Origin of the sequence: Erwinia sp. OLFS4, assembly GCF_002752165.1 — a bacterium.
Lineage (GTDB): Bacteria > Pseudomonadota > Gammaproteobacteria > Enterobacterales > Enterobacteriaceae > Izhakiella.
Genome location: NZ_MOMB01000046.1, coordinates 57,672 through 114,544 on the forward strand (window position 1 = coordinate 57,672; position 56,873 = coordinate 114,544).

General features: G+C 53.8%; 56 protein-coding genes, 2 tRNA genes, 1 other RNA gene, 1 pseudogene and 1 riboswitch (1 of these 61 only partly in view). Of the genes and pseudogenes, 22 read left to right on the forward strand and 38 right to left on the reverse strand.

Annotated features, from left to right (window positions below):
- From BL249_RS07845 to BL249_RS07855, 3 genes are all read left to right on the forward strand, one after another.
- Positions 1–740, forward strand: partial view of a glycoside hydrolase family 15 protein gene (locus BL249_RS07845; protein WP_099706988.1) — the 3' portion only. 1,075 nt of this gene lie to the left of the window's left edge; only the last 740 of its 1,815 coding nucleotides appear in the window; the start codon falls outside the window, past its left edge; its stop codon occupies positions 738–740.
- Between the two features lie 198 nt (positions 741–938).
- Positions 939–2,054 (forward strand): L,D-transpeptidase family protein, encoded by a 1,116-nt coding sequence (locus BL249_RS07850; RefSeq protein WP_099707120.1) that lies wholly within the window; start codon positions 939–941, stop codon positions 2,052–2,054.
- A gap of 333 nt (positions 2,055–2,387) precedes the next feature.
- Positions 2,388–3,953, forward strand: coding sequence for an inorganic phosphate transporter (locus BL249_RS07855; RefSeq protein WP_446717720.1), 1,566 nt, complete (start codon positions 2,388–2,390; stop codon positions 3,951–3,953).
- Positions 3,954–3,972: 19 nt separating this feature from the next.
- Here the strand turns inward: BL249_RS07855 and BL249_RS07860 are convergent, their stop codons facing one another.
- The 4 genes from BL249_RS07860 to BL249_RS07875 form a co-directional block, all read right to left on the reverse strand.
- On the reverse strand, positions 3,973–5,157 hold the full coding sequence (locus tag BL249_RS07860; protein WP_099706990.1) for an MFS transporter: 1,185 nt from the start codon (positions 5,155–5,157) through the stop codon (positions 3,973–3,975).
- A gap of 111 nt (positions 5,158–5,268) precedes the next feature.
- Positions 5,269–6,234: a tRNA dihydrouridine(16) synthase DusC gene (gene dusC / locus BL249_RS07865; RefSeq protein WP_099706991.1), complete on the reverse strand. Its 966-nt coding sequence runs from the start codon at positions 6,232–6,234 to the stop codon at positions 5,269–5,271.
- Between the two features lie 15 nt (positions 6,235–6,249).
- The gene (gene rhlE, locus BL249_RS07870; protein ID WP_099707121.1) at positions 6,250–7,638 is read right to left on the reverse strand and encodes an ATP-dependent RNA helicase RhlE; all 1,389 of its coding nucleotides are present in this window, start codon (positions 7,636–7,638) and stop codon (positions 6,250–6,252) included.
- A gap of 225 nt (positions 7,639–7,863) precedes the next feature.
- On the reverse strand, positions 7,864–8,253 hold the full coding sequence (locus tag BL249_RS07875; RefSeq protein ID WP_099706992.1) for a YbhQ family protein: 390 nt from the start codon (positions 8,251–8,253) through the stop codon (positions 7,864–7,866).
- Positions 8,254–8,438: 185 nt separating this feature from the next.
- On the opposite strand from BL249_RS07875, the gene BL249_RS07880 reads away from it, so the two are divergent.
- The 3 genes and pseudogenes from BL249_RS07880 (at position 8,439) to BL249_RS07890 (ending at position 11,384) form a co-directional block, all read left to right on the forward strand.
- A complete protein-coding gene (locus BL249_RS07880) occupies positions 8,439–9,200 on the forward strand; it encodes an endonuclease/exonuclease/phosphatase family protein (protein ID WP_099706993.1) in 762 nt (253 codons plus the stop codon).
- Positions 9,197–10,431, forward strand: a pseudogene (gene clsB, locus BL249_RS07885) (cardiolipin synthase ClsB). Before BL249_RS07880 ends, clsB begins: the two are co-directional and overlap by 4 nt.
- The gene (locus tag BL249_RS07890; RefSeq protein WP_099706994.1) at positions 10,431–11,384 is read left to right on the forward strand and encodes a lysylphosphatidylglycerol synthase domain-containing protein; all 954 of its coding nucleotides are present in this window, start codon (positions 10,431–10,433) and stop codon (positions 11,382–11,384) included. Before clsB ends, BL249_RS07890 begins: the two are co-directional and overlap by 1 nt.
- Before the next feature lie 82 nt (positions 11,385–11,466).
- Here BL249_RS07890 and BL249_RS07895 read toward each other — a convergent pair whose 3' ends face one another.
- From BL249_RS07895 to moaA, 6 genes are all read right to left on the reverse strand, one after another.
- Positions 11,467–12,177 (reverse strand): Bax inhibitor-1/YccA family protein, encoded by a 711-nt coding sequence (locus BL249_RS07895; protein WP_099706995.1) that lies wholly within the window; start codon positions 12,175–12,177, stop codon positions 11,467–11,469.
- A 675-nt stretch (positions 12,178–12,852) separates the two neighbouring features.
- A complete protein-coding gene (gene moaE, locus BL249_RS07905; RefSeq protein WP_099706997.1) occupies positions 12,853–13,302 on the reverse strand; it encodes a molybdopterin synthase catalytic subunit MoaE in 450 nt (149 codons plus the stop codon).
- Between the two features lies 1 nt (position 13,303).
- Positions 13,304–13,549, reverse strand: coding sequence for a molybdopterin synthase sulfur carrier subunit (gene moaD / locus BL249_RS07910; protein WP_099706998.1), 246 nt, complete (start codon positions 13,547–13,549; stop codon positions 13,304–13,306).
- Positions 13,542–14,027 (reverse strand): cyclic pyranopterin monophosphate synthase MoaC, encoded by a 486-nt coding sequence (gene moaC / locus BL249_RS07915; RefSeq protein WP_099706999.1) that lies wholly within the window; start codon positions 14,025–14,027, stop codon positions 13,542–13,544. The genes moaD and moaC overlap by 8 nt, the downstream gene beginning before the upstream one ends.
- Positions 14,028–14,029: 2 nt before the next feature.
- Positions 14,030–14,545 (reverse strand): molybdenum cofactor biosynthesis protein B, encoded by a 516-nt coding sequence (moaB, locus tag BL249_RS07920; protein ID WP_099707000.1) that lies wholly within the window; start codon positions 14,543–14,545, stop codon positions 14,030–14,032.
- A 16-nt stretch (positions 14,546–14,561) separates the two neighbouring features.
- Positions 14,562–15,548, reverse strand: a complete 987-nt coding sequence (moaA, locus tag BL249_RS07925) for a GTP 3',8-cyclase MoaA (RefSeq protein WP_099707122.1) — start codon at positions 15,546–15,548, stop codon at positions 14,562–14,564.
- Positions 15,540–15,674, reverse strand: a riboswitch (molybdenum cofactor riboswitch). Its footprint overlaps the gene before it by 9 nt.
- 207 nt (positions 15,675–15,881) lie before the next feature.
- On the opposite strand from moaA, the gene BL249_RS07930 reads away from it, so the two are divergent.
- Complete coding sequence (locus BL249_RS07930) at positions 15,882–16,790, forward strand: gluconeogenesis factor YvcK family protein (RefSeq protein WP_099707001.1); 909 nt, start codon at positions 15,882–15,884, stop codon at positions 16,788–16,790.
- A gap of 8 nt (positions 16,791–16,798) precedes the next feature.
- Here the strand turns inward: BL249_RS07930 and uvrB are convergent, their stop codons facing one another.
- Entirely contained in the window at positions 16,799–18,823 is a 2,025-nt protein-coding gene (gene uvrB / locus BL249_RS07935; protein ID WP_099707002.1) for an excinuclease ABC subunit UvrB, read from the reverse strand.
- Positions 18,824–19,734: 911 nt separating this feature from the next.
- Here uvrB and BL249_RS07945 point away from each other — a divergent pair.
- Entirely contained in the window at positions 19,735–20,445 is a 711-nt protein-coding gene (locus BL249_RS07945; RefSeq protein WP_099707124.1) for an ABC transporter ATP-binding protein, read from the forward strand.
- Here BL249_RS07945 and bioD read toward each other — a convergent pair.
- Genes bioD through bioB form a run of 4 tightly spaced genes read right to left on the reverse strand, consistent with a single transcriptional unit; the run spans position 20,435 to position 24,035 of the window.
- Positions 20,435–21,121, reverse strand: coding sequence for a dethiobiotin synthase (gene bioD / locus BL249_RS07950; protein WP_099707003.1), 687 nt, complete (start codon positions 21,119–21,121; stop codon positions 20,435–20,437). The genes BL249_RS07945 and bioD overlap by 11 nt on opposite strands.
- Positions 21,111–21,866, reverse strand: a complete 756-nt coding sequence (bioC, locus tag BL249_RS07955) for a malonyl-ACP O-methyltransferase BioC (protein ID WP_099707004.1) — start codon at positions 21,864–21,866, stop codon at positions 21,111–21,113. The genes bioD and bioC overlap by 11 nt, the downstream gene beginning before the upstream one ends.
- On the reverse strand, positions 21,853–23,004 hold the full coding sequence (bioF, locus tag BL249_RS07960) for an 8-amino-7-oxononanoate synthase (RefSeq protein ID WP_099707005.1): 1,152 nt from the start codon (positions 23,002–23,004) through the stop codon (positions 21,853–21,855). Before bioF ends, bioC begins: the two co-directional genes overlap by 14 nt.
- A complete protein-coding gene (gene bioB, locus BL249_RS07965; RefSeq protein ID WP_099707006.1) occupies positions 23,004–24,035 on the reverse strand; it encodes a biotin synthase BioB in 1,032 nt (343 codons plus the stop codon). Before bioB ends, bioF begins: the two co-directional genes overlap by 1 nt.
- Positions 24,036–24,121: 86 nt before the next feature.
- Here bioB and bioA point away from each other — a divergent pair, with 86 nt between their 5' ends.
- From bioA to BL249_RS07980, 3 genes are all read left to right on the forward strand, one after another.
- Positions 24,122–25,417 carry an adenosylmethionine--8-amino-7-oxononanoate transaminase gene (bioA, locus tag BL249_RS07970; protein ID WP_099707007.1) on the forward strand — a complete coding sequence of 432 codons (1,296 nt, stop codon included), beginning with the start codon at positions 24,122–24,124 and terminating at the stop codon, positions 25,415–25,417.
- Positions 25,418–25,478: 61 nt separating this feature from the next.
- Complete coding sequence (locus tag BL249_RS07975) at positions 25,479–26,522, forward strand: NADP-dependent oxidoreductase (protein ID WP_099707008.1); 1,044 nt, start codon at positions 25,479–25,481, stop codon at positions 26,520–26,522.
- Between the two features lie 53 nt (positions 26,523–26,575).
- A complete protein-coding gene (locus BL249_RS07980; RefSeq protein WP_099707009.1) occupies positions 26,576–27,052 on the forward strand; it encodes a kinase inhibitor in 477 nt (158 codons plus the stop codon).
- A gap of 92 nt (positions 27,053–27,144) precedes the next feature.
- On the opposite strand, the gene pgl is transcribed toward BL249_RS07980, so the two are convergent.
- A complete protein-coding gene (gene pgl / locus BL249_RS07985; protein WP_099707010.1) occupies positions 27,145–28,143 on the reverse strand; it encodes a 6-phosphogluconolactonase in 999 nt (332 codons plus the stop codon).
- A gap of 154 nt (positions 28,144–28,297) precedes the next feature.
- On the opposite strand from pgl, the gene BL249_RS07990 reads away from it, so the two are divergent.
- A complete protein-coding gene (locus BL249_RS07990) occupies positions 28,298–29,116 on the forward strand; it encodes a pyridoxal phosphatase (RefSeq protein ID WP_099707125.1) in 819 nt (272 codons plus the stop codon).
- A gap of 64 nt (positions 29,117–29,180) precedes the next feature.
- Here BL249_RS07990 and modC read toward each other — a convergent pair whose 3' ends face one another.
- From modC to BL249_RS08010, 4 genes are all read right to left on the reverse strand, one after another.
- On the reverse strand, positions 29,181–30,239 hold the full coding sequence (modC, locus tag BL249_RS07995) for a molybdenum ABC transporter ATP-binding protein ModC (protein WP_099707011.1): 1,059 nt from the start codon (positions 30,237–30,239) through the stop codon (positions 29,181–29,183).
- Positions 30,239–30,934, reverse strand: coding sequence for a molybdate ABC transporter permease subunit (gene modB, locus BL249_RS08000; RefSeq protein ID WP_099707012.1), 696 nt, complete (start codon positions 30,932–30,934; stop codon positions 30,239–30,241). The genes modC and modB overlap by 1 nt, the downstream gene beginning before the upstream one ends.
- A complete protein-coding gene (gene modA, locus BL249_RS08005; RefSeq protein WP_099707013.1) occupies positions 30,934–31,707 on the reverse strand; it encodes a molybdate ABC transporter substrate-binding protein in 774 nt (257 codons plus the stop codon). The genes modB and modA overlap by 1 nt, the downstream gene beginning before the upstream one ends.
- Positions 31,708–31,856: 149 nt before the next feature.
- Positions 31,857–32,012 (reverse strand): AcrZ family multidrug efflux pump-associated protein, encoded by a 156-nt coding sequence (locus BL249_RS08010; RefSeq protein WP_099707014.1) that lies wholly within the window; start codon positions 32,010–32,012, stop codon positions 31,857–31,859.
- 135 nt (positions 32,013–32,147) lie between these two features.
- Between BL249_RS08010 and modE the strand changes: the two genes are divergently transcribed.
- From modE to BL249_RS08045, 7 genes are all read left to right on the forward strand, one after another.
- Positions 32,148–32,930, forward strand: a complete 783-nt coding sequence (gene modE, locus BL249_RS08015) for a molybdenum-dependent transcriptional regulator (protein WP_099707015.1) — start codon at positions 32,148–32,150, stop codon at positions 32,928–32,930.
- A 76-nt stretch (positions 32,931–33,006) separates the two neighbouring features.
- The gene (gene modF, locus BL249_RS08020) at positions 33,007–34,482 is read left to right on the forward strand and encodes a molybdate ABC transporter ATP-binding protein ModF (protein WP_099707016.1); all 1,476 of its coding nucleotides are present in this window, start codon (positions 33,007–33,009) and stop codon (positions 34,480–34,482) included.
- 228 nt (positions 34,483–34,710) lie between these two features.
- Positions 34,711–35,760, forward strand: coding sequence for a galactose-1-phosphate uridylyltransferase (gene galT / locus BL249_RS08025; protein ID WP_099707017.1), 1,050 nt, complete (start codon positions 34,711–34,713; stop codon positions 35,758–35,760).
- Positions 35,757–36,908, forward strand: coding sequence for a galactokinase (galK, locus tag BL249_RS08030; protein WP_241898861.1), 1,152 nt, complete (start codon positions 35,757–35,759; stop codon positions 36,906–36,908). The genes galT and galK overlap by 4 nt, the downstream gene beginning before the upstream one ends.
- Complete coding sequence (galM, locus tag BL249_RS08035; protein ID WP_099707019.1) at positions 36,902–37,933, forward strand: galactose-1-epimerase; 1,032 nt, start codon at positions 36,902–36,904, stop codon at positions 37,931–37,933. Before galK ends, galM begins: the two co-directional genes overlap by 7 nt.
- 159 nt (positions 37,934–38,092) lie before the next feature.
- A complete protein-coding gene (gpmA, locus tag BL249_RS08040; RefSeq protein ID WP_099707020.1) occupies positions 38,093–38,845 on the forward strand; it encodes a 2,3-diphosphoglycerate-dependent phosphoglycerate mutase in 753 nt (250 codons plus the stop codon).
- Between the two features lie 170 nt (positions 38,846–39,015).
- Entirely contained in the window at positions 39,016–40,026 is a 1,011-nt protein-coding gene (locus BL249_RS08045; protein WP_199073456.1) for an alpha/beta fold hydrolase, read from the forward strand.
- Between the two features lie 56 nt (positions 40,027–40,082).
- Here BL249_RS08045 and aroG read toward each other — a convergent pair whose 3' ends face one another.
- The gene (aroG, locus tag BL249_RS08050) at positions 40,083–41,135 is read right to left on the reverse strand and encodes a 3-deoxy-7-phosphoheptulonate synthase AroG (RefSeq protein WP_099707022.1); all 1,053 of its coding nucleotides are present in this window, start codon (positions 41,133–41,135) and stop codon (positions 40,083–40,085) included.
- A 300-nt stretch (positions 41,136–41,435) separates the two neighbouring features.
- On the opposite strand from aroG, the gene BL249_RS08055 reads away from it, so the two are divergent.
- The gene (locus BL249_RS08055) at positions 41,436–41,774 is read left to right on the forward strand and encodes a protein YbgS (RefSeq protein ID WP_099707023.1); all 339 of its coding nucleotides are present in this window, start codon (positions 41,436–41,438) and stop codon (positions 41,772–41,774) included.
- 240 nt (positions 41,775–42,014) lie between these two features.
- Positions 42,015–42,956: a CDF family zinc transporter ZitB gene (gene zitB, locus BL249_RS08060; protein ID WP_099707024.1), complete on the forward strand. Its 942-nt coding sequence runs from the start codon at positions 42,015–42,017 to the stop codon at positions 42,954–42,956.
- On the opposite strand, the gene pnuC is transcribed toward zitB, so the two are convergent.
- The 3 genes from pnuC to BL249_RS08075 all read right to left on the reverse strand — a co-directional run bounded on the left by pnuC (position 42,953) and on the right by BL249_RS08075 (position 45,465).
- The gene (gene pnuC / locus BL249_RS08065) at positions 42,953–43,669 is read right to left on the reverse strand and encodes a nicotinamide riboside transporter PnuC (RefSeq protein WP_099707025.1); all 717 of its coding nucleotides are present in this window, start codon (positions 43,667–43,669) and stop codon (positions 42,953–42,955) included. The genes zitB and pnuC overlap by 4 nt on opposite strands.
- A gap of 29 nt (positions 43,670–43,698) precedes the next feature.
- On the reverse strand, positions 43,699–44,742 hold the full coding sequence (nadA, locus tag BL249_RS08070) for a quinolinate synthase NadA (protein ID WP_099707126.1): 1,044 nt from the start codon (positions 44,740–44,742) through the stop codon (positions 43,699–43,701).
- Positions 44,743–44,976: 234 nt separating this feature from the next.
- The gene (locus tag BL249_RS08075) at positions 44,977–45,465 is read right to left on the reverse strand and encodes a methylated-DNA--[protein]-cysteine S-methyltransferase (protein ID WP_099707127.1); all 489 of its coding nucleotides are present in this window, start codon (positions 45,463–45,465) and stop codon (positions 44,977–44,979) included.
- Positions 45,466–45,632: 167 nt separating this feature from the next.
- On the opposite strand from BL249_RS08075, the gene BL249_RS08080 reads away from it, so the two are divergent.
- The gene (locus tag BL249_RS08080) at positions 45,633–47,108 is read left to right on the forward strand and encodes a DNA-3-methyladenine glycosylase 2 family protein (RefSeq protein ID WP_099707026.1); all 1,476 of its coding nucleotides are present in this window, start codon (positions 45,633–45,635) and stop codon (positions 47,106–47,108) included.
- A 3-nt stretch (positions 47,109–47,111) separates the two neighbouring features.
- Here BL249_RS08080 and BL249_RS08085 read toward each other — a convergent pair.
- From BL249_RS08085 to cydA, 14 genes are all read right to left on the reverse strand, one after another.
- Positions 47,112–47,186: non-coding RNA, RtT sRNA (locus BL249_RS08085), on the reverse strand.
- Positions 47,187–47,228: 42 nt separating this feature from the next.
- Positions 47,229–47,304, reverse strand: a tRNA-Lys gene (locus tag BL249_RS08090).
- 47 nt (positions 47,305–47,351) lie between these two features.
- Positions 47,352–47,427, reverse strand: a tRNA-Lys gene (locus tag BL249_RS08095).
- A gap of 166 nt (positions 47,428–47,593) precedes the next feature.
- On the reverse strand, positions 47,594–48,403 hold the full coding sequence (gene cpoB / locus BL249_RS08100) for a cell division protein CpoB (RefSeq protein WP_099707027.1): 810 nt from the start codon (positions 48,401–48,403) through the stop codon (positions 47,594–47,596).
- A 9-nt stretch (positions 48,404–48,412) separates the two neighbouring features.
- On the reverse strand, positions 48,413–48,928 hold the full coding sequence (gene pal, locus BL249_RS08105) for a peptidoglycan-associated lipoprotein Pal (RefSeq protein ID WP_099707028.1): 516 nt from the start codon (positions 48,926–48,928) through the stop codon (positions 48,413–48,415).
- Between the two features lie 48 nt (positions 48,929–48,976).
- Positions 48,977–50,269 carry a Tol-Pal system beta propeller repeat protein TolB gene (gene tolB / locus BL249_RS08110; protein ID WP_099707029.1) on the reverse strand — a complete coding sequence of 431 codons (1,293 nt, stop codon included), beginning with the start codon at positions 50,267–50,269 and terminating at the stop codon, positions 48,977–48,979.
- A gap of 124 nt (positions 50,270–50,393) precedes the next feature.
- The gene (tolA, locus tag BL249_RS08115) at positions 50,394–51,557 is read right to left on the reverse strand and encodes a cell envelope integrity protein TolA (RefSeq protein WP_099707030.1); all 1,164 of its coding nucleotides are present in this window, start codon (positions 51,555–51,557) and stop codon (positions 50,394–50,396) included.
- A gap of 29 nt (positions 51,558–51,586) precedes the next feature.
- Positions 51,587–52,015, reverse strand: a complete 429-nt coding sequence (tolR, locus tag BL249_RS08120; protein ID WP_099707031.1) for a colicin uptake protein TolR — start codon at positions 52,013–52,015, stop codon at positions 51,587–51,589.
- 14 nt (positions 52,016–52,029) lie between these two features.
- A complete protein-coding gene (gene tolQ / locus BL249_RS08125; protein WP_099707032.1) occupies positions 52,030–52,716 on the reverse strand; it encodes a Tol-Pal system protein TolQ in 687 nt (228 codons plus the stop codon).
- A complete protein-coding gene (gene ybgC / locus BL249_RS08130; RefSeq protein WP_099707033.1) occupies positions 52,713–53,117 on the reverse strand; it encodes a tol-pal system-associated acyl-CoA thioesterase in 405 nt (134 codons plus the stop codon). Before ybgC ends, tolQ begins: the two co-directional genes overlap by 4 nt.
- 218 nt (positions 53,118–53,335) lie before the next feature.
- Entirely contained in the window at positions 53,336–53,629 is a 294-nt protein-coding gene (ybgE, locus tag BL249_RS08135; protein WP_099707034.1) for a cyd operon protein YbgE, read from the reverse strand.
- Positions 53,626–53,730 (reverse strand): cytochrome bd-I oxidase subunit CydX, encoded by a 105-nt coding sequence (gene cydX, locus BL249_RS08140; RefSeq protein ID WP_099707035.1) that lies wholly within the window; start codon positions 53,728–53,730, stop codon positions 53,626–53,628. Before cydX ends, ybgE begins: the two co-directional genes overlap by 4 nt.
- A 16-nt stretch (positions 53,731–53,746) precedes the next feature.
- The gene (gene cydB / locus BL249_RS08145; protein ID WP_099707036.1) at positions 53,747–54,886 is read right to left on the reverse strand and encodes a cytochrome d ubiquinol oxidase subunit II; all 1,140 of its coding nucleotides are present in this window, start codon (positions 54,884–54,886) and stop codon (positions 53,747–53,749) included.
- A 16-nt stretch (positions 54,887–54,902) separates the two neighbouring features.
- Positions 54,903–56,471, reverse strand: a complete 1,569-nt coding sequence (gene cydA, locus BL249_RS08150; protein ID WP_099707037.1) for a cytochrome ubiquinol oxidase subunit I — start codon at positions 56,469–56,471, stop codon at positions 54,903–54,905.
- Positions 56,472–56,873: the final 402 nt, after the last annotated feature.

Consider the following 56,873-nt stretch of genomic DNA (forward strand, 5'->3'; position numbering starts at 1 on the left):
TCTATCTTGCGAATAAATACAGTGAAGCCATTTCTTACCGTGGCTGGAGTCATGTTTGCAGGATGATCGACTATCTGTGCGAAAACTGGCAGCAACCCGATGCCGGTATCTGGGAAATGCGCGGCGAACCGGAGCACTTCCTGCATTCACGATTAATGTGCTGGGTTGCGCTCGATCGGGCAATCCGTCTGGGGGAAAAACGTTCGTTGTCGATGCCCTACCAACGCTGGAACGATGCCCGTAACGCTATCCGCAGTGATATCTGGCAAAATTTCTGGCATGCCGAACGCGGCCATTTTACCTCCACCCGCCATGGTCAGTACCTTGATGCATCAATGCTGCTGATGCCGCTGGTTCGTTTTGTCAGTGCCACCGACCCGGACTGGCTGGCAACGCTGGATGCCATTAAAACGCATCTGGTCAGCGATGGTCTGGTGCGGCGCTACAATATCAAAGAGACGCCGGCAGACAAGCTGAATGGCGAAGAAGGGTCATTTGTCGCCTGCTCTTTCTGGTATGTTGAATGTCTGGCACGCGCCGGCCGCCTTAACGAAGCGCACTTTGAGTTTGAAAAACTATTGAAATACGCCAGTCCGCTGGGACTCTACGCAGAAGAGTTTAATTCACGGGGCTTTGCGCTGGGTAACTTTCCCCAGGCGCTCAGTCATCTGGCCCTGATCAGCGCCGCCTTTTTTCTTAATCGCAAACTTAACGGCACAGACCCGCTCTGGCAACCATGATCATCACCTGCACCGTTTTTTCACGCGGCGTCAGCCCGAAAACGGGGCCGCCGGGTGAAAATAATAGGTAAAGTTAAACGAAAGCAGAAAAATGCGGGTTTATTCGCAGCTCATAATGAACATATAATGTGCAGCCTCAGGAACAGTCCCGGCGTCCGACTGCCCATTAACCGCCTTAAACAGATTAACCAGAGAATTATGAAAAAAAGCATTCGCGCAATTGTCACCATGGCCCTGGTAGTGGCGGCCTGCAGTCAGACAGCTCAGGCTGTGGTATATCCTCTGCCACCGGCGAACAGTCGCCTTATTGGCGAGAATCTTGAAATCACCGTTCCACAGGATAATACCTTACCGCTGGAAGCCTTTGCTGCGCAGTATCAGATGGGCCTCAGCAATATGCTTGAGACCAATCCGCATACCGACGTCTACCTGCCGAAACCAGGGTCGAAACTGATCATTCCACAGCAGCTGATTCTGCCGGACGCACCACGCGAAGGCATTATTATTAACAGTGCTGAGATGCGTCTTTATTATTACCCGAAAGGCACCCACACCGTGGTCGTGCTGCCAATCGGTATCGGCGAACTGGGTAAAGATACGCCGATGAACTGGACCACAAAAGTGGAAAGTAAGCGGGCAAACCCGACCTGGACGCCAACGGCGAAAATGCATGCGGAATATATTGCTGCCGGTACGCCGCTTCCCAGGGTGGTGCCAGCCGGTCCGGATAATCCGATGGGGCTCTATGCGCTCTACATCGGTCGTCTGTATGCCGTTCACGGCACCAATGCCAATTTTGGTATTGGCCTGCGTGTCAGCCATGGCTGCGTACGTCTGCGCGCCGACGATATCAAATGGCTGTTTGATAACGTGCCGGTCGGCACCCGGCTGCAGTTTATCAACCAGCCGGTCAAAGCCACCGTTGAACCCGATGGCACACGCTGGATAGAAGTGCATAACCCACTTTCCGCCAACGAAGAAGAATTCAATTCGCGCGCGCCGGTACCCATTGCGATCCCGGCTGCGGTCAATAAAATCATTTCTGACAACAGCGTTACCAGCCAGGCGATTGACCAGGCGCTGCAGCGCCGTAGCGGCATGCCAACAAATCTTAATGGTGCCGATACTGCCGCCCAACCGGTGCCGGTGCCAGAAAACAGCAGCGCGCAGCCTAAAGAAGAACCGTTGACACCGCAGGGTATCAACCAACCACAGGCCACTGACGCCCCGGCAAACGACAGTGCCACACCACAGCCGGCCAGTGCTCAGCCGGAAACCAGCGACAGTAACGCCGTCACCCCGCAGGCAGGTTAAGTTACTCCGTAGCAGAAAGGCCGCTACGGCGGCCTTTCTGCTGTCTGCGGCCCGCCCTGTTCCTTCTTTTCTTCCACCACGCCCCCGTCATCATCCCCACAACGTTTGGCTTTCCGGCAGCAACCTTAGCCACAAAAAGACACCGCTGAATCGCGCTATCTGGCGGTAAACGACGCTACTGTCATGCCGTTGTCATCGCAGCGGCGTATCACCGTCATTCAACCGCTATAAACCTGATAACAGGCTTACTGTTTAACCTGACATCATCGGTAAAGAGGTTTTATGAGTGACACTCCCTATGAGAACCGTTCCCCCGCCGTCTCCTCCGTCGCCATGTTACAGCGTAAAAACAGCCGATTTTCAGTGCTGATATTCTGGCTGTTACTGCTGCTGGGCATTGCCTTTGCCGGCGTCAACCTGTTCAGAGATGTTGCCGGCTCTGGTACCCAGGTAACCAGCTATACGCCTTTTTTACTTCTGGGACTGGCATTACTCATCGCGCTAGGCTTTGAGTTTGTTAATGGTTTTCACGATACGGCCAATGCCGTGGCCACTGTGATTTACACCCATTCCCTGCCGCCAACGGTGGCCGTACTCTGGTCAGGCTTTTTTAATTTTCTTGGGGTTATGCTGTCGAGCGGTGCCGTCGCCTTCGGCATTATTTCATTGCTTCCGGTAGAACTGATTTTACAGGCCGGTACCCCGACGGGTTTTGCTATGGTTTACGCGCTGTTATTCTCAGCCATTATCTGGAACCTGGGCACCTGGTGGTTCGGCCTGCCCTCCTCTTCTTCACATACGCTGATTGGATCGATTATTGGCGTCGGGCTGGCCAATGCCCTGCTCAATGGCCGCAGCGGTGCCAGTGGTGTTGACTGGGATCAGGCGCTGAAGGTGGGGTATGCCTTGCTGTTGTCACCGCTGGTGGGATTTTTCTGCGCCGCACTGCTGATGATTGCCATGAAGATGATGGTTAAAAATCGTCAGCTGTATCGCGCACCTGAAGGCCATAAACCGCCCCCGGCCTGGATCCGTGCAGTACTGATCCTGACTTGCACCGGGGTTTCATTTGCCCACGGCTCGAACGATGGTCAGAAAGGAATGGGGCTAATCATGCTGATTCTGGTGGGTACCATGCCAATTGCCTATGCGCTGAACCGGTCGACACCACCCTCCGACAGCCCGCATGTGGCGGCACTTGCCACCGCCACCAGCCAGCAACTGTTACAGCAGTATGCACCAACGCAACCCGCCGCTGGCAGCAGCAACCGTCAGGTGCTTACCGCCTTTGTCGGTAGCGAAGTGCTTAATCCACAGGTCATTCCTGCCCTGGCACAGCTTACAGCAACCATTGGCCAGCAAATTCAACATTATGGTTCGGTTAATCGTATTCCAGCCGGGTCGGTGCAAAATACCCGTAATGATATGTATCTGGCATCTGAAACAATCAAAACGCTTAAAACCAGCCCCCAGGTCAGGCTGGATGACGCAACACAGCATAACCTCACCGCGCTGAAAAGTGAGCTCGACAAAGCCACCCGCTATATTCCATTCTGGGTCAAAGTGGTGGTCGCTATTGCCCTGGGACTGGGTACCATGGTGGGCTGGCGGCGCATTGTGATCACCGTCGGCGAAAAAATAGGGAAAACTCATCTGAGTTATGCGCAGGGTGCCAGCGCCGAGCTGGTGACGATGGCCACAATTGGTGCCGCCGATACCTTTGGACTGCCGGTTTCCACCACCCATGTCCTCTCTTCCGGGGTGGCCGGGGCCATGGCGGCCAATCATTCTGGTTTACAGGCCGCCACGTTGCGTAATCTGGCCATTGCCTGGTTACTGACACTGCCGGTATCAATTCTGCTGTCTGCCTGTCTCTACGGCTTATTTACCCATTTGTGAACCGACAAGGGAAATCGCATTAATGCCCGGCCACCGCCCGCCACAGGCGGGCGGTGAGCAGTGCGGCCAGCATCACTACCAGCGCGGCAGCCAGGTATATGGCATCTATCCCCCAGTGTCCAATCATCAGTCCGGCCAGCGGCCCGGTTATGCCGAGACCAAAATCAAGAAACGCCGAGTATAACCCCAGTGCCGCCCCCTGACTCTGCGGTGATACCTGACGAATAGCCTCAACACCCAGTGCGGGAAACACCAGCGAAAAACCAGCCCCGGTCAAAAACGCGCCCATATCCACCAGCCAGACGCTGCCGGCCTGCCAGATCATCAGCAAACCCAGTGCTTCAACAACAAACGAAACCAGCGCAACCCGTGCGCCACCAAAGCGCGGAATCGCGGCGCTAAACACCAGCCGCATCATAATAAAGCCAAGACTGAACAACGTCAGAGAAAACGCGGCACCCTGCCACTGGTGACTGGAAAAATAAAGCGTAATAAAAGTGGCAATAGTACCAAAGCCAACCGTTCCCAGGCCCAGGCAAAAACCAAAGAGCCAGATACGGGAAAAAACCCGGCTAAAGGGGATACGTTCACCGACGGTGACATTAACATCCTGCCGTTGTGAAGCCAGCCAGAACCCCACCATCGCCATTAGCATAATCAGTATTGCAAAGCCGGCAATATTGAATGCCTGATTCAGCAGCACGCCGAGCGGCGCACCAATTGCCATCGCCAGATAGGTTGCCACACCATTCCATGAAATAACGCGGGCGCTCTGCGTGGTCCCCACGCGGTTAATTCCCCACAGCATTGATGAAGTGGCGGTCAGGCTTTCGCCAAAACCGAGCAGTACCCGGCCCAGCGCCAGTAACAGCAGGCTGACCAGCGGCCGCGCGGCAAACAGCATTGCCAGCAGCGTAAGTAAGCCGCTGGCCCCGCACAATAACAGGCCAACGCACACCACTTTTTTCGGACCGAGTAAATCGGAATAACGCCCGGCCTGCGGACGACTTATCAGCGTAGAAAAATATTGTAAGCTGATAATCAGGCCGGCAATAAAAGAGCTGTATCCCAGGGTGTGATGAACGTATCCAGGCAGCACAGCCAGCGGCAGGCCAATCGACAAATAACAGAAGAAGGTAAAGATAACCACAGAAAAAATGCGCTTGTTAAGCTGTGCGCTGCTCAGCGCCGGGGTGACGGTCATAGTGAAACCAACAGGAAGGCTGTTATTTTTTCCCCATCTTACACCCCCGCCGCACAGAGATCTCGTGCACAATCACTAAAACTATTCTCAATTAGCTGTGCAGACGCTAACTCAGACAACCGGCTGACGACTAATCTGGCGGGCGTACTCTTTTTCAATGGCAACGGCAATGGCAGCGGAGTGAGTCATAACGCGAATCAGCATAAACAGATCGCTGGCTTCAGAATAAACCTTTCGCAGATAGCCCAGCCACTGTTTGATGCGGGCGACGTGGTACATACCGGTGTCGCCCTGCTTCTCCAGCTGAACGTAACGATGCAGCAGTTGTAAAACTTCCGGCCAGGGCATCGGTAGCGCATTTTGCTTAATCACATTGCTGAGGTTAGGCAGGTTGAGCGCGCCGCGACCCACCATAACATCATGGCATCCGCTGATTGCCATACAACGGTGGGCGCTTTGCCAGTCAACGATTTCACCGTTAGCAATGACCGGTATTGTCAGACGCCGACGGATTTCACCGATGGCAGCCCAGTTAATCCGCTCGGCTTTATAGCCGTCTTCTTTCGTCCGGCCATGCACCACCAGCTCGCTGGCACCCGCCTGCTGTACCGCATCAGCGATGTCAAAGCGTCTGTCGTCAGAATCCCATCCCAACCGTACCTTCACGGTAACCGGCAAATGCGACGGTACGGCGGCGCGTATCGCCTGTGTCGCACGATAAATCAGCTCAGGATCTTTCAGCAGGCTTGCCCCACCACCACTGCCATTAACCGTCTTTGATGGACAGCCGCAGTTGAGGTCCACTCCCCAGGAACCGAGTTCCACCGCTCTGGCAGCATTTTCCGCCAGCCACTGCGGATATTGTCCCAGGAGCTGGACACGTACCGGGGTACCTGAAGGCGTACGGCTAGCCCGGTATAATTCAGGACACAGGCGATAAAACAGTTTTACCGGTAGCCGCTGGTCAACCACGCGCAAAAACTCACTGATACAAAGATCATAGTCATTGACGCTGGTTAATAATTCACGTAACAGTGAATCCAGCACCCCTTCCATCGGCGCCAGCAAAACGCGCATCGTCAGCAGCTCGTATCAGGACTGACCGGCAGGTTTACGCCGCGGCGGACGTGAACGTCGTGGCTGGCCATTACCCGGTGCGGCCCTCTCAGTTTGTGGACGTCCCCCCTGACGATCCCCACGTGGCCGGTCGTTTCTGGCAGAATTACCGTCACGGCTGCCCCGGCGTTCACCGCCCTGACTAGCCCGACGTTCACCCCCCTGAGCCGCCCCTCGTCCGCCGCGCCCCTGGCGACCGTTAACAATAGGCTCGGCTTTAATGCTGGGATCGGGTTCAAACCCTGGCTCAGCAAGGCGCGGAATTTCACGTTTCAGCAGCCGTTCGATATCACGCAACAGCTTATGCTCATCAACACAAACCAGCGACAGCGCTTCACCGGTGGCCGCAGCACGACCGGTACGGCCAATACGGTGGACATAATCTTCCGGCACGTTTGGCAACTCATAGTTAACCACGTGCGGCAGTTCTTCAATATCAAGACCACGGGCGGCAATGTCGGTGGCAACCAGCACACGTATAGTATTGGCTTTAAAATCTGCCAGCGCCCGGGTACGGGCGCCCTGGCTCTTATTGCCATGAATGGCTGCCGCAGTGATACCATCCTTATTTAACTGTTCAGCCAGATGGTTAGCGCCATGTTTCGTGCGGGTAAAAACCAGCACCTGGCGCCAGTTATCACGACCAATCAGCAGCGAAAGCAACTCACGTTTGCGTTTTTTATCAACAAAATGCACGTGCTGCGTCACCTGCTCCGAAGCGGTGTTACGACGCGCAACTTCAACCTGTGCCGGGTTGTGCAGCAGTTTTTCAGCCAGCGCTTTGATGTCATCAGAGAAGGTTGCGGAAAACAGCAGGTTCTGGCGTTTAGCCGGCAGTTTTGCCAGCACCCGGCGGATGTCGTGAATAAAGCCCATATCCAGCATGCGGTCGGCTTCATCCAGTACCAGGACTTCAATCTGCGACAGGTCAACCGCGTTCTGGTGTTCCAGATCCAGCAACCGTCCGGGCGTGGCAATCAGAATATCGACCCCGCCCCGCAGCTTCATCATCTGCGGATTGATGCTGACGCCACCAAAAACCACCAGTGAGCGCAGCGATAAATATTTGCTGTACTCGCGCACATTTTCCCCCACCTGGGCCGCCAGTTCACGGGTGGGTGTCAGAATCAAGGCCCGTACCGGCCGACGGCCTTTTGCCATGTCGCCGCTGGCACGCAGTTTCTGCAACAACGGCAGGGTAAATCCGGCGGTCTTACCGGTACCGGTCTGGGCGCTGGCCATTAAATCACGGCCGGAAAGGACCACAGGAATAGCCTGACGCTGGATCGGCGTAGGTTCACGATAACCTTGCTCTTCCACCGCACGCAGAATATCGGCACTCAGGCCGAGAGAATCAAATGACATAAAGTTGACTGACTCCGGATCCGCCCTGTCTGCAAATGGCAGCGTAGTTTTCAGGGGGAACTGTGATCGCCAGGAAACCATATCCTGACGCTTGAATAGATGCACAAACCACAGTGCGCTCGTTGCGCAGTGTAACAGATTGCGCGTAATACGGGGGATTTATTTCTCCACCACCAGGCTCACCCGATGACGTTGATTAAATGCCATCGGGGCAACCTGTGCACTTTAGCGGTGACGCCGCGGCTGCCGCGAAGGGTCTTTGGCCAGCAGCGAAAGCAGCGCAGGTCCGGCCAGCACCACAAAGCCCAGGCAGGCTAACAGCAGGTTGTTGTGCACAATGTGCGAAACCAGATATAACGCCAGCATCGCCGCGCCAAAATAATAGGTAGTGGTGAAATCTTCAAAGAAATCGCCGGAACGACGTAAAGAGGCCACACGTTGCGTCAGTAACATCGCACAGAACATCAGCGCATACAGCCCTAACAACACGCTGCTGACCTGCACCAGCGTCTGATGCCGCCATCCCCATACCAGCGCAGCGATTAGCGCCAGATGTAGCACGATATGCAGGCAGGTTTGTCCAGTAACTATCTGAACCCGGTTAAACCATCTCATTAAACTCGATTCTCCTGGCAGCCCCAACAAAGAGCGCCCAAGTGGTTTACGACTGTGTCGCAATCAACATCCTCAGACTAACGTAATTTTCGGAAAAAGCCGCAAATAGCCAGAGACTACGGCGCGCTTTTGTGACTGAGACTACACTTTACTTTTCATGTGCGGAAAAGGAGTGCGCGTTCAGTATGCCACAAAACGATGCAAAGTTTTCATTTAAAGTCCTGACGATTAACACCCATAAAGGCTTCACCAGTTTCAACCGTCGTTTTATACTGCCCGAATTACGTGATGCCGTACGCGCCACCTCCGCCGATATTGTCTTTCTGCAGGAAGTAATGGGTAGCCATAGCCTTCATGCCCTGCGTATCGCCAACTGGCCAAGCCAGTCCCACTACGAATTTCTCGCCGATACCATGTGGCAGGATTTTGCTTATGGCCGTAATGCCGTTTACCCACAAGGCGACCACGGTAATGCAGTGCTCTCGCGCTTTCCGATTACCCACTGGCAAAATAACGACATCTCGCTAGCCGACAGTGAAAAAAGAGGCATTTTACACTGCACAATCCAGCTTCCTGAGCGTCAACCGCAGCTGCACGTGATTTGTGTCCATCTTGGTCTGCGCGACAGGCACCGCCGGGCGCAACTGAGCATAATGAGCGACTTCATTAACCGCTTGCCGCCACAGGCACCACTGGTGGTTGCCGGTGATTTTAATGACTGGCAGGGGCGGGCAAATAGCATTCTGAAAAAAAACGCGGGGCTTGATGAGGTATTCAGCCGTCGCCAGGGTCGTCCGGCGCGCACCTTTCCGGCACGATTTCCACTGCTGCGTCTCGATCGTATCTATGTACGCAATGCCGGCATCAGCCATCCCTACACGCTACCGGCTCACCCCTGGTCACACCTTTCCGATCATGCGCCGCTGGCTGTGGAGATTACCCTGTGAACATGCCATGGCGACAAGGGAATCAGATCCGGCTGCTGGAAAATGGCGAGCAGTTTTTCCCCCAGGTTTTTGCGGCCATCCGACGCGCACGCGAACGGGTGCTGATTGAAACCTTTATTTTGTTTAATGATAAAGTCGGCAAGGCGTTGCACAAGGTGTTACTGGCCGCCGCACAGCGGGGCGTCAGGGTTACCCTGATGGTGGATGGTTACGGTAGCGCCGGTTTGCCTGACGACTTCGTCAGCACGCTGACGGCCAGTGGCGTGCGTTTTCTTTACTATGATCCGCGGCCGCTTTTTATGGGAGTACGGACTAACCTTTTTCGCCGTCTGCACCGCAAAGTCGTGGTCTGTGATAACGATATTGCTTTTGTCGGCGGTATTAACTTCTCCTATGAACATTTAAGTGAGTTCGGCACCCAAGCCAAACAGGATTACGCCGTCAAAGTGAAAGGTCCGATTGTCGACGATATTGCCGGCTATACCGAAGCGGCCATGAATAATCCCCCACCCGCTGGCCGCCGCTGGGGCCGCCTCAGGATACCCAGCGACAAGCCGGCGATGCTCAGGCGCGTTTTGTCTGGCGTGATAATCATCAGCACCGGGATGATATTGAACAAGGCTATATGGAGATGCTGCGCAGTGCGCGCCGGGATGTCATTATTGCTAACGCCTACTTTTTCCCCGGCTATCACCTGCTACGGGAAATGCGCCAGGCGGCGCAACGCGGCGTCCGCGTACGACTGATTGTTCAGGGCAAGCCCGACATGGCGATTGTGAAGGTCGGGGCCGGGCTACTGTATAATTACCTGGTCAGCGCCGGCGTTGAAGTGTATGAATATCACCGCCGGCCTCTGCATGCCAAAATTGCCGTGCAGGATGAAAACTGGTCAACCGTGGGTTCAAGTAATCTCGACCCGTTAAGCCTGTCACTTAATCTGGAAGCCAATCTGTTTATTTACGATCGCGCATTTAATCAACTGCTACGCGAAAATCTCAACCGCCTGCTGCAAGCAGACTGCCAGCGGGTCGATGAACGTCAGCTGCCGGCACGCAGCGGCTGGCAACTGTGCAAAAACGTGGTGGTTTTCCATTTTCTACGCCATTTCCCTGCCATTGCCGGCTGGTTACCGGCACATACGCCCCGACTGGCTGAAGTTGCCCCCCCGGAACAATCACAGATAGAAACCCAGGATCGGGTTGACACCGATAATCCGGGAGTTAAATCCTGATGGGCCGGCTACGCTGGAAGCTGATAAAAAAAGGTCTCACCGCCCTGTTTTTTATTGCCGTTATCCTGCTGCTGGTGCTCTATGCCCGCAAGGTGAACTGGCCGGAAGTCTGTCAGGTCATCGTCGGTTATAACCGCTTTGCCATTCTCGGTTCGCTGGCGCTGGTGACCATCAGCTATCTGACCTACGGCCTGTATGATCTGATTGGTCAGGCATACTGCGGCCATAAGCTGCAAAAACGCCAGGTCATGCTGGTTTCCTTCATCTGCTACGCCTTTAATCTGACACTCAGTACCTGGGTGGGAGGCATTGCTATGCGTTACCGGCTGTATTCCCGCCTCGGACTGCAAACCAATACCATTACCCGCATTTTCAGCCTTAGCCTTACGACTAACTGGCTGGGCTATATACTGGTTGCCGGCATGGTGTACGCTTCCGGACTGACACCGGTGCCTGCCGGCTGGTTTATCGGCGAAAGAACCTTACAGACAACCGGTTTCGTACTGCTGATTTTTGCCATGATCTATCTGGCGTTGTGCGCCTGCTCTGGCCGACGCGAATGGACAATAAAAGGCCACAGCCTGATGTTGCCCTCACTAAAAATGGCGCTGATCCAGTTCGTCGTTTCCAGCGCAAACTGGATGGTGATGGGGACAATTATCTGGCTGCTGATGGCACAACAGATTGCCTGGCCGGCAGTATTTGGCATACTGCTCATCAGCAGTATTGCCGGGGTTATCATCCATATTCCGGCAGGTGTCGGGGTGCTTGAAACGGTATTTCTGGCGCTGTTGTCCGGGGAAAACATCAGTCACAGCAGCGTGCTGGCGGCGTTGATCGCTTACCGGGTACTCTATTTTATCCTGCCGTTATTGCTGGCGCTGGTGCTTTACCTGTGGCTGGAAGTCCGGGCGAAACGGTTACGGGCACGTAACCTGCAGCAACAGACCTGAACAACAGCACGCCCGCAATACCATAAAAAAAATCCCGGACTGCCACAACGGCAGAACGGGACTTTTTGAGGGTAACCTTGTGCTAGCGGCGATCGCCAAGAATACGCAGCAGCATTAAAAACAGATTGATAAAATCAAGATAGAGCGTCAGTGCGCCCATGATGGAATAGCGGCGCAAATTCTCACTGTCACGGCTGTCAATATTTTCACCGATATTTTTCAGACGCTGGGTGTCATAGGCCGTCAGACCAACAAACAGCAGAACGCCAATATAGGTGATTGCCATAGTCAGTCCGCTGCTTTTCAGCCAGATATTGACCACCGAAGCCAGAACAATACCAATAAGCCCCATGAACAGCATACTACCAAAGCGGCTTAAATCACGCCGGGTAAGGTAGCCCCACAGACTCATGGCGCCAAAAGTACCGGCAGTGACCACAAAGGTGCTGACGATGGACACACCGGTGTAGATGACAAATATGCTGGATATTGTCAGGCCGGTTAGCGCCGAATAGAGCATAAACAAAGTGGTAGCCAGCGCACCGCTCAGACGCTGTACCATGCCTGACAACACGAAAACCAGCGCCAGCTGGGCGATAATCAGGCCAAAAAAGGTAATCTGGCTGGAAAAAACCAGCGCCTGAACCTTACTGTTATGGGCGGCAAACCAGGCAACAGCCGCGGTCAGCAACAGGCCGCTACACATCCAGCCATAGACCTGCGCCATGTAAGTCTGTATTCCGCTGCCGGTCTGACGTAACAGCTCGTTGTCCGATCGAGAAAACCGATCCATGACAGTCCCCTTGTTGTAGTGAACGTAACAATGTTAACGCCGGGATGACCCCGTGATTTTTACTCAGTCTGGCACATTTTCTACCTGACTGACCAGAGGGAGTCGCATCTTTATCAGTAAAAATAAGATTAGTTTAACTATCACATAATTTCGCTGCGGCACTGGCGATAAAGTATTCAATTTTTCTGCCAGAGCAGGTAAAGCCAACCAGCGTCCGACGAATGGCTTTTCTGCGCAGATTAGCCAGCCTGCGGATGCTGTTCTCGCGGAGCCGGCGCTGATAACCTGGCGCAAAATCACCATCGGCAACCGTAACAAATCATGGTATCCCGGCGCTGTGGCACCAGTAAGCAGGGTAATAACCACCGCCACGCGGCAGCCTGATAATGTCCTGATGATGACGCTGAGCATGCTGTTGTTCAGCGCGGTGCCGGGTATCCTGTTCAGTCACCCGGTCTGGTGACCACTGGGGAGCGAACGTAGCGCCCTCATCCCCTGATTACCCGAAGCGTTTTCTGGTCTCCCTTTCCCCGGTAACACCGGACTCATGTTCACCAATTACCACTCTGCCACTGATTACTGTATGGACAGCGACATACCGTATCTTGTTGAAGAAAACATCTCCGGCATCCCCGCTACGATGGCCCGGATGATAGCGTTTGCGCTGCCCGCCGGCTACCAGCGTTGCACCGCCTGACGATCGCTGTCGCGTGCTTCCACCCAGCGTTCACCATTTTCAGTGTTTTCACGCTTCCAGAACGGCGCGCGGGTTTTCAGAACATCCATCAGAAATTCAGCGGCAGAAAATGCCGCGCTGCGGTGCGCGGCGCTGACGCCAACCAGCACAATGTCGTCGCCAGGGTAAAGCTGTCCCACGCGATGAATCAGCACTACCCGCTGCAGCGGCCAGCGCTGCCGCGCTTCCTCCACCAGTTCCACCAGCACGCGTTCGGTCATGCCTGGATAATGTTCCAGCATCAGTGCCGCCACGCGCTCACCAAGATTATGGTTACGCACTTTGCCGGTAAAGGTAACAATGGCGCCGTCTTGCGCCCCCTGATTCAGCCAGCTATATTCCTCAGCCAGCGAAAAGGACGCTTCACCAACGCGAATCCGGTTATCCATCTCAGCCCCCGGTGACCGGCGGAAAAAACGCCACTTCATCACCGGCATTCAGCGGATGGTCCGGCGCAACCAGCGTCTGGTTCACCGCCGCCAGCAGCTTACCCGGAGCCAGCGCCCGCGCCCAGCGTTCGTCACGAGCCGCCAGCGCGTCACGCAGCGCGGCAACGTCCTGATAATGCGTGTCCAGCGTCAGCGATGCCGTACCAAGCCGTTCGCGTACTTCGGCAAAAAACAGAACATTAATCATGACTGCTCACCTCAAAATCACCTGACTTACCGCCACTTTTACCCAGTAACCGTAGCCGTTCAATCACAATATCTTTCTGGACAGCTTTACACATATCATAAATCGTCAGGGCGGCCACCGAGGCCGCAGTCAGCGCTTCCATCTCAACGCCGGTTTTACCGCTAAGACGACAGCAGGACTCAATACGTACCCGCTGGTGTTCCGGCTGCGCTTGCAGGGTTACTTCGACTTTACTCAGCATCAGCGGGTGACAGAGTGGAATAAGTTCCCAGGTGCGTTTTGCCGCCTGAATGCCGGCAATACGCGCGGTAGCAAATACATCACCTTTGTGATGTTTGCCATCAATAATCATCTGCAGCGTCGTCGGATGCATCACCACCAGCGCTTCAGCGCGCGCTTCGCGCAGGCTCTCTGCTTTTGCCGAGACATCGACCATATGCGCTTCACCGTCCTGGTTGATGTGGGTTAATTGCGCCATGTTTATCCTTTCTTCAGATGTGAGACAAAATTGCACGGCGCGGTACGGCCATCAAGCTGTCCGGCAATAATCCGCTGCCATGCCGTGCGACAGGCGCTGGTGGAGCCGGGTAGCGCAAAAATAAGCGTCTGATTGGCCAGGCCTGCCAGCGCACGCGATTGCAGCGTCGCGCTGCCAATTTCTTCCCAGGAAATCATTCTGAACAGTTCGCCAAAGCCTTCCACCTGGCGATCGAACAAGGGCAATAACGCCTCCGGGGTACAGTTTCTGGCATTAAACCCGGTGCCACCGTTGACGATAACCACCTGCACGTCACGGCTGGCAATCCAGTTGGATACCAGCGCACGAATGCGATACAGGTTATCAGCCACCAGCGCATGATCGACCACCTGATGGCCGGCCTCCGTAATCGCCTCACGTAAATAATCACCAGAGGTATCATTACTGGCATCGCGTTTGTCCGAAACCGTCAGTACCGCCACGTTGAGCGCGCTAAATGCTTCACTGCCCTTACCCATTACCTTCTCCTGAAATTCAACCGCCGATAAAAGAGAGATTCTGCGTGATACCGCTGTTGCCCTGATGCAGAAAATGGCCCTGTTTTTTATGTTGCAGGCTGTGCGCAATGCGCTGCTGCAGCGCTTGCTGCTGCTCATCGCTGACCAGCAGGTCACGCAGTGCGATGCCGCCGTTACCAAACAGGCACAAATGCAGATGACCCGATGCCGACACACGCAGCCGGTTACAGCTGGCGCAAAAGTCCTGTTCATACGGCATGATAAGACCAATTTCCCCCTGATAATCAGGGTGAGAAAACACCTGTGCCGGCCCGTCGCTGCGCTGCCGGTGCTGACGAGCCCAGCCGGCATTCAGCAGCTGGTCGCGGATCACCGTGCCGGAAATATGGTGCTTACGAAACAGCGCGCCACCTTCGCCGGTTTCCATCAGCTCAATGAAACGTAGCTGAATTGGCCGCCGGCGAATCCAGTCAAGGAACTGCTGTAAACGCTGATGATTGATATCGCGCATCAGTACGGTATTAACCTTCACCCGGCTAAAACCCGCAGCAAAAGCAGCATCAATCCCCTCAAGCACCTGATGTAATTTATCCTGGCCGGTAATGGCATAGAACTGACGCGGATCAAGACTGTCGATGCTGACGTTAAGGGCATTAAGACCCGCGTGACGCCAGTCTGCGATATCACGCGCCAGCCGGTAGCCGTTGGTGGTCATTGCAATCTGTCGGATTTGCGGATTTTCGCGTATTGCCGCAACAATCGCGGTAAAATCACGACGCATAGAGGGTTCACCGCCGGTAATGCGTATCTTTTCGGTACCCGCCGCCGCAAAAGCGCGGGTTACCCGACGAATTTCATCCAGCGAGAGAAACGATTTGGGCGCACGTCCGTCCGGCTTGTAGCCGTCCGGCAGGCAGTATGTGCACCGAAAATTGCAAACATCGGTGACAGACAGACGCAGGTAATAAAACCGGCGGTCAAACGTATCGGTAAACTGTGGCAAAAGATTACACCTTTCCAGTAACGGGAGATGCAGTCATTTCTTTCTGCACCCTGGCAACCTGAGGTTGCGGCCAGGCTACCTTATCCACAGGACGTAGGTAACAAGGCTTAAGTGTCATCACACTGATGTGTAAAAGTCCGATCATTCTACTGCCAGTTTTGCGGTTTTACCACAACCTGATTTCGCTATATATTATGATATATAACGATTTTTCAGCGTATTTTCGTCACCAGATAAGCTAACATTAACTCCGGTTAACCTCAGCTTAACCGACTATTGTTACTGTCGTTTTAGCCAGCTTGCGGTTTTTTTCTCAACATTCACAGGAAATTTATGCGTAATCGCTCATTAGCCGATCTCGACAGAGTGGTAGCCCTGGGAGGCGGACACGGCCTTGGTCGCGTAATGTCCTCGCTTTCATCGCTGGGCTCAAGGCTCACCGGTATCGTCACCACTACCGATAACGGTGGCTCAACCGGACGCATCCGCCGCTCGGAAGGCGGCATTGCCTGGGGAGATTTGCGCAATTGCCTCAATCAGCTGATTACCGAACCCAGTGTCGCTTCTGCGATGTTTGAGTACCGTTTTGCCGGTAACGGCGAACTGGCTGGCCACAATCTGGGTAACCTGATGTTAAAGGCGCTCGATCATCTGAGCGTACGGCCGCTGGAAGCCATTAATCTGATTCGAAATCTGTTAAAAGTCGACGCCTGGCTGATGCCGATGTCAGAACAGCCAGTTGATTTGGTAGCGCTGGACCAGGAAGGCAATACGGTCTATGGCGAAACTGACATTGACCAGATGAAGCAGCCTCCTGCCGAGCTGATGCTGCTGCCAGCAGTCGCGGCAACGCGTGAAGCGGTAGAGGCAATTAATGACGCTGATCTTATCCTTCTTGGTCCAGGTAGTTTTTACACCAGCCTGATGCCAGTATTACTGGTCCCCGGTATTGCCCAGGCACTGCGCCGTACGCCGGCTACTATGGTGTTTATTGATAATCTGGGTAAAGAACTCAGTCCGGCCGCCGCCAGCCTGACGCTGGCGGACAAACTGGCAATGATGGAACACGCCATTGGCAAAAAAGTCATCGACACCCTGGTGGTTGGCCCGCATGCCAGCACCGCAGACGTCAGCGAACGCAGGATAATACAAACACCGTTGCAAGCCGGTGACGTTCATTATCGCCATGATCGTCACTTGCTGCATATCGCACTGGAACAGGCCATTCAGAGTTCAGACTGAGGGCTCGCCTATGAGGCGGCAATAAACAATGCGCGCAGCTCCTGCAGCCGATCGCGCAACTGTGCCGCCTCTTCAAACTCCAGGTTCTGGGCGTGTTTTTGCATCTGCCCTTCCAGCTGCTGAATGGTTTTTTGCAGCGCTTGCGGCGTCAGGGCCTGATAGCTGGCTTCGGTTTCTGCGGCAATGCGGGTTTTAGCCGCGCCTTTACGGTTACGGTTTTTGCTGGCACCCTGCCCCAGTTCAAGAATATCGGCAATCTTTTTATTCAGCCCTTTCGGCACGATGCCGTGTTCTTCGTTATAACGCTGCTGCTTTTCCCGACGCCGTCCGGTCTCTTCAATGGCCCGGGCCATTGAAGGGGTAATCTTATCGCCATAAAGAATTGCCTTACCGTTAATATTACGCGCCGCGCGGCCAATGGTCTGGATAAGGGAACGCTCAGAACGCAGGAAGCCTTCTTTATCTGCGTCAAGGATAGCCACCAGCGAGACCTCCGGCATATCCAGCCCCTCACGCAGCAGGTTGATCCCTACCAGCACGTCAAACTCGCCAAGGCGCAGATCGCGAATAATTTCCACCCGTTCAACGGTATCAATATCGGAATGCAGATAGCGTACCCGTTCGCCGTGCTCTTCGAGATATTCGGTCAAATCTTCCGCCATCCGTTTAGTCAGCGTGGTCACCAGCACCCGCTCGTTGATGGCCACCCGCTGACGAATCTCCGAAAGCAGGTCGTCCACCTGGGTGGCCACCGGACGCACTTCCACCAGCGGATCAAGCAGGCCAGTGGGGCGCACTACCTGTTCAATCACTTCACCACCGGATTTCTCCAGTTCGTAATGACCCGGGGTTGCTGAAACATAAATGGTCTGCGGCGCCAGCGACTCAAATTCTTCAAATTTAAGCGGGCGGTTATCCAGCGCCGAAGGCAGACGAAAACCGTATTCCACCAGCGTCTCTTTACGCGCCCGGTCACCGCGATACATACCGCCAATTTGCGGGATGGTAACGTGAGATTCATCAATAACCAGCAACCCGTCCGCCGGCAGGTAATCAAACAGGGTCGGCGGTGGCTCGCCCGGCCCGCGGCCGGAAAGGTAACGCGAATAGTTTTCAATGCCTGAGCAATAGCCAAGTTCGTTCATCATTTCCAGATCAAACTGGGTACGCTGCGACAGACGCTGTTCCTCAAGCAATTTATTGTTTTCCAGCAGCGTTTTTCGCCGCGCGGCCAGCTCAATCTTAATCTCTTCCATCGCCTGCAGCAGGCGCTCACGGGGCGTCACATAGTGGGTTTTGGGATAAACGGTAAAACGGGCAATGTTGGTTTCTATCTGACCAGTTAACGGATCAAACAACGATAACCGTTCAACTTCGTCATCAAACAGCTCCACCCGCAGGGCAATGTCGTCAGACTCAGCCGGAAAAATGTCAATGACTTCGCCACGCACGCGAAAAGTACCGCGCTGGAAAGCCTGATCGTTGCGGGTATATTGCAATTCCGCCAGCCGGCGCAGAATAGCACGCTGGTCAATCAGCATCCCGCGGGTCAGGTGCAGCATCATCTTCAGATACAGGTCAGGATCGCCCAGACCGTAAATAGCGGAAACCGATGCCACCACGATCACATCGCGCCGCTCTAGCAGTGCTTTGGTCGCAGAAAGGCGCATCTGTTCAATATGCTCGTTTACTGAGGCATCTTTTTCAATAAAGGTATCTGAACTGGGAACGTAGGCTTCCGGCTGATAGTAATCGTAGTAAGAGACAAAATACTCGACGGCGTTTTCCGGGAAAAACGCTTTCATTTCGCCATACAGCTGCGCTGCCAGGGTTTTGTTGGGTGCCAGTACCATGGTCGGGCGTTGTAAATCAGCAATCACATTAGCAACAGTAAAGGTTTTACCGGAACCGGTTACCCCCAGCAGGGTCTGATGTGCCAGGCCATCATCCAGCCCCTCTTTGAGCTGACGAATGGCTTCAGGCTGGTCACCTGCCGGTTTAAAAGCGGAATTCAGTTTAAAATCTTTACTCATTTGCGCGCCACCTGTTGAATGGAAAGCGTGATAAGGACGTTATTCTACTCCGCAAGCGGTTTTTTACCAGCGCAGATAACTGGATAAATATCCAGATTAGCTGTGCCATCATCTTATCTGATGACCTTTTGCACTTTTAGCGATCTTTGTGACAATGATAAGCCTGACTGAAATCAGGTTATCCCCAACAGTTCGACATCCTGTTGTAATGTCAAGTCTGATAAAAGCAGAAATGTTATCGGATATTATCGACGCCCCTGATGACTTGATTTTATTTAACATATTGATTTTAAATTTATTTTTAATAAAGGTGAGTTTCGCAACATCCCGCGTGAAAGCCGCGTCGGCTCTCGTCTGCCGCATGTTTTCAGTCGCTAATGCACACGGTTATCCACAGGAATGGTGGATAACTGGTGACAACGCCCGAAGCATCTGCTGTGCATAAATGGCCCGTCGCGAGAGCAAGGCCTGCCAAATAAATTTTTTTGTTTTTTTTTCGTGCTGGTAAAAGAGAAAAAATCGGTTTTGAAATGCAGGAAATTTAGCTTAACTACGGGTAAAGATAATTCGGCAACCGCCGTCTGCTGTGGCATTGCCCCGCAATCAGGCATCTGCACCAGCAACGTTTTACCTCGGCACTAAAAATGTGCGGCCATATAGTTCAGCCATTTTATTATCAATCTTTTCTGACCTTTTAACCGGTTTTCCTACTGCACTTTCCCGCTTTTAGCGCGTTTAAGCCAGACAGGTATAACCTGGCCTGGTAATTGCTTTATTTCCCGGGTGACTTTTCATTTACGCCATGGAACCCGCCAGTAATCGTTGCAGCTTACCGGCGACAATCATTACTGCCGTTTGCCAGACGACGCAGAGCGTATGCAATCAGGTTTAATCTTTCCGGAGGAGACATGATGCTCAGTTTACGTTCAATCAACCAGTTTTATGGCAAAACTCATATTCTGCAGGATATCAATCTTGATCTGCCGCCCGGCACCTGCACAGCGATCGTCGGGCGCAGCGGTATGGGAAAAACCACACTGGTGAACTGCATTATGGGACGTCTGCCGATTAACAGCGGTTCCATCACCTGGCAACAGGCTGGTGCACCGCCGGCAAACCTGCTGCTTGAACCCAGTGAAACCCGCGCCGCCATGGGGATTGGTTATTTACCCCAGGGGCGACAAATATTTACCCAGATGACGGTGGAAGAAAACCTGCTGATTGCCTTACTGGCTGGTGAGGATCGTCAGCGTATTATTCCACCGATGATCTACCAGCTCTTTCCGGTGCTGTTCACGCTGCGCCAGCAACGCAGCGGTGAACTTCCTGCCGATTTGCAGCAGCAGTTAGCGCTGGCGCGCGCGCTGGTGCTGCAGCCACAGCTGCTTATTCTTGATGAACCCAGCGAAGGCATGTCGCCCTGGCTGGAAGAAGAAATGGGCAATCTTATCCATCGCCTGAACCATGATTTTGGCCTGACTATCCTGCTATTAGAACAGCGAGTCAGTCTGATCCGCCGCGTCGCCGACTATTTTCTGCTGTTGCACTGCGGGCGTAACGTAGCTCAGGGAGATATGGCACAGCTCGATGAGCGGATGGTCAGTACCTGGCTTACGGTGTAACTGCTGGCAAGGTCAGCCAGTGGCCGATATCGTACTGATGATAGGGATCGGTGATATGGGGCAGTATCCCTAGCAGCGGCGCGGGCAGCCAGCGCTGCAACGCCTGCAAATAATCATGGTGACGTGGCCCTGGCGCGATGACCTCATTGGCAATCCAGCCCACCAGCGGTAGTCCCCTTGCAGTAACAGCCTCAGCCGTCAGCATAGCATGGTTAATACACCCCAGACGGACGCCGACCACCAGAATAACCGGTAATTGTTCTGCAACAACCCAGTCGGCAAAGGTTTCACCGTCGGATAAAGGCGTATACCAGCCGCCAGCGCCTTCCGTCAGCACCCAGTCTGCCTGTTGCTCAATGTGCTTCAGCCCGGCAGACAGTGCGGAAAAGGTAATTGGCTGTTGCTGCTCTGCACTGACAATATGCGGCGCAGTAGCCTCAGCGAAAGCCAGCGGATTGACCTGCTGATAGTCGAGCGCCACCACGCTGTGACGTTGCAAAGCCAGCGCATCCTGGTTACGCCACCCTTGTGCTGTCATTTCGCAGCCGGAAGCCACCGGCTTGTAACCTGCCGGACGGTACCCCGCCAGCCTGGCTGCCTGCAGTAAAGCACAGCTGGCCACGGTTTTGCCTGCTTCTGTATCGGTCCCGGTAACAAAAAAACGTTCAACTGCCATTCATCACTCCAAAAATAATTTCGTAGCTCAGCGTAAAACCGGCGGCCTCACGCGGCCAGTGGCGCTGCAGCAGATCCAGCCGGTTACGGGTCAGCGGCTGACGATCTGACTGACGGTGCAAATGAGTTGCGCCAATACCTTTCAGTGACTGTAATGCCGGGTAAATGCCAGAAAAATGCAGCGTCAGATATTCCCGACGCCAACGCACTGCCAGTCCTGATAGCTGATGCTGAATGTCAGCAAACGGCATCAGTGCGTTCACTGGCGCAGGCACGTCAAGGGCTTGCCAGGCCTGACGCATCTCGGCTAATGAGCCGTCCGCCAGCGTGGAAAAAAGGATCTGGCCACCGGGCCGGGTAACGCGCTGCAGCTCGCTCACCGCCTGGCGCAGACTGTTACACCACTGTATCGCCAGATTACTCCAGCAGAGATCAAAACTGGCCGTCTCAAAGGGTAATGCTTCAATATCACCGCAGGTATAACGCCATGCCGCCTGCTGACGTTGCGCTTGCGCCAGCATCGCCTCTGAGAGGTCCAGCGCGGTAACCTGCCAGCCACACGCGCTGAAATGGCGGCTAAAGCCCCCTGGCCCGCAACCGGCATCCAGCAAGCGGCCTGGGGTAGCGCGGCCGGCCAGCCTCAACAGACGCTCACCACACTGTCTTTGCAAGGTATCGTGCTGCTGGTAGCGGACGGCTGCACGACCAAACGCGCCGGCTATCGCCTGCTTGTCAACCGTATACATCGGCAAGCGCCTCCACCAGCTGTATGATTTGTGACTCCTCATGGCAGGCGCTGAGGGTAATGCGCAGCCGTGCGCTGCCCGCGGGCACCGTGGGTGGACGAATCGCACTGACCCAACAACCCCGTTCGCGTAGAGCGCTGGCCAGCGCCAGCGCTTGCTGGTCTTCGGCCACGACCCAGGGCTGAATTGCACTGTCAGAGGCCATCAGCCGGCCCGGCAAACCGGCAGCCTGACGGCGGAAAAAAGCAATATTGTGGCGCAGCCGCTGACGACGATCGTCAGCCTGCTGCACCAATGACAGCGCAGTCTGCAAGGCAAAAATCTGCGCGGGAGGCATCGCGGTGCTGTAAATCAGATGACGACAAAACTGCAGTAAATACCCGGCCATATCGACACCGCACAACACCGCCGCACCGCTGAGACCGAAGGCTTTGCCAAAGGTAACCACCAGCAAATCGGGCATTACCTGCTGTTGCCAGCAGCTACCGCGGCCCTGTGCGCCAGCCACACCAATACCATGAGCATCATCAATCAGCAGCAAGCCCTGATGCTGTTGGGTCAAACGCTGTAAGTCCGCCAGCGGCGCGCTGTCACCATCCATGCTGAAAATCCCTTCACTGACCACCAGCGTTTCCCCCTCACAGGCATTGTCCAGCAACCGTGCCAGCGCCGCTGGCTGGTTATGGGTAAAACGCCGCAGACTAGCCGGACTCTGTAACGCGGCTTCCAGCAGTGAGGCGTGCATCAGGCGATCGGCCAGAATGCGATCGCCGCGGGCGGCCAGGGCAGCAATCAGCGCCTGATTAGCAGCAAATCCGGAAATAAACAGCAGTGCACAGGGATAACCCAGCCAGTCTGCCAGCTGCTGTTCAAACCCGGCCTGCAGATGATGGTAGCCCGTTACATGGGTCGAAGCTCCCGCGCCGGCACCATAATCTGCGATGCCCTGCCGCCAGCCAGCCAGGAGCGCCGGGTGATGACTTAAGCCGAGATAATCGTTACTGGAGAAGTTAAGATAGTTTTTGCCGTCAACAGTAATCTGACTGGCGTCACGCTGGCTGACAAGATGCCGCTGTCGCCACAGGCCAGCAGCGCGCCGTTGTGCGCAGGCTTGCGTAATACGTTGTTGCCAGCCCATCACAGCGCCGCATTGTAAAATTGTTCCGTATCGGCATGAAGCAACTGGCCGATTAGCGCCTGTTGCTGAGCATTATCCCCCTGCTGAGTGGCGCTATGCTGTGGATTTAGTCCCAGCTTGCGGAATAAGAGCAGATCCTTATCTTCTTCCGGATTAGGGGTGGTCAGTAACTTACAGCCGTAGAAAATGGAATTAGCCCCGGCCATAAAACACATGGCCTGCGTCTGTTCGCTCATCTGTTCACGGCCAGCGGAGAGACGAACATGCGAGCCTGGCATCATAATACGGGCAACGGCAATCGTGCGGATAAAATCAAAAGGATCAACATCGTCGTTGTCCGCCAGCGGCGTCCCTTTTACTTTCACCAGCATATTCACCGGCACGCTTTCCGGTGGTACCGGCAGGTTAGCCAGCTGAACCAGTAATCCGGCGCGATCGCGTACCGTTTCCCCCAGACCGATAATGCCGCCGGAACATACTTTGATGCCGGCATCACGCACTTTTTCCAGGGTATCCAACCGTTCCTGATAGCTGCGGGTTGTAATGATGTTGCCGTAAAACTCCGGTGAGGTATCCAGATTATGGTTATAGAAATCAAGCCCGGCATTCCCCAGACGCTGCGCCTGTTCATCGCTCAGGGTTCCCAGCGTCATGCAGGTTTCCAGCCCCATCTCTTTTACGCCTTTAACCATCGCCTCAAGATAAGGCATATCGCGGTCCTGGGGATTTTTCCACGCAGCCCCCATACAAAACCGGCCGGAACCGGCAGCCCTGGCTTTACGCGCCGATTCCAGCACGGCTTCCACTTCCATTAGCCGTTCGGCTTCCAGTCCGGTTTTATAGCGCGCGCTTTGCGGGCAATACTTGCAATCTTCCGGGCAGGCGCCGGTTTTGATCGACAACAAGGTACTGACCTGAACCTGGCGCGGGTCAAAGTGCTGCCGGTGAACCTGCTGCGCTTCAAACATCAGTTCAAGAAACGGTTTTTCAAATAAAGCCTGAGCCTGCGACACTGTCCAACGGTTTGCCATGGGGCACTCCAAAAATCTGTGATTCATTTATGCAGTAGCGTTATACTTGTAAACTAAATCTTTTTAATTTTGTTTACAAGGCCATAATGACCCCGGATGACCTCCAGTTTGACCGCCAGCATATCTGGCACCCTTACACGTCGATGAGCAAGCCGCTGCCCTGCTACCCGGTTGTCAGCGCACGGGGCGTACAGCTTCAGCTGGCTGATGGCCGCCAGCTGGTGGATGGTATGTCTTCATGGTGGGCAGCCATTCATGGTTATAACCATCCGCGGCTTAATCAGGCTATGACGCAACAAATTGCGAGTATGTCCCACGTCATGTTTGGTGGCATAACCCATCCTGCTGCAGTCGCCTTGTGTCGCCAGCTGGTGGCCATGACCCCTGACGGACTGGAGTGCGTGTTTCTTGCCGATTCAGGATCGGTCGCCGTTGAAGTCGCAATGAAAATGGCCCTGCAATACTGGCAGGCCCGCGGGAAAAAACGCCGGCGTTTTATGACCCTAAAGCGCGGCTATCACGGTGATACTTTCTCCGCAATGTCGGTGTGCGATCCGCAAAATTCGATGCATAGCCTGTGGCAAGGCTATCTGCCGCAGCATCTGTTTGCCCCAGCCCCTGAGTGCCGCTTTGGCGATGACTGGCAGCCCGAAGATTTTCTGCCCTTTGCCCGGCTGCTGGCGCAGCATCATCAGGCGCTGGCTGCGGTAATCCTTGAGCCGGTGGTACAGGGCGCAGGCGGTATGCGCTTTTATCATCCGCAGTACCTCAGGCAGGTAAAAGCGCTCTGTGAAGATTACGGCATTTTATTGATCGCCGATGAAATCGCCAGCGGGTTTGGTCGCACCGGACAGCTTTTTGCCTGTCAGCATGCCAGTATTTCACCGGATATTCTCTGTCTCGGTAAAGCGCTGACTGGCGGCACCATGACGCTGTCGGCTACCCTGACGACCCGACCGGTCGCCGACACTATCAGTAACGGTGCCGCCGGCTGTTTTATGCATGGTCCAACATTTATGGCCAATCCTCTCGCCTGCGCAGTCGCCTGCGAAAGTCTGGCATTGCTGGCAGAAAATCACTGGCCATTGCAGGTTGCGACCATCAGTCAGCAGCTGCGCGCGGCGCTGCTGCCGCTGCGCGACATGCCACTGGTGGCCGATGTGCGGGTACTGGGTGCAATTGGCGTGGTGGAAACGCGCTATCCGGTGGACATGGCCGCAATCCAGCACTTTTTCGTCGAACAGGGCGTCTGGATCCGCCCGTTTGGTAAACTGATCTATCTGATGCCACCTTATATTATCTCTCCAGAAGCGCTGGAAAAGCTGACGCAGGCCATCGGCGCTGCCGTGCAGGCTCCCGCCCTGTTTCAGATTGCTGCCTGAGTGCTGGCCTGCACCGCCACATCCGCTACAGTTAATGGACGTCCCTGACTAAGGAAAGAATATGACACAACAATCCGATATCAATCGCCGCATCGTCCTTGCGGCCCGGCCACAGGGCGCGCCGGATAGCAGTCATTTTCGTCTTGAAACGCAGCCGGTTCCGCAGCCTGCTGAAGGCGAGATATTGTTACGTACCGTCTGGCTGTCACTCGATCCCTACATGCGCGGACGTATGAGCGATGCACCTTCATATGTGCCACCAACCGCCCTTGGCGCCGTGATGAGGGCGGGCACCATCGCCCGGGTGGAACAATCACGTCATGACGGCTTTAAACCCGGAGAATGGGTTGTCAGCCAGAGCGGCTGGCAGGACTATGCGTTATCTGATGGCCATGACCTTCAACGCCTGCCGCTAGCCGCGCGCCAGCATCCATCATGGGGACTCAGCCTGCTGGGTATGACCGGGTTCACAGCTTATATGGGTCTACTGGATATCGGTCAGCCGCAGGCAGGTGAAACGGTTGTGGTCGCTGCCGCCAGCGGCGCCGTAGGATCGGTGGTAGGACAGATTGCCCGGCTAAAAGGCTGTCATGTCGTGGGCATTGCAGGCGGTGCCAAAAAATGCCGCTTTGCTGAACAGACCCTGGGATTCGATCGCTGTCTTGATCATCGTGATGCTATGCTGGCCAGCCAGCTACGCCGCCACTGCCCGGATGGTATTGATGTCTATTTTGAAAACGTCGGAGGCCGCGTATTTGACGCGGTGCTGCCCCTGATGAACCCACGCGGTCGCATTCCGCTTTGTGGTCTGATTGCCGACTATAATGTCAGCACCCCTTCAGCATTAGCCGACCGCCTGCCACAGCTACAAAGCGCGATTTTACGTAAACGGCTGCGGGTACAGGGTTTTATTATTACTCAGGACTACCCGCATCGCTTTGGCGAGTTTATCCAGCAAATGAGCCAGTGGATTGCCGATCGGCGTATCCTGCTACGCGAAGATATATACCAGGGGCTGGAAAACGCACCACACATCTTTACCGGCATGCTGGCAGGCGATAACTTTGGTAAAGTTGTGGTGCGGGTAGCGCCGGACGAACCCTGAACCGGCCAGAGAATATTCACTTTCGAGCTGATTTATCCACAAAGGGAGACGCGATGAAGCTGTACAGCGACAATTTCAACGATGGCGATAAAATGCCGCAAAGCCAGGTGTTTAACGGTATGGGTTATCAGGGAGACAATCTTTCCCCGCATCTGGCCTGGCAGGAAGTCCCGGCCGGAACGAAAAGTTTCGTGATAACCTGTTTTGATCCTGATGCCCCCACCGGTTCCGGCTGGTGGCACTGGGGGGTAGCAAACCTGCCGGCAGATTGCCGCGAGCTGCCACAGGGTGCCGGCTCAGGCACAGCGCCTTTGCCCGCAGGCTGCGTGCAAACCCGTACCGACTTTGGCAGCAGCGGTTATGGCGGCGCGGCACCCCCGAAAGGCGAAAGCCATCGCTATATCTTTACCCTGTATGCCCTGGATGTGGAGCACATTGAGGTGAATGAACAGTCCAGTGGTGCCCTGCTTGGCTTTAACGTACATTTTCACACGCTGGCCAGCGCCTCCCTGACGGTAAAATACAACTGAGGCGTTGCATCATCGCTGCGTAAACCCGCACCGGCTGTAACCCTCTGCTGGTGCGGGTACATGTTATGGGCCGCCTTCCTGCTGCCAGCAGATTATTTCAGCGCGTGAATCACCACCCACATTGGCCCTTTGCCAACGCCGTAGCGTGCCAGCGGTTGCAGCAGACCGCGCACAGGTTCAATGCGGTACACTTCGATATGATCAGACTTCTGCCCGGCAGCAACGACAAATTGCCCGCTGTGGTCAATGTTAAAACCGCGCGGCTGTGTCTCGGTAGGCTGGTGACCTTCGAGGGTCAGAACACTGCCCTCTTCACTGACGCTGAAAATGGCAATCACGCTGGCAGTACGATCGCAGGCATAGAGAAAACGGCCGTCAGGTGTCAGATGGATGTCGGCCGCCCAGCGGGTATCACTAAAGCCCGCCGGCATCATATCGACGCTTTGTACCCGTTCAACCTTGCCGTGCGGGTTATGCAAATTCCAGACATTGACGCTGCTGTCCAGTTCATTAATACAATAGGCGTACTGCCGGTTGGGATGAAAAGCCATGTGCCGTGGGCCGGCGCCGCTGACTGTGTCAACCTGCTTTTGTGCTGCGGGGGTCAGTTCACCATTATCATTGAGCGTAAACAGGCAGATGCGATCCTGTTTGAGTGCCGGCACAAACAGCGTCTGGTTAGCCAGGTCGATATTGGCAGAATGGCAACCGGCTAAATCACCAATAACCTGTGAAGGAGCCTGCGGTAAGCCGCGGCTGTCCATCGGACTGACACTGACACAAGCATCATTATATGAACCACAAAACAGAAAACGCCCGTGCCGATCGGTGGAAATATGGGTCGGACTGCCGGGCAACGGTGCTTCGGCTTCATGGCTCAGTTTACCCTGTTCATCGATAGCATAGGTGACCACGCGAAAATCCGGCCGTACGCCAACATGCAGCCAGTTACCGTTGGGATTGACCACCATCGGCTGCACTTGTCCCGGTGCTTCAACTACCTGCAGAAGCGTCAGCGCGCCTGCATTATCCATCTGCCAGGCATGGATCTGGTGGCTTTCAGGACTGGCCGTATACACAACTTGTTTCATGAAGGCTCCTCTTTCAGTGATATCGGTAAAATATGGCAATCACCCATCATGACAGGATTTCTCAGCCAGCAGCTTACTTTTCTGACTCTGGCCTGTTGGTCAGACCGGTAACCACGTGTACACTCGGCTTTTCAACGCCTTTGGGAAATTTTTTATGCGCTATCGCGTTATTGCACTTGACCTTGACGGCACCTTGCTGACGCCGGAAAAAACCATTTTGCCAGAATCAATTGAGGCACTGGCAAAGGCCCAGGCCGCCGGGGCAAAGGTAGTGATTGTCACCGGACGCCATCACTGCGCTATCCATCCTTTTTACCAGGCTTTAGCGCTGGATACACCCGCTATTTGCTGTAACGGTGCCTATTTGTATGATTATCATGCAAAAAAGGTGCTGACCGCCGATCCGCTGCCTGTTGAACAAGCCAGACAAGTGATTGGTTTACTCGACGAACACCGGATTCACGGGCTGCTGTACGCTGATGACGCCATGATCTATCAGGAACCAACCGGTCACGTGATCCGCACGCAAAACTGGGCGCAGTCGCTGCCGGCACATCAGCGTCCACTGTTTATCCGGGTGCCTTCACTGCTTGAGGCGGCGGAAAAAGCGCAATCTATCTGGAAATTTGCCCTGTCACATCCGGATACCCATGCACTGCAACGCTTTGCCGGAGTGGTCGAACACGAAATGGGGCTGGCCTGTGAATGGTCCTGGCATGATCAGGTGGATATTGCCGGTGCCGGAAACAGCAAAGGCAAACGACTGGCGCAATGGGTCACCTCACTGGGTCTGACAATGGCCGATGTTATTGCCTTTGGCGATAACTACAACGACCTCAGTATGCTGGAATCCGCCGGGCTGGGTATTGCCATGGGCAATGCCGACGAGGCCATCCGTCAGCGGGTAGCGCGCTCAATTGGCAGCAACCAGCAACCGGGCATTGCCGAAACGCTGTATCAGGAGGTTTTGTAACGTGCTGCCCTGCGACAGGATTGCCCCACCGGGCGCCTGAGACGTCAGCCGACGTGCAACAGCGTTAGTGGCTAATCGACACCCCTTTAACCTGGGCAAAAAGCCACATTTGTGGCTTGATCCTTAATTCGTCCCTGGCCCAGGGCGTGATACGCGCCCAGAGGACGCTTTGCCCGATACGCAATTTCACTTCCACCTGATGGTCAACATCCAGCAGCGCCTCTACCTGGGCAGGAATCACGTTACGCACCGAGCTGTTTTGCGGCGGCTGCAGGCTGAGAGAAACATCAGTCGACTGAATACGGATACGCAACGGCGTGCGCAATGGCAGATCGATCCGGCTTACCCAGATATGCTGATCGCCCAGTGACAATGCCGTCATCGCATAATGAGGATGCTGCTCCAGCACCTGAACACGCAGTATGCTACTCTGTTCCGCCCGCGGCAGCCAGGGGCGCATTGCGCTGCTCTGCCAGACGGTTTCCAGCGGGCCAAACGCTTTGACCTCACCGTTATCCAGCACCAGCACGTTATCTGCCAGCTGCAAAATCTCATCCAGACTGTGGCTGACGTATAGCAGTGGAATATCCACCTGACGTACCAGCCGCTGTAACCAGGGTAACAGTTCGCGTTTACGCGGCAAATCCAGTGACGCCAGCGGTTCATCCATCAGCAGTATTTCCGGGGCAGACAGCAGCGCACGGCCAATGGCAACCCGCTGCTTTTCGCCGCCGGATAAAGAATACGGAAAGCGATCCAGCAACGGGGCAATCCCCAGTAAGCTGACCAGGCTATCGAACTGGTCACGCTGACGCTTATCACAGCCATACAGCAAATTGCCGCGCACCCGATAATGAGGAAACAGACGCGCATCCTGAAACACATAGCCCACCCGGCGTTTTTCCGGCGGCAGATAAAGCTTCTGCGTGCTGTCGCTGAGGGTGCGGCCGTTAAGTACAATCCGGCCTTCCTGTGGCGCCGTCAGACCGGCAATGGCGTTAATCAGCGAGGTTTTTCCTGCGCCTGAGACGCCAAACACCGCGGTAATTCCCTGCGCCGGCAGACTGAGATCCAGCGCCAGCGTATGGGCCCCCAGCCGCTGGCGAAACGCTAGTTCCAGCATCAGGCCGTGCCCCCCAGACGTTTACGCCCCCAGCGACTGAGCCATTCAGAAATCAGCAATGCGCTAAGCGCCAGCACAATGGCGATAACGCATAAACGTGCGGCAGCCCCTTCCGCCCCGGGGGTTTCAATCAGGGTATACATTGCCGAGGGTAAAGTGCGCGTTTCACCTGGAATATTGGAAACAAAAGTAATGGTTGCACCAAACTCTCCCAGTGAACGGGCAAAAGCCAGCACGGTCCCGACAATCACGCCGGGCAGCGTCAGCGGCAGAGTGATAGTGAAAAAAACCCGCCAGCGCCCGGCCCCCAGCGTTCGGGCAGCCTGCTCCAGCCGGGTGTCCACGCTTTCCAGCGCCAGACGAATGGCCCGCACCATCAGCGGAAAAGCAATCATCGCCGATGCCAGCGCCGCGCCGCGCCAGCTGAACGCAAAGGTAAAACCAAACCAGTCGTAAAGATACTGCCCTATCAGGCCACGGCGCCCAAAGCCAAGCAGCAGCAGATAACCCACCACCACTGGCGGAAGCACTAACGGCAGATGAATGACGCTGTCGAGCAGGGATTTACCGGGAAAGCGGCAACGTACCAGAATCCACGCCATCAGGATACCGAACGGCAGACTGCAGCTGACCGCCATCATGGACACTTTGATACTCAGGGTCAGCGCCTGCCATTCGGCTTCACTTAATATCATTATCGGGGTGTAAATCCATATTTTTTGAAGATAGCCGCTGCCTGTGGTCCTTTCAGATAACGATAAAAGGCCTGCACGCTGGTGTTGTCATGGTCTTTGACAATCGCCATAGGATATTCAACCGGCTTATGGCTGGATTCAGGAAAGTGACCGACTACCGTCACTTTATCGCTGGCAACCGCATCGGAGCCATAAACAATGCCATAAGGCGCTTCATTGCGCTCCACCAGCGCCAGCGCCGCACGCACGCTATTTCCTGGCGCCAGCATCGGCGATACCGTATCCCAGGCGCCCAGATTTTGCAGCGCTTCTTTAGCATAAAGTCCGGCCGGAACGTGCTGCGGATCGCCGACGGCCAGCCGCTGTCCCTTTAACAGACTTTTCCAGTCGGTCTGTTTAGTGATGGTCACTGCCGGTTTTTTTTCCGCCTTTGCAGCCACCAGCACCAGGTCATTCCCCAGCAAAGTATAACGACTGTTATTTTCTATTGTATTTTTCTCTGCAGCATAATCCATCCACTGCTGATCGGCCGAAATAAACAGGTCGGCAGGCGCGCCCTGCTCAATCTGACGGGCCAGCGTGGAAGATGAAGCGAAAGAAGAGACAATACGCACCGGCTTGCCCTGCTGATACTGCCCGGCAATCTCCTGCAAGGCATTGGTTAAAGAAGCGGCAGCAAAAACGGTGATGTTGTCTGCCGCCGCCGCCTGTCCTGCCAGGGTGATACTTAACGCTGCCACGGCAGCAGCCCAGCGACCTGATGTGACTTTCATTTCATTCTCCTGTTTTTACGTTATGTAATGAATCATATAACGCAGCAACAAATCCTGTCATGACGTTTATCGGTCACAGAAGAAGAAAATTGAGGAAGGTGAGAATCTTAATAAACCTGAGCATACGTCAGGTTTATTGTCAGAGGAAATCAGTGGCGATCGCTGAGCGCACGGTCTTTTGACTGGCCAACTTTTGAAATGATATTAAAAAGTTCGCCGAGGCCATAAATCAGGCCGAGAATAACGGCCATGACCACCGGGACCATCAGAATGGCAACGAGCAGGCTTTTAATTAGTTCCAGCATTTAATCCCCACCGAATTGTATCGAAAGAAATATTGTATCCATTCAGTTAAAAAGTGCACGTGCGATTTGTGCGCTTTTCCCTTACTGACAAACGACACCTGTGCGGCATACACTAACTTTTTCTCCGGAGGCGACATGCAAAGCGAACTCTCCCTGATCATAAAAATGCAACAACGGCTGTTCGCCGATGCGCGACGCATTGAATTACTGCGCCAGATTAAAGCAACGGGTTCCATCAGTCAGGGCGCTAAGCTGGCGGCCATCAGTTATAAAAGTGCCTGGGATGCGGTTAATGAAATGAACCAGCTGGCTGACCAGCCATTAGTTGATCGGGCTACCGGCGGCAAAGGTGGCGGTGGCGCAGCACTGACCGCCTGGGGTGAACGCCTGATTGAGCTGTTTGACCTGCTGGAGCAAATTCAGCAAAAAGCGTTCGATGTGTTACAAGACGACCAGGTACCGCTGGATAGCCTGCTGGGCGCCATTGCCCGTTTTTCATTGCAAACCAGCGCGCGTAATCAGCTATCCGGCACGGTCATCGGACGCGATCAGCAGCATGTCCGCCAACATATTCAGGTATTACTGGCCGACGGAGTCACCCGGCTGACTATCGCCGTTACCGAAACCAGTGCCAGACGGCTACAGCTGGAAAACGGTAAGCAAGTCTTAGTACTGATTAAAGCCCCGTGGATCGCACTGGACGCTGAAACCATCCCGGCAGAAAACCGTCTGGAGGGGCGGATACACAGCATTGAGCACAGCCCGGAATACAGCGAGATCCTGATTGATTTACCAGACGGTCAGCAACTGTGTGCCAGCCTTAATCGTCAGACGCTGCGGCAAAAGAACCTGCAAACCGGTGATAGAGTCACGGCACATTTTAACGCTGACCAGGCGATTATTGCCACGCTGCTATGAAACGCTGACACAGTGTTGACTTTATCCGCTATCCGGCATAGTTATGGCAGTACGAATGCAAAAAATGGAATGAACTATGTCATCGTTGCAAATTTCGCAAGGCACATTTCGTCTTAGCGATACCCGCGTACTCACACTGGATCATCTGGATATCCACGCCGGCGACAGCTGGGCCTTCGTCGGTGCTAACGGCAGCGGAAAATCGTCTCTGGCAAGAGCGCTATCCGGTGAATTGCCGCCACTAACAGGAACAGTTATTAATCACTTTTGCCGGCCTGCCCGCCTCTCTTTTGAACAGTTACAGCAGCTGGTAAGTGAAGAATGGCAACGCAATAACACCGATCTGCTCAGTGCCGGCGAAGAGGATACCGGCCGTAGCGCTGGCGAAATTATTCAGGAAGATGTGCAGGATACGGAACGTTGCGCCCGGCTGGCAACAGAGTTTGGCATCAGCCATCTGCTGACGCGCCGGTTTAAATACCTTTCTACCGGGGAAACGCGTAAGACACTCTTGTGCCGGGCGCTGATGTCACAGCCTGATTTGCTGATCCTTGATGAACCTTTTGACGGGCTGGACACCGCTTCCCGCGCCAGTCTGGCCACGCTGCTGGGAGCACTGAATCAGCAGGGCTATACGCTGGTGATGGTGGTTAACCGCTTTGATGACATTCCCGATTTCACCCGCAGCGTTGGCGTGCTGGCGGAATGCACCCTGACGCACACCGGTGAACGTCAGGCCATTATGTCACAAGCACTGGTGGCCCAGCTGGCACACAGCGAACGGCTGGCTGGCATGACGCTACCTGAAGCCGACCAGCCGGATGCAGTGCCACGGCTGGCCCCAGGAATGTCACCGGTTATTCTGAAACAGGGGGTGGTGTCATGGAACGATAAACCGGTTTTGCATAACATTGACTGGGAAGTTAAACCCGGCGAACACTGGCAAATTATCGGGCCTAATGGCGCCGGCAAATCAACCTTGCTGAGCCTGATAACCGGCGACCATCCTCAGGGATACAGCAATGACCTGACGCTGTTTGGCCGGCGACGTGGCAGTGGTGAAACCATCTGGGAAATTAAACAACATATTGGTTATGTCAGCAGCAGTTTACATCTCGATTATCGCGTCAGTACCAGCGTCCGCAACGTGATTATCTCTGGTTTTTTTGACTCAATTGGCATTTACCAGGCCGTTTCAGACCGGCAAAAAATGCTGGCACAACGCTGGCTGTCTTTACTGGGATTTGACGCCAGCAGTGCCGATGCGCCATTCCAGAACCTGTCCTGGGGCCAGCAACGACTGGTGTTGATTGCACGCGCGTTGGTTAAACATCCTACCCTGCTGATTCTTGACGAGCCGCTACAAGGTCTGGACCCGCTCAATCGCCAGCTGGTACGCCGTTTTGTTGACATTCTGATTGGTGAAGGAGGTACCCAGCTGTTATTTGTATCACATCATGCTGAAGACGCCCCGGACTGCATTACCCATCGCCTCAGCTTCGTACCTGACGGTGAAATTTATCGTTATGACCTTCAGACCCTCCGCCAGTGAATCCGGGCGATGCGATAACCTCGCGCCGCTCACAAATTATGTGTAACCGCTTACAGTTTTACTGCTAAATTATTTCTTGATAGTGATTAGTCTGCTATAGTCAGCCAATCGGTACAATTTACTCCCTTATTGTAACCGCTTTCACTATACGATCGTCGGTTCGCTGTTTCAGGGTCTGGCCGTGTTAACCGATTGAAAACCGCTGAACAGGTTATCAGGACTTAATTTATGCCAAACTTTAATCCGGTTGATCATCCGCATCGCCGTTATAACCCGCTGTCCGATCAGTGGGTACTGGTTTCACCCCATCGTGCTAAGCGCCCGTGGCAGGGTGCAGAGGAAACGCCCGCATCAGCCACTTTGCCACACCACGATGCCGATTGCTTTCTCTGCCCGGGAAATACCCGCGTCACCGGCGATAAAAATCCTGACTACGCCGGCACCTATGTTTTTACTAATGACTTTGCCGCACTGATGGCAGATACACCTGATGCTCCCGACAATGACGATATGCTGATGCGCTGTGAAAGCGCACGCGGCACCAGCCGGGTAATCTGTTTTTCTCCCGATCACAGTAAAACTCTGCCGGAGCTGAGTATTGACGCCCTGCGTCAGGTTATCCGCACCTGGCAGCAGCAGACTGCCGAACTGGGCCTGCACTATCCCTGGGTGCAGGTTTTTGAAAATAAAGGGGCAGCAATGGGTTGCTCTAACCCGCATCCCCACGGCCAGGTATGGGCCAACAGCTTTTTACCCAATGAAGCAAAGCGGGAAGACGATTTACAGCGGCGCTATTTTGCCCGGCAGCAGTCAGCGATGCTGGTGGATTACTGTCAGCGTGAACAGCAGGATGGGGCGCGCAGCGTGGTTGACACGCAACACTGGCTGGCAGTCGTACCCTGGTGGGCCGCCTGGCCCTTTGAAACGCTGCTGCTGCCAAAAGCACCGGTGAAACGCCTGGTCGACCTTAACGATGCTCAGCGGGATGATCTGGCGCTGGCGCTGAAAAAGCTAACCAGCCGCTATGACAATCTTTTTCGATGCGCTTTTCCTTATTCAATGGGCTGGCACGGCGCCCCTTTTAATGGTGAAGAAAACGCCCACTGGCAGCTGCATGCCCACTTTTACCCTCCACTATTACGCTCAGCCAGCGTGCGTAAATTCATGGTGGGTTACGAAATGCTGGCAGAAACGCAGCGTGACCTCACTGCTGAACAGGCGGCGGCACGGCTACGTGCTGTCAGCGATGTGCATTTCCGCGAATCCGGAGCAAAATGATGAGCTTAAAACACACCACAACCACGCTTTTCACCGACCTCTTCGGCTATGCACCGACCCACAGTATTCAGGCTCCGGGCCGGGTTAATCTGATTGGTGAACATACTGACTATAACGACGGCTTTGTTCTGCCCTGTGCCATTGACTACAAAACGGTAATTAGCTGTGCCAGACGTGACGACCGCATCGTACGCGTCGTGGCGGCTGATTATGACAATCAGCAGGACAGTTTTTCCCTTGATCAACCGATTCTCAACCATCCGGATCAGATGTGGTCTAACTATGTGCGCGGCGTGGTCAAACATCTGCAAAAACGACAGCCAGCGTTTAATGGTGTCGATATGGTCATCAGCGGCGATGTACCACAGGGGGCCGGGCTCAGCTCTTCTGCGTCACTGGAAGTGGCAGTCGGTAGCGTGTTTCAGCAACTTTACCATCTGCCGCTGGACGGCGCGGAAATCGCCCGAAACGGTCAGGAAGCTGAAAATCAGTTTGTCGGCTGTAACTGCGGCATCATGGATCAGCTGATTTCAGCACTGGGTAAAAAAGATCATGCGATGTTGCTTGACTGCCGCACCCTCAGTACCCGCGCAGTGCCTATGCCGGAAAACATTGCGGTGGTGATTATCAACTCCAATTTCCGCCGCAATCTGGTTGGCAGTGAGTACAACACCCGCCGTCAGCAGTGTGAAACCGGCGCCCGCTTTTTTACTCAGCACTCATTGCGTGATGTCGATATTGATCAATTTCGTGCGGTGGAAAACCAAATGGATCCCCTGGTAGCCAGACGGGTGCGCCATGTCCTGACGGAAAATATTCGCACGCTGGAAGCCGCTGACGCTCTCGCCAGCGGCAATCTGGCTCGCATGGGGGTATTAATGGCGGCGTCTCATGCTTCCATGCGCGACGATTTTGAAATCACCGTGCCCGCCATTGATACGCTGGTGGACATTGTCAAACAGGCGATCGGCGAAAAAGGGGGAGTACGCATGACCGGCGGCGGCTTCGGCGGCTGTATTGTCGCCCTGATGCCGCTGGAACTGGTCGACACGGTCAAAGAAGCCGTTGCCAGCCAGTATCAGGCACAAACCGGCCTTAAAGAGACGTTTTATGTCTGCAAGGCGTCACCGGGAGCCGGACAATGTTAACGACTACCGACGCACTGGCCCCGGATGGACAGCCGTGGAACCTGGTGCGGCTACATAATGCTCGCGGCATGACGGTGACGCTGATGGACTGGGGGGCAAGCTGGCTCTCCGCCCGAATCCCCATGACAGAAGGTAGCGTACGTGAAGCCCTGCTCGGCTGCGCAAAGCCCGCCGACTATTTACGCCAGGATGCCTACCTGGGTGCAACGGTGGGCCGTTATGCCAATCGTATTGCCGGCGCCATGCTAACAGCCACCGGCAGCCAGCTGGCGGCTAATCAACCGCCGCATCAGCTCCACGGCGGACCTGAAGGCTTCAGCCATCGTCGCTGGCAGACGGTGGCCAGGACAGGGCAGACAGTCACCTACCAGCTTCACTCCGCCGATGGCGATCAGGGCTTTCCCGGTAATCTGCTGGCAACAGTAGAATACCGGCTGGAAGAGGATAATACGCTGGCCATTTGCTGGCAGGCGACGGTTGATAAACCCTGTCCGGTGAACTTCACTAATCATGCCTATTTTAATCTCGATGCGGTGCACGGCGATGCGCGCCAGCATCGGCTACAACTTATGGCTCAGTGTTATTTGCCGGTTGACAGCAGCGGGATCCCACAGCGTGGTTTAACCCCGGTCGCCGGCAGCAGCTTCGATTTTCGCCAGCCCAAAACCCTGGCACAGGATTTCCTTGCCGATGCCGATCAGCAAGCGGTAAAAGGCTATGATCATGCCTTTCTACTGGATGCTGGCGGAGATGCTGACCAGACTGCCGCCTGGCTGACCTCCGCCGACGGAAAATTACAGCTCAGAGTACAAACATCAGCCCCGGCACTTCAGCTTTACAGCGGTAATTATCTGGCAGGGATCCCGGCACGTGTGGGGGTTTATCAGGCATTCAGCGGCATCGCGCTGGAAAGTGGGTTCCTGCCTGATTCCCCTAATCACCCGGAATGGCCGCAACCTGACTGCTGGTTACAGCCCGGTGAACAGTACAAATGTGTCACCCGCTACCGCTTTACCCCGGCTTGACTGGGGTCATAAAAGCATTGAATTAAGCCAGCACGCCTTAAGCTGATGCTTACGCACCGGACCAAATTCCGCTAAGGTAATGCACTATCAAATTGCCCCTCGTCGGTAATATAATATTTATATCGTTACAGAAACCAAAAATCAGGAAGGAGTTAATCTATGGCTGTATCTAAGCTGGTTCTGGTGCGCCACGGCGAAAGTCAGTGGAACAACGAAAACCGCTTTACCGGATGGTATGATGTTGACCTGTCCGATAAAGGCCGCACCGAAGCAAAAGCAGCAGGACAGCTGCTGAAAAAAGAGGGTTATTCCTTCGATTTTGCTTACACATCGGTGCTGAAACGCGCTATCCATACCCTGTGGAGTATTCTCGACGAACTGGATCAGGTCTGGCTGCCGGTTGAAAAAAGCTGGCGTCTTAATGAACGTCACTACGGCGCCTTACAGGGACTGAACAAAGCGGAAACGGCTGAAAAATACGGTGACGAGCAGGTCAAACAATGGCGTCGCGGTTTTGCCGTCACGCCGCCGGAACTGGATCGTGCTGATGAGCGCTTCCCTGGCCATGACCCACGTTACGCCAGCCTGACAGCCGCCCAGCTGCCTACCACCGAAAGCCTTAAGCTGACCATCGACCGCGTGCTGCCTTTCTGGAATGAAAATATTCTGCCGCGAATGAAGAAAGGTGAAAAAGTCATTATTGCCGCGCACGGCAACTCTCTGCGCGCGCTGGTGAAATATCTTGATAACATGAGCGAAGAAGAAATCCTCGAATTCAATATTCCTACCGGTGTACCGCTGGTGTACGAATTTGATGAAAACTTTAAGCCAGTGAAGCGCTATTACCTCGGTGACGCGGCCGAAATTGCTGCCAAAGCGGCAGCAGTCGCCAATCAGGGCAAAGCAAAATAAGTCATGCTGTGATGTCAACGGCCCAGTCTACGGGCCGTTATTTCCCCGCTTCATCCTGTAGGTTAATTTCTCTCTGAGGGTTTTCTCACCCCCGGTCATCCGCTAAGGTTAAGCCTTAACGGGCAGTTTCACTGCCGGCAGTCACAGCCTCATGACATAAGGAATCCCACGTGTCTTCACCTCTCCGCGCTTTACTGATCGCGTTGTTACTTGCACCACTGACAGCCAGTACGGCGTCACAATATGGCGCACACTTACAAGGATTCCACTTTCCCTGGCCTGTGCAACATTACCGGTTGCATTCACAAGGACAGTCGCTGAGCATGGGATATCTGGATGTAGGTCCGAAGGGCAAAGCCAATGGCCATACCGCCGTATTGCTGCATGGGAAGAATTTCTGTGGCGCTACCTGGCAAAGCACCATTAACGCCCTGAGCGCTGCCGGTTACCGGGTGATTGCGCCCGATCAGCTGGGGTTCTGTACTGCCAGTAAACCGGCGTCTTATCAGTACAGCTTTCAGCAACTGGCACTGAATACCCACCTTCTGTTACAAAGCCTGCACCTGGATAAAATTGCCCTGGTGGGCCATTCCACCGGCGGGATGCTGGCTACCCGCTATGCGCTAATGTACCCGCAGCAGGTAGAAAAGCTGGTGCTGGTTAACCCCATTGGTCTTGAGGACTGGAAAGCTAAAGGGGTGCCCTGGCGCAGCGTTGACGACTGGTATCAGCGGGAGCTGAAAACCAACGCGGCCAGTATCAAAAAATATGAGCTGACCACCTATTATGTCGGGAAATGGAAACCGGAATACGACCGCTGGGTGGATATGCTGGCCGGGCTGAATAACGGACCGGGAAAACAGGCCGTTGCCTGGAATTCTGCCCTGTTGTACGACATGATCTTCACCCAGCCGGTGTATTACGAATTTAAAAATCTGCGCGTGGCCACCACGCTGATCATTGGAACAGCCGACACCACGGCAATTGGTAGCGATATCGCCCCGCCGGCGGTAAAAGCGACAATCGGTCACTATGACCGACTGGGCAAAGAGGCCGCCCGGCTGATACCCGGTGCGACGCTGATTGAGTTTGCCGGTATGGGCCATGCCCCGCAAATGGAAGATCCTGCCCGCTTTAACCAGACACTGCTCGATACCCTGAACGCAACAATCAGACGGTAAACAAAGCACCCGCACGCGGGTGCACTGTGCGCGGGCGAACCAGGCGATGCCTGCCGTTAACCACGGCGGGCTTTTACCGCAGCGGCCAGCTGGCGCAGCACTTTTTCAGTATCCTGCCAGCCGATGCAGGCGTCAGTAACACTTTTGCCATAAACCAGCGGTTCGCCGCTTTCCAGGCTTTGATTGCCCTCAACCAGATGGCTTTCAATCATCACCCCGATAATGGCTTTTTCACCGGCAGCAATCTGTGCGGCAACATCGTCAGCCACCGTCAGCTGTCGTTGATATTGTTTACTGCTGTTGGCATGGCTGAAGTCGATCATTACCTGTGCCGGCAAGCCCACTTTTTCCAGACCGGCTTTCACCGCGCTAACATGATGCGCACTGTAGTTAGGCTCTTTGCCGCCGCGTAAAATAATATGGCAATCGGCATTGCCACTGGTTTCAACGATTGCAGAATGGCCATACTTGGTGACGGAAAGGAAACAGTGTGGAGCACTGGCGGCATTAATGGCATCAATGGCAACTTTAATGGTGCCATCAGTGCCGTTTTTAAAGCCTACCGGGCAGGAGAGTCCGGAAGCCAGCTCGCGGTGAACCTGAGATTCAGTGGTACGCGCGCCAATAGCCCCCCAGCTCATTAAATCAGCCAGATATTGTGGGGTAATCATATCAAGGAACTCACCGGCGGCAGGCAGGCCACTGTTGTTAATTTCCAACAGAAGCTTGCGCGCAAGCCGCAGACCGTCATTAATCCGGAAGCTGCCATCCATATTGGGATCGTTAATCAGCCCTTTCCAACCCACGGTAGTACGCGGTTTTTCAAAATAGACCCGCATCACTACTTCCAGTTCACCTTTCAGCGCTTCACGCAGGGCCAGCAGGCGTTCACCATATTCTTTTGCCGCCTGCGGGTCGTGGATGGAACAGGGTCCGATGACAACCAGCAAGCGGTCATCTTTATTTTTAAGAATATGATGAATTGCCTGGCGCGCGCGCGCGACCGTTTGCGCCGCCTTTTCGCTCGCCGGGTATTTTTCCAGCAACGCTACCGGTGGCAATAATTCTTTTATCTCTTTGATTCTTAGGTCGTCGTTCTGATAATTCATTTCTGTTCCAGCATGGTTGGCACCTGGCTGTACGCCCGGTATAGCCGCTTAAATTTAACCGTCCCTACCCGGCGTGTAAATCATTCAGCGTTTTTTTTACCTGAGTTAAATTTGATATTTCGCTGAGTCTGACTACACTTTTATTGGTAAATACTTAAAAAAAAGATTTTACCTAAATTAAATAGCACCATAATAAACATTTCCAGCATTTTATTTCGCAAAAATCGACTCAAATTCAGACAATAACCCGGCAAAGTGTATACCTGACACTAAACGACTTCATTAATTAACGGGAGCATAATGATGAATAAGTTTGCAATAGCAATTCTGACGGCAGCCATGACACTGACCAGCGGGGCAGTGCTGGCTGAAGACGGCGGCAACAACGGTACCGCTAACCAGGCCGCCGATGCCGGTGCCGCTTCCGGTGGTTCTGAACAAACCCTGGCACCAAAACATGTTGATAACAGTAAAATCAATCAGGGCAGTACTTCGCACAAATCGGTGAAACATCACAGTAAGAAAATGAGTGCCAGGCAGATTGATAAAAATTCGCAGTGTAAAGACGGAAAATGCCCGGACGTGAACAAAAAAGTGGGCCCCGGCGCTGACACTAAAACTGACGGCACCACGCAATAATCTGCCCTAAACAGATAATTGCCCATAAGGAGAGCTCCGGCTCTCCTTTTTGTTTTGTTTGCGCCGGCAAACCCAGCATGGGTTCTGCACTACCGCCACCTCATATGCTGGCAGAATATCCCGGCAGCCAGCCAGTGCTTTTTTGTCCGTCGGGTAAAAGCCGGCCAGCAACAACAGGGCAACCGTCTGGCTCAATTACTGTTATGATTAGCAGATAGCAGGTATCCTGACGGGCAAACAATGGCGCATAATCACTCTCATACACCGCACCAATCTCATGGCGCTAACCGCTCGCCGCTGCTGGCAGCCTTTGCCATTACCGCCCTGTTTATGCTGGCCGAGATTATCGGTGGCGTGCTGTCAGGGTCGCTGGCCTTGCTGGCAGATGCCGGTCATATGCTCACCGATACCGCTGCGCTGCTGATGGCGTTACTGGCGCTACAGTTTGCCCGGCGTAAACCCAACAGTCGCCATACCTTTGGCCTGCTGCGCCTGACCACGCTGGCGGCGTTCACCAATGCCATCGCCCTGCTGGTGATTACCGTACTGATAGTCTGGCAGGCAATAGTGCGTTTTTATCATCCGGAACCCATCGCAGGCGGCTTAATGATGGCAATTGCCGTTGGCGGACTGCTGGCAAATTTACTGTCGTTCTGGCTACTGCATCGCGGTGAGGAAGAAAAAAATCTCAATGTTCGTGCCGCCATGCTGCATGTACTCGGTGATTTGCTCGGCTCCGTCGGGGCAATTATCGCTGCCCTTATCATCATTTTTACCGGCTGGACGCCAGCCGACCCAATCCTGTCTATTCTGGTGTCATTGCTGGTATTGCGCAGCGCCTGGAAGCTGCTGCGGGAAAGCCTGCATGAACTGCTTGAAGGCTCGCCGCAGACGCTGGATGCCGATAAGCTGGCCCGCACGCTGACCCGCTCCATTGCTGAAATCCGCAATGTTCACCACGTTCATTTATGGCAGGTTGGCGAAAAACCGGTTATTACACTGCATGTGCAGGTGATTCCCCCTCACGATCATGACGCCTTGTTACAACGCATTCATCTGTTTTTGCATCAGCATTATCAGATAGAACATGCAACGGTGCAGATGGAGTATCAGCGCTGTGACACGACGGATTGCCGGTTGCCACAGAGTGCCACTGAACAGACTCACGCGCATCCTCACTAAGAAAGCGCCTGAGATCCCTGCTGACGGGCGTTTTTCATCCACAACCAGCTGCCATTTAACGCAATCAGCGTGAGAAGAATATATTCCAGCGCCATGGCGTAAACGCCCTGACGGGTAAAAATCATCACGCTTATCACGTTGATAACTACCCACAGCAGCCAGTTTTCAACATATTTACGCGTCATCAAAATCATTGCCGCCACCGAAAGCACCATCATGCAGGCATCCCAGAATGGGGAAGCATCAGGTTGCAGCTGTGGCATGGCCACCGTTAAGCCCAGCGCATTCATTATCATCACCGCCACCCGGGTGAGAAACGCAAATACCGGATTAATAAATACTGTCATCAGCGTAATAGCAATGGCACAACCTGCCAGCCACATCACCGCTTTAGAGAATGGCAGCCAGCGTATTTTCAGCACGGCCTGACTGTCGCTGGTTTGCCGACTCCAGGCGTACCAGCCATAAATATTGGCGACAAAAAAGAACAGTTGCAGCAACAGGCTGGCATATAGCTGAATCTGAAAAAAAATAACGGCAAATAAGCTAACGTTTATCAGGCCAAACAAATAGTTGATAATTTTTTCCAGACTGGCCAGCCAGATACATAACAGTCCGGCCAGAGTACCTATTGCTTCGATCCAGGAGAGATTGTATCCCCCTGCCCCCAGCGGAATATGCACCAGAATATTTTGTGTGCTAAAAAAATCCATCGGTTATGATCCTTATTATGGCAAACGGGTTATCGTTTCAGGCTTGCAGCAAAGGTTAGCATACGCTCAAGCGGGCGCAGTGCAGCCAGCCTTAAGCCGGCTTCGACTTCAATTTCATGCGCTTTCCCCCCTTGCTCCAGCGCGCTGGCAAGGGCAGCCAGACCGTTCATTGCCATCCACGGACAGTGGGCACAACTGCGGCAGGTGGCGCCTTCACCTGCGGTGGGTGCCACCATTAAACTTTTTTCCGGTACCGCCTGCTGCATTTTATAAAAGATGCCGCGGTCGGTCGCTACGATCAGCTGACGATGCGGCAACCGTTTTGCCGCCGCAATAAGCTGGCTGGTCGATCCCACCGCATCGGCCAGTTCAATAATCGCCTGGGGTGACTCCGGATGGACCAGCACCGCCGCCTGCGGAAACAGCGCTTTCATCTTGTGCAGCCCCTGGATTTTAAACTCATCGTGGACAATGCATGCTCCCTGCCAGCAGAGGATATCAGCACCGGTCTGCTGCATCACGTAGCGACCAAGATGGCGATCGGGTGCCCAGATAATTTTTTCCCCGAGGCTATCGAGGTGTTCAATCAGCTCAACGGCAATACTGGAGGTCACGACCCAGTCGGCACGGGCTTTGACCGCCGCCGAGGTGTTTGCATAGACCACCACCGTTCGCTGCGGATGGCTATCGCAAAATTCACTGAAAGCCGCAGGCGGGCACCCCAAATCCAGTGAACACTCTGCCTGTAATGTCGGCATCAGAATCCGCTTTTGCGGACTGAGAATTTTGGCCGTTTCGCCCATAAAACGCACCCCGGCAACCAGCAGTGTGGAAGCCGGATGCTGGCTGCCAAAACGCGCCATCTCCAGCGAATCCGCCACGCAACCGCCGCTCTCTTCTGCCAGTGACTGAATGTCGGGATCGGTGTAATAATGCGCAACCAGCACGGCATCCTGCGCCCGTAACAAACGCTTTATTCTGGCACGCAAATCACTTTTTTCAGCATCACTCAGCTGAGCCGGCTTAACCGGGAAAGGATATACCGTACTGGCAGGATCAAATAGCAGACTCATAGGGCCATCTCGTTTTATGTTTTGAACACATTCGCGCTGCATTGCGCCGCTGACGGCGATAAACCGACAACATTGTTTTACATACTAAACAAGATAACCACATCTGACCAGCAAACTTATGCCTGATAGCGCTATTGGACGTAAAAAGTACAGCACCAACAATTGGCATGGCTAAGCGCTCTTCCATGCTCTGCGGCCACTTTGCGCCGGCAAACTATGCGCTTAACCATCGGCTTAACCTAAAACGGGCGTTTCCAGATTGAGTAAATAAGCTTTGGTTGTCAGACCACCGGCAAAACCGGTCAGCCGACCATTACTGCCAATGACCCGATGACAGGGCACCACAATACTGAGAGGATTTTTACCGTTGGCCGCCCCAACGGCCCTTACCGCTGCGGGACGACCAACCTGGCCTGCAATCTCGGCATAACTCCGTGTTTCACCATAGGGAATGGTCAGCAGAGCCGCCCACACCTTTTTCTGGAAATCAGTGCCGCTAACATCCAGCGGTAATTCGAAAAGCTGACGTTCACCAGCAAAGTATTCATTGAGCTGGCGGGCTGTCTGCAGCAAAAGCGGATGTTCTGGCCTGTCCACCACCGGCTGACGCTGGATACGTAATCGGTCTTCGTTTTCCCATAAAATCGCGGAAAGACCGTTATCACTGGCAAGCAGTTCCAGCTGGCCAACCGGGCTGGCGACAGTTTTACGATAGTAACCCATGTTCACGTCTCCTGAAGTTGCTGAGTCCATTTTATTATTACCCGCCGGCAGCAGAATACTGGCCGTTTTCGGACACCAGTATAAAATGGCCTGTGATGTCCTGAAATAGCCAGTCATGACACTTTTGCTCCTCTACACTGTTATTTTACCGCCGCTCCGGAGCCACCATGATTGAACGTCATATTGCCTATCAGGCGCTGACATCACGTGATACGCGTTTTGATGGCGTGTTCTTTGTTGGCGTCACTTCTACCGGCATTTACTGCCGGCCGGTTTGCCCGGTCAAACCACCACGGGAAGAAAATTGCCTGTTTTTTGCCAGCGCCAGCGCAGCAGAAAAAGCGTCATTTCGTCCCTGTTTGCGCTGCCGGCCAGAACTGGCACCTGGCAATGCGCCGCTGGATCATGCACACCGGGTTGCCGGTCGGGTCATTCAGTGTATTGATGAAAGCCTGAGCAACGGCCATACCAGCCTGGAAAGCGTCGCCCGTCATTTTGCTATCAGCCTGCGCCAGCTGCGTCGTATCGTGCAGTCTGAACTGGGCGTTTCGCCGCTGGAATTAAAACAGACCCGGCGCCTGCTGCTGGCCAAACAACTGCTGACAGAAACTCGTCTTCCGGTCACAGAAATCGCCTTTGCCAGTGGCTTCGCCAGCCTGCGACTCTTTAATGATGTTTTCCGTACGCGTTATCGCATGCCGCCCAGCCATTTACGCCGCCTCGCCGCACAGGACAAGACAAGCCCGCTCAACAACGAAACCTCCACCCTGCTGCTAAGCTATCGCCCGCCTTATGACTGGCAGGCGATGCTGGAATTTCTTCGGGCGCGTATGATTCAGGGGGTGGAATATGTCGACAGCGACAGCTATGCCCGAACGGTACAAATCGGCAGCCATCACGGCTGGCTGCACGTCAGTCACAATCAGGCTAAAAATGCCCTAAATGTCCGGTTTTCGCACAGTCTCAGCCCGGTCCTGCCGGCAATGTTGCAGCGCCTGCGTAATCTGTTTGATCTCAGTGCCCAGCCACAGGCAATCTATGCGCACCTGGTTCAGGATCCTTTGCTGCAGGCCAGTCTGGAAAAAAATCCCGGTTTACGTGTTCCCGGTGCATTTGATGGTTTTGAAATGGTGGTTCGCGCTATTCTTGGCCAGCAGGTCACGGTGAAAGCTGCAACCACGCTGGGATGTCGCTTTGCTGACGCCTTTGGCAATCCCTGCCAGACTCCGCTGCCGCAGCTGAATCGCTTGTCACCTCAGGCAGAAAGGCTCTGTACAGCAAGCGTCGACGATATTGCCCGGCTGGGAATTGTCAGCGCGCGGACAAAATCTATTCTGGCACTGGCTGCGGCCTGTCAACACGGCGGACTGCGTCTGGAAGCCGGTGCACCACCCGACCAGCTGATGGCACAGCTGCGTGCCTTGCCGGGTATTGGCCCGTGGACTGCCAGTTATATCGCGATGCGTGCCCTGCGCTGGCCAGATGCCTTTCCCGCCGAAGATATTGCCATCAGAAATAATCTTGGCAATGTCAGCAGTAAACAGGCCGGAGAGTTATCCCAGCGCTGGCGTCCCTGGCGAAGCTATGCGGTGCTGCATATCTGGAAAAACCTGTCTCAGGTGCCAAAGAAGCGCACAAAATAGCCCGATTCGGCTGCGCCTCACCCTGCGGGCCGTTGCTGTCGCAACGTTGTCTCACTGCGTTCGGCCCGAACCTGCCCGTTCTGTCACGCAAAAAGGCGCCTTTAGGGCGCCTTAATACACTGGTGGGTCGTGCAGGATTCGAACCTGCGACCAATTGATTAAAAGTCAACTGCTCTACCGACTGAGCTAACGACCCGCGTTTTTGGTCATAACATGACGCGGATAACCAGGCGTTTAATAAAATGGTGGGTCGTGCAGGATTCGAACCTGCGACCAATTGATTAAAAGTCAACTGCTCTACCGACTGAGCTAACGACCCACTCTAACGCCCTGCCGGAACGACTGGCTAAATGTCCCGGCAACGGCGGCATATATTACTGATTTGAGGTTTGAGCGCAACCCTTATTTTTCAATAAGTCTGTCAACTGCTTAGCTTTCATGCGGCAAGACCAGAAATGCAACAAAATCTGGTCAAAGCCTGGCAGTTATAATGAAGAAAGGCGCTTTTGTGACTGTCTGGCAGCCTCGGTATTCGGATACTGCTTAACCACCTGCTGGTAAACGGCTTTCGCTTTTGCACTGTCACCTTTTTCCTGCATAATCACCCCAACCTTGTATAGCGCATCGGCACTTTTGGGTGACTTTGGATAATTTTTCACCACAGTGGCGAAATAGTAAGCCGCATCATCCTTTTTGCCTTTGTTGTAACTGAGCTGTCCCAGCCAGTAATTCGCATTCGGAATATAGGTTGAATCAGGGTATTTCTTAACAAAAGCCTGAAAAGCTCTGATGGCTTTATCGTACTGCTTTTGTTCCAGCACCAAGGCCACCGCGGCATTATAATCGGTATTGGCATCACCACTTTGCACCGGTGCCGCACCATCGCTGTGGCTGCTGGCATCGGGCACGTTGCTGGCTGCGCCGTTCACCGCCCCTGCCGTACTCGCGCTATCAGCGCCGGTTGGTTGTGCCGTGCCACCACCTGTACTGTTTAGTTTATCCAGCTGCTGATAAAGATCTTTCTGGCGTTCAGCCAACTGACTGAGCTGATACTGACTCTCCTGAAGCTGGCCCCGCAGCGCATCGATATCGCTTTGCGTTGAGGAAAGCCTTTGCTGCTGCTGTTGCAGGAGCTGAGCCTGAGCATTAGTAATACGCTCAAGGGTTGTGACGCGGTCTTCCACCGAGCCTGAGCCAACGCTACTGATTGACGCGTGGGCATTAGCGGCCGTGATGGCCGCTACGCCAATCAGTAACGACAGACTCAACAGATGAGGTCTGAAGTTACTAATCATGTTGCTCTCTTAATAAACCAGTACGGCACGACGGTTTTTAGCATAGGCAGCTTCGTCGTGGCCCAGTACGGCTGGTTTTTCTTTTCCGTAAGAAACGATAGACATCTGATCGGCAGAAACGCCTTTGCCCTGCAGATACATTTTAACTGCATTCGCACGACGCTCACCCAATGCGATGTTGTATTCCGGCGTACCGCGTTCATCCGCGTGGCCTTCAATGGTCACTTTGTAAGACGGGTTGCTGCGCAGGAATGCCGCATGCTGATCCAGCATCTGCATGTAATCTGAGTTTACATCGTATTTATCCAGTCCGAAGTAAACGATGTTATTACGCTGCAGCTGCTGCATCTGCAGACGCGCCTGCTCAGATGATGACATGTCACCGTTAGTCATGCCCGAACCGTTGGCACCATCAGCACCCATACCGGATTGGTCATTATTGTTGTTTTTGTGTGAGCTACATGCAGCGACAGCGATAACTGGCAGTGCCAGCATAAAGCCTTTCAGCACTTTGTTCAGTTGCATTTGTTTCATTCCTATTATTGTTTGTTCGCTATTCATAATGAATAGCCATCACAGATACGGAGACCAGGCAGGCGATTTTACCTGACCATCAGTCGCCGGAAGACGCGCTTTAAAACGCCCATCGGTCGACACCAGATTCAGCACCGATCCCATACCCTGAGTAGAGCTGTAGATAACCATTGTGCTGTTAGGCGCCTGACTTGGCGTTTCATCCAGGAACGTGTCCGTTAATGTCTGAACGGCCCCCGTTTCCAGATCCTGTCTGGTGACGTGTTGTGCACCACTGACTGTGCTAATCATCACCATTGATTTACCGTCGGTACTTACATCCGCATCCTGATTCTGGGGACTGTTCCAGGTCAGACGCTGCGGCGCACCGCCGTTGATATTAATCTTATAAATCTGCGGCCGGCCGGCCTGATCGGAGGTATAGGCCAGATTCTGGTTATCCGGGAACCAGGAAGGCTCGGTGCTGTTATACGATGCATCGGTAAGCTGGCGTATTTGTCCTGAAGCCAAATCCATAACGTAGAGATTCAGGCTGCCGGTTTTAGACAAGGCGAAAGCTAGCTTACTGCCGTCTGGTGAGAATGCCGGCGCACCATTATGTCCTGGATAAGAAGCCACTTTCTGAATTGCGCCGGTCGCCAGAGTCTGAATCACCAGTGCCGAACGGCCGCTTTCGAAGGTGACGTAAGCCAGTTTTTTGCCATCAGGTGACCAGGCCGGTGACATCAGCGGCTGAGAGGCTTTATGCACCACAAACTGATTGTAACCGTCATAGTCAGAAACCCGCAGTTCGTAGGGATACTGGCCGCCGTTGGTCTGTACCACGTAAGCGATACGCGTTCTGAAAGCACCTTTAATACCCGTCAGTTTCTGAAAAATTTCATCGCTGCCGGTGTGTGCAGCATAACGTAACCACTGACTGGTCACCTTATACTGATTTTGTGCCAGGACGGTGCCCGGTGAACCGGAGGTATCAACCAGCTGGTAAGAGATCAGATAGCTGCCGTCTGCCCCCGGTTGAATTTGCCCCACCACCACCGCGTCGATTCCCAGTGCGGTCCAGGCAGCAGGCTGTACCTCAGCGGCGCTCGTTGGCTGCTGGGGTAAACGTGACTGATCGAGGGGATTAAATTTGCCGCTATTGCGTAGGTCCGCCGCAATGATGCCACTAATATCCTGCGGAGGTGCGCCGGTTCCCTGCCATTTAAACGGCACCACGCCGATGGGTCGGGCTGTATTGACCCCCTGGGTGATTTCGATCCGGACTTCTGCATGCAACGCCGCTGCAAACAGCAGCAAAAAACTTAACGCGATACGAAATACCTGCTTCATCTTTTCTCCCTTATCTGAACCTGACGTCCACGATAAATAGCAGTTTTTAGCAACGATGATGACAAACCCGCTTTAACAGTATGGCATGGACAAGGCGATTCCAACTGCCATCCGTAAGTAATTATTATGGCTTAAAGTAAACCGGTGCGTTCTTAAGCGCCTCATACACCGCCTGGCTGGGTGGTTTCGGAATAATCGCCTGACGCGCCGCCGACAATGCCGCCTGACACAACGCCGGATCGCCCCCCTCAGCCTGAACATCAATCAGCGAGCCACCGTTAGGTGCCAGACGGACCTTTAACGTGCACTCCCGTCCCTTAAAGGAGTCAGCATCATAAAACTTACTCTGAATGGCTGACTGAATCTGGCTGGCATAATTGCTGACATCTGCACCATTAGCACCGGCTTTACTCTGGTTTCCCTGACCTGCCGCCGCGCCACCCTTGCCTTGTTTAGGGGCATTTTTGCCTGAAGTCAGGCCGCCCAGCAGTTCGTCAACTTCACCGGATTCTTTTTTTGCATCCGCCGCGGCTTTCGCTTTGGCCGCTGCCTCTGCCTTCGCTTTGGCCGCTGCCTCTGCCTTCGCTTTGGCCGCCGCCGCTTTTTTCTCAGCGTCAGCTTTGGCTTTCGCGTCGGCTTTTTCTTTCGCTTCAGCAGCCGCTTTCGCTTCCTGAGCCGCTTTCTGTTTCGCCGCCTGTTCTGCCGCCTCTCTGGCCTTTTCATCCGCCTGCTTTTTCGCGGCCGCTGCGGCCTTTTTCGCTTCAGCATCTGCTTTAGCTTTCGCGGCGGCGGCGGCTTTCGCCTGTGCATCAGCCTGAGCTTTCGCCTCTGCTTTGGCTTGCGCCGCTGCCGCTTCAGCGGCTTGTTGCTGCGCTTCAGCCTGTTTGGCTGCCTGTTCAGCCTGCCGCTGCTGCTCGGCCTGTTTTTCCGCTTGCTCCCGGGCTTGTTCCTGCGCCTGCAAACGCTCTTTTTCCACCTGTTTCAGACGCTGCTGTTCTGCCGCCTGCTTTTGCTGTAATTCTTCTGCCTGCTGCTGCGCCTGCTTTTTTCGTTGTTGCTCTGCGCGCTGGCTATCTGCCTGCTGATCCTGCTGGCGATTGTACTGATCGACCACCGCCCCCGGATCCACCATCACCGCATCAATATCGCCACCACCGCCGCCGGCGCTGGCATCAATATTTTCATCAAACGAGCTCCAGATCAGCAGGGCAATCAGCAAAATATGCAGCACCAGCGAAATGATTATCGCCCGTTTTAACTTATCATTCTGTTCGGTTGCCTTCGACACTCTTGCTTTCCCAAAAACGGTTCGCTGAATTAAATCGGGCGCGTCATCAGGCCCACGGATTTGACACCCGCCTGATGCAATAGATTCAACGCCTTGATAATTTCATCGTAAGGCACGTCCTTTGCTCCCCCAATCAGAAAAACTGTTTTTGGATTCGCTTCCATACGATGCTGGGCTTCGGCAATCACTTGCTCAGGCGGTAGCTGTGTCATGCGGTCACGATCGACCACCAGGCTGTACTGTCCGACGCCAGAAACTTCAAGGATCACCGGTGGATTATCATCGCTGGCGACCGTTTTCGAATCCGTTGCATCCGGCAAATCTACTTCCACACTTTGGGTAATGATGGGCGCAGTTGCCATAAAAATAAGCAGCAATACCAGCAGCACATCAAGCAGCGGAACGATGTTGATTTCCGACTTAAGCGCGCGATTGTTACGACCCCGGGTTCTGGCCATAGCTTACCTCCTGCTTATTTATTGTTCTCGCTGGAGAATGCCTGGCGGTGCAGGATCGCGGTGAACTCTTCCATGAAATTGTCATAGCTTTGTTCCAGCTTATTTACCCGCTGGTTCAGCCGGTTGTAAGCCATTACCGCAGGAATAGCGGCAAACAGCCCGATTGCGGTAGCAATCAGTGCCTCAGCAATACCCGGAGCCACCATTTGTAACGTGGCCTGCTTGACAGCGCCAAGCGCAATAAAGGCATGCATGATCCCCCAGACGGTACCGAACAGGCCAATGTAGGGACTGATGGAACCGACGGTGCCAAGAAAAGGGATATGCGTTTCCAGGGCTTCCAGTTCACGGTTCATGGAAATACGCATCGCGCGTGATGCGCCCTCCACCACCGCTTCGGGTGCGTGGCTATTGGCCCGGTGCAATCGCGCAAACTCTTTGAAGCCGGCATAAAAAATCTGTTCAGAACCGGAAAGTTCATCACGACGTGCCTGGCTTTCCTGATACAAACGCGAGAGTTCAATTCCCGACCAGAACTTATCTTCAAACGCATCAGCTTCACGCCCTGCTGAATTGAGAATACGCGTTCTTTGAATGATGACCGCCCAGGAAGCAATTGAGAAGCCGATCAAAATCAACATGATGAGTTTCACCAGAAGGCTTGCCTTCAGGAACAAATCAATAATGTTCATGTCAGTCACTGCTTGAACTCCGCGACAATAGACTCAGGAAGCGCGATAGGCTTCATTCGATGTGGATTTATGCAGGCAATCAGTACCTCTGCTTCATTCAGCAGCCGGCCTTCTGCATTGATAATTCGTTGGGCAAACGTCATGGTAGCACGTGACATAGCAGTGACGTCACACTGCACTTCCAGCAGATCATCAAGCCGGGCAGCAGCATGATACTCCACGGTCATCCGACGCACCACAAACGCTATTTTTTGCGCGAGCAGTGCCTGCTGGTTAAAGTGATGCTGACGCAGCATTTCTGTTCTGGCCCGTTCATAGAAAGCAATGTAGCTGGCATGGTATACCACGCCACCGGCGTCAGTGTCTTCGTAATAAACCCTTACCGGCCATCGAAACAACGCTGTACTCACTTCAAATCCTGGTCATGCACATGACGTTAAAACCAAAACCGTTGCTACTATACGCAAGAGCTGACGCCTTTGGAATGGATTCACAGAAGGTAAATAAAATAAATATCGGTTGCTAACAATCAGAAAGGTTTTCGAGATAATTCTTAAACAAAAGCTGACAAAAACGGACAGAACTATTGCAGGCGAATAAGGCGCGCTGACCGCGCCTCAGAGGAGGCTCAGGAATAAAAGAAAACCAGTCCGCAGACGACTACCAGCAGCGCGGGTAACGGCAAAAAAAGCGCTCTCCAGCGCAGCTTTTGCGGCTGAAAACCAACGCCAAAGACCACGCTGGCACAGACTCCCCACATAATAATCCATCCCTGCCAGAGAGACAGCGAGCTGGTATGTGAGGCAAAACGGGCCGGTGCCCAGAACAGGCAGCCGGCCAGCCAGAGCGCCAGCAGCAGGGACAGAAGGCGTAACGACCGCCGGTCCATCCACTGCCAGATTTGCGCAATCAGTCTTTTCATTCTTTTGTTTTGAGCGTTTCAACGTGCTCCAGCGCCAGCGCCGTAATAATACCGAAGGCGCAGGCCAGCAAGGTGCCAAGAATCCAGGCGAAATACCACATTTTGCGTCTCCTTAACTCAGTAAAGCGAGTGCGTATTGCTTTCAATATGTTCTTTAGTAATGCGTCCGAACATTTTGTAATAGCACCAGCTGGTGTATGCCAGAATAATCGGTACGAAAATGATCGCCACATACAGCATGACCTGAAGCGTCAACTGGCTGGAAGTCGCGTCCCAAATCGTCAGGCTACTTGATAATGAGGTGCTTGACGGCATGATAAACGGAAACAGCGCAATGCCGACGGTCATGATGACGCAGGCAATCGTCAGAGACGAGAACAGGAAGGCCCAGGCACCCTTGCCGAGTCTGGAGCAGAGCACGGTCAGTAAAGGCAGCACCACACCCAGCAGTGGGAATAGCCACAGTACCGGTGCATGATGGAAATTCACCAGCCATGCGCCAGCCTGACGAGCCACTTCTTTGTTAAGTGGATTAGAAACGCCATCCGTGCCAATAGCCGAGGTAATCGCGTAGCCCTCGATACCATACACGATCCAGATACCCGCCAGAATAAAGCACACCATCATCACCAGGGCGCCAATCTGCCCATAGCTGCGGGCGCGCAGATTAAGCTCACCGGTGGTGCGCATCTGCAAATACGTTGCCCCTTGCACCAGAAACATCATCAGGCTGACGATACCGGTCAGCAAACCAAACGGATTCAGTAGCTGGAAGAAATTACCGGTATAAAAAAGGCGCAGTTCATTATCAAAATGGAAAGGGACACCTTCGAGCAGGTTACCAAAAGCGACACCAATCACCAGTGGCGGTACCAGACTGCCAATGAAAATGCCGATATCCCACATGCCACGCCAGCGCTTGTCTTCAATCTTTGAGCGGTAATCAAAACCCACCGGACGGAAAAACAGTGAAGCCAGCACCAGAATCATCGCCACATAAAAACCTGAAAAAGCAGCGGCGTATACCATCGGCCAGGCGGCAAACAGCGCGCCACCTGCGGTAATAAGCCAGACCTGGTTGCCGTCCCAGTGTGGTGCGACGCTGTTAATCATAATACGGCGTTCGGTATCAGTACGCCCCATCAGACGTGACAGCATACCAACACCCATATCAAACCCGTCGGTGACGGCGAAGCCAATAAATAGCACCCCGACCAGCAGCCACCAGATAAAACGCAATACTTGATAATCTAACATCTTGTGGACTCCTGTCTTAACGAACCGGCTGTGAGGCTACATTTGACTGTTCATAATGATAACGCCCGGTCTTCAGGCTGCTTGGCCCAAGACGTGCAAATTTGAACATCAGATACAGTTCAGCCACCAAAAACAGCGTGTAAAGGCCGCAGATCAGGAACATAGAAAACAGGACATCCCCGGTGGTCAACGATGAATTTGCCACCGCAGTCGGCAGCACTTCACCGATTGCCCAGGGCTGACGGCCATATTCAGCAACAAACCAACCAGATTCCACCGCAATCCACGGCAGCGGAATACCGTACAGCGCACAGCGCAGCAGAAAAGTATTTTTACCAATCCGGTTACGCAGTACCGACCAGAAGGAGAAGCCGATAATCAGCAGTATCAGCATGCCGCACAGCACCATAATACGGAACGAGAAGTAGACCGGTGCCACCGCTGGAATAGAATCTTTAGTGGCTTTCGCTATCTGTTCTTCGCTGGCATTAGCAACATCTGGCGTATAACGCTTCAGCAGCAGGCCATAGCCGAGATCCTGCTTGGATTTTTCAAACGCGGCGCGAACGCCAGGATCGGTATTACCGCTACGCAGTTCCTGAAGCAGCTGATAAGCCTTCATGCCGTTACGAATACGGATTTCATGCTGCGCCATCAGTTCTTTCAGACCCAGCACCGGCTTGTCGAAAGAGCGGGTAGTAATCAGGCCCATAACATACGGGATTTGAATGGCAAAACTGTTTTTCTGGGTTTCCTGATTCGGGATACCGAACAGCGTAAAGGCCGCCGGCGCCGGCTGGGTCTCCCATTCAGCTTCAATAGCCGCCAGTTTAGTTTTTTGCACGTCACCAATTTCGTAGCCTGATTCATCCCCCAGTACAATCACTGACAGGATGGCGGCGATGCCGAAGCTGGCCGCAATGGCAAATGAACGTTTGGCGAAAGCAAAATCACGGCCACGCAGCATGTAATATGCGCTGACACCAAGAATAAACATCGCCCCGGTGGTATAGCCGGCAGCAACGGTATGAACAAATTTAACCTGTGCAACCGGATTCAGTACCAGGTCAACGAAACTGACCATCTCCATACGCATGGTTTCATAATTGAATTCGGAGGCGACCGGATTCTGCATCCAGCCATTAGCCACCAGAATCCAGAGTGCAGACAGGTTTGACCCAAGGGCCACCAGCCAGGTCACCGCCATATGCTGGACCTTACCCAGCCGGTCCCAGCCAAAAAAGAACAGACCGACAAAGGTAGACTCAAGGAAGAAAGCCATCAGGCCTTCAATTGCCAGCGGTGCTCCGAAGATATCACCGACATAGTGTGAGTAATATGACCAGTTGGTCCCGAACTGAAATTCCATAGTCAGACCGGTCGCCACGCCCAGAGCAAAGTTAATACCAAATAACTTTCCCCAGAACTTGGTCATGTCTTTATAGATTTTTTTGCCTGACAGCACATAAACCGTTTCCATGATCGCCAGCAAAAACGCCATACCCAGCGTTAGCGGGACGAAAAGGAAATGATAGAGTGCCGTCAAAGCAAACTGTAAGCGCGACAGCTCGACGATATCAAACATCTTGACTCCTTGCTCCTGGCCTTCAGCAACCGGCAATACTGATTACGTCAGCGCATCCGGATATACCTGGGCCTGCTCAAATAACACTGCGGAGATAAACACCGGGGAGGTGCTATCTCCAATCTTGATTAAATCGTTATGATTGACATATTAACCGACCGGAATAGCCATTTCCGGAACATTCGTCAGAAAACCGGAGAATCCACTGTCCGGATTAAAACAGTATATCGCGCAATTTTTTAATTTAATCGGCGTGATGTTCAGATTGATACAGCACAATTTAATCGAAAAAAGCCTGTGTTTTCCACAACTACCGCCGCTTATATACGCAAATATTTTGATTTAAATCAATGTGTGACTGAGATCCTCATAAAGAATGAATTTAGTGTTAAATATATGTTT

What these genes read in the sequence shown, in the direction of transcription:
- BL249_RS07990 (WP_099707125.1), top strand. Translation starts at nt 28,298, where the DNA reads ATGCGCTATCGCGTTATTGCACTTGACCTTGACGGCACCTTGCTGACG.
- BL249_RS07895 (WP_099706995.1), bottom strand. Translation starts at nt 12,177, where the DNA reads ATGGATCGGTTTTCTCGATCGGACAACGAGCTGTTACGTCAGACCGGC.
- uvrB (WP_099707002.1), bottom strand. Translation starts at nt 18,823, where the DNA reads ATGAGTAAAGATTTTAAACTGAATTCCGCTTTTAAACCGGCAGGTGAC.
- moaB (WP_099707000.1), bottom strand. Translation starts at nt 14,545, where the DNA reads ATGGGTAAGGGCAGTGAAGCATTTAGCGCGCTCAACGTGGCGGTACTG.
- moaD (WP_099706998.1), bottom strand. Translation starts at nt 13,549, where the DNA reads ATGATTAATGTTCTGTTTTTTGCCGAAGTACGCGAACGGCTTGGTACG.
- modF (WP_099707016.1), top strand. Translation starts at nt 33,007, where the DNA reads ATGTCATCGTTGCAAATTTCGCAAGGCACATTTCGTCTTAGCGATACC.
- pal (WP_099707028.1), bottom strand. Translation starts at nt 48,928, where the DNA reads ATGCAACTGAACAAAGTGCTGAAAGGCTTTATGCTGGCACTGCCAGTT.
- BL249_RS07860 (WP_099706990.1), bottom strand. Translation starts at nt 5,157, where the DNA reads ATGACCGTCACCCCGGCGCTGAGCAGCGCACAGCTTAACAAGCGCATT.
- cydA (WP_099707037.1), bottom strand. Translation starts at nt 56,471, where the DNA reads ATGTTTGATATCGTCGAGCTGTCGCGCTTACAGTTTGCTTTGACGGCA.
- BL249_RS07980 (WP_099707009.1), top strand. Translation starts at nt 26,576, where the DNA reads ATGAAGCTGTACAGCGACAATTTCAACGATGGCGATAAAATGCCGCAA.
- dusC (WP_099706991.1), bottom strand. Translation starts at nt 6,234, where the DNA reads ATGCGCGTTTTGCTGGCGCCGATGGAAGGGGTGCTGGATTCACTGTTA.
- BL249_RS08075 (WP_099707127.1), bottom strand. Translation starts at nt 45,465, where the DNA reads ATGGGTTACTATCGTAAAACTGTCGCCAGCCCGGTTGGCCAGCTGGAA.
- tolB (WP_099707029.1), bottom strand. Translation starts at nt 50,269, where the DNA reads ATGAAGCAGGTATTTCGTATCGCGTTAAGTTTTTTGCTGCTGTTTGCA.
- cpoB (WP_099707027.1), bottom strand. Translation starts at nt 48,403, where the DNA reads ATGATTAGTAACTTCAGACCTCATCTGTTGAGTCTGTCGTTACTGATT.
- nadA (WP_099707126.1), bottom strand. Translation starts at nt 44,742, where the DNA reads ATGAGTCTGCTATTTGATCCTGCCAGTACGGTATATCCTTTCCCGGTT.
- BL249_RS07945 (WP_099707124.1), top strand. Translation starts at nt 19,735, where the DNA reads ATGCTCAGTTTACGTTCAATCAACCAGTTTTATGGCAAAACTCATATT.
- cydB (WP_099707036.1), bottom strand. Translation starts at nt 54,886, where the DNA reads ATGTTAGATTATCAAGTATTGCGTTTTATCTGGTGGCTGCTGGTCGGG.
- galT (WP_099707017.1), top strand. Translation starts at nt 34,711, where the DNA reads ATGCCAAACTTTAATCCGGTTGATCATCCGCATCGCCGTTATAACCCG.
- BL249_RS07880 (WP_099706993.1), top strand. Translation starts at nt 8,439, where the DNA reads ATGCCACAAAACGATGCAAAGTTTTCATTTAAAGTCCTGACGATTAAC.
- pgl (WP_099707010.1), bottom strand. Translation starts at nt 28,143, where the DNA reads ATGAAACAAGTTGTGTATACGGCCAGTCCTGAAAGCCACCAGATCCAT.
- BL249_RS08055 (WP_099707023.1), top strand. Translation starts at nt 41,436, where the DNA reads ATGATGAATAAGTTTGCAATAGCAATTCTGACGGCAGCCATGACACTG.
- BL249_RS07890 (WP_099706994.1), top strand. Translation starts at nt 10,431, where the DNA reads ATGGGCCGGCTACGCTGGAAGCTGATAAAAAAAGGTCTCACCGCCCTG.
- tolR (WP_099707031.1), bottom strand. Translation starts at nt 52,015, where the DNA reads ATGGCCAGAACCCGGGGTCGTAACAATCGCGCGCTTAAGTCGGAAATC.
- BL249_RS07930 (WP_099707001.1), top strand. Translation starts at nt 15,882, where the DNA reads ATGCGTAATCGCTCATTAGCCGATCTCGACAGAGTGGTAGCCCTGGGA.
- BL249_RS07855 (WP_446717720.1), top strand. Translation starts at nt 2,388, where the DNA reads ATGTTACAGCGTAAAAACAGCCGATTTTCAGTGCTGATATTCTGGCTG.
- BL249_RS08010 (WP_099707014.1), bottom strand. Translation starts at nt 32,012, where the DNA reads ATGCTGGAACTAATTAAAAGCCTGCTCGTTGCCATTCTGATGGTCCCG.
- gpmA (WP_099707020.1), top strand. Translation starts at nt 38,093, where the DNA reads ATGGCTGTATCTAAGCTGGTTCTGGTGCGCCACGGCGAAAGTCAGTGG.
- zitB (WP_099707024.1), top strand. Translation starts at nt 42,015, where the DNA reads ATGGCGCATAATCACTCTCATACACCGCACCAATCTCATGGCGCTAAC.
- ybgE (WP_099707034.1), bottom strand. Translation starts at nt 53,629, where the DNA reads ATGAAAAGACTGATTGCGCAAATCTGGCAGTGGATGGACCGGCGGTCG.
- BL249_RS07975 (WP_099707008.1), top strand. Translation starts at nt 25,479, where the DNA reads ATGACACAACAATCCGATATCAATCGCCGCATCGTCCTTGCGGCCCGG.
- galK (WP_241898861.1), top strand. Translation starts at nt 35,757, where the DNA reads ATGATGAGCTTAAAACACACCACAACCACGCTTTTCACCGACCTCTTC.
- BL249_RS07875 (WP_099706992.1), bottom strand. Translation starts at nt 8,253, where the DNA reads ATGAGATGGTTTAACCGGGTTCAGATAGTTACTGGACAAACCTGCCTG.
- modE (WP_099707015.1), top strand. Translation starts at nt 32,148, where the DNA reads ATGCAAAGCGAACTCTCCCTGATCATAAAAATGCAACAACGGCTGTTC.
- BL249_RS07850 (WP_099707120.1), top strand. Translation starts at nt 939, where the DNA reads ATGAAAAAAAGCATTCGCGCAATTGTCACCATGGCCCTGGTAGTGGCG.
- pnuC (WP_099707025.1), bottom strand. Translation starts at nt 43,669, where the DNA reads ATGGATTTTTTTAGCACACAAAATATTCTGGTGCATATTCCGCTGGGG.
- bioB (WP_099707006.1), bottom strand. Translation starts at nt 24,035, where the DNA reads ATGGCAAACCGTTGGACAGTGTCGCAGGCTCAGGCTTTATTTGAAAAA.
- aroG (WP_099707022.1), bottom strand. Translation starts at nt 41,135, where the DNA reads ATGAATTATCAGAACGACGACCTAAGAATCAAAGAGATAAAAGAATTA.
- moaC (WP_099706999.1), bottom strand. Translation starts at nt 14,027, where the DNA reads ATGGCGCAATTAACCCACATCAACCAGGACGGTGAAGCGCATATGGTC.
- moaE (WP_099706997.1), bottom strand. Translation starts at nt 13,302, where the DNA reads ATGGATAACCGGATTCGCGTTGGTGAAGCGTCCTTTTCGCTGGCTGAG.
- modB (WP_099707012.1), bottom strand. Translation starts at nt 30,934, where the DNA reads ATGATATTAAGTGAAGCCGAATGGCAGGCGCTGACCCTGAGTATCAAA.
- modA (WP_099707013.1), bottom strand. Translation starts at nt 31,707, where the DNA reads ATGAAAGTCACATCAGGTCGCTGGGCTGCTGCCGTGGCAGCGTTAAGT.
- rhlE (WP_099707121.1), bottom strand. Translation starts at nt 7,638, where the DNA reads ATGTCATTTGATTCTCTCGGCCTGAGTGCCGATATTCTGCGTGCGGTG.
- bioA (WP_099707007.1), top strand. Translation starts at nt 24,122, where the DNA reads ATGACCCCGGATGACCTCCAGTTTGACCGCCAGCATATCTGGCACCCT.
- modC (WP_099707011.1), bottom strand. Translation starts at nt 30,239, where the DNA reads ATGCTGGAACTAGCGTTTCGCCAGCGGCTGGGGGCCCATACGCTGGCG.
- BL249_RS08080 (WP_099707026.1), top strand. Translation starts at nt 45,633, where the DNA reads ATGATTGAACGTCATATTGCCTATCAGGCGCTGACATCACGTGATACG.
- bioC (WP_099707004.1), bottom strand. Translation starts at nt 21,866, where the DNA reads ATGTATACGGTTGACAAGCAGGCGATAGCCGGCGCGTTTGGTCGTGCA.
- bioD (WP_099707003.1), bottom strand. Translation starts at nt 21,121, where the DNA reads ATGGCAGTTGAACGTTTTTTTGTTACCGGGACCGATACAGAAGCAGGC.
- galM (WP_099707019.1), top strand. Translation starts at nt 36,902, where the DNA reads ATGTTAACGACTACCGACGCACTGGCCCCGGATGGACAGCCGTGGAAC.
- cydX (WP_099707035.1), bottom strand. Translation starts at nt 53,730, where the DNA reads ATGTGGTATTTCGCCTGGATTCTTGGCACCTTGCTGGCCTGCGCCTTC.
- bioF (WP_099707005.1), bottom strand. Translation starts at nt 23,004, where the DNA reads ATGGGCTGGCAACAACGTATTACGCAAGCCTGCGCACAACGGCGCGCT.